The organism is Actinacidiphila sp. DG2A-62 (genome assembly GCF_035825295.1).
In the GTDB taxonomy this organism is placed as follows: domain Bacteria; phylum Actinomycetota; class Actinomycetes; order Streptomycetales; family Streptomycetaceae; genus Actinacidiphila.
On record NZ_JAYMGI010000002.1, the window covers coordinates 6,567,792 to 6,625,462 of the forward strand.

Consider the following 57,671-nt stretch of genomic DNA (forward strand, 5'->3'; position numbering starts at 1 on the left):
TGGTGCCGCCGAGCGGCGAGGGGGAGTCGCTGCCGACGCTCGCCGCGTCGGGGCCCCCGGCCTGCGTGCCGGTCGGGTCGCCCTCGGCGTAGTGCAGCGTGTCGCTCAGCTGCGAGGACAGCCCGGTCAGCATCCCGGAGGAGGTGGCGACCGCGCCGACCGCCATCGCGGCCGAGGAGGCGAGCAGCCCGGTGCGTACCGGGTGGTGCCTGCGCGTGCCCCGGTGGCCGCCCGGCGCCTGCGGCGGCGCCGGAGGCACCGCGTGACGGCTGTGACGCCCCATCTCCCGCTCCTCACTCTCACACCGCTGCCGCGTACGGCCCCGGCCCCCGGAACGGCGCCGCGGCGCCGCGGTCATCCGGGTTCATCCGAACGAGTGAACTGTCGTTGCGGGGGACTGTAGCGAATGACGGCCGGCGCGGGGGCCGATGCGTGCGGAAGCGGTCCGGGGAGGGTGGCCGCGGAGGCGATACGTTGCCGTGCATGGCGTACATGAACGACAATGTCCGGCTCACCGCCTGGGTGCGCGGCCGGGTGCAGGGGGTCGGCTTCCGCTGGTGGACCCGTGCGACCGCGCTGGAGATCGGGTCCCTGAGCGGCTACGCGGGGAATCTGGACGACGGCCGGGTGCAGGTCGTCGCCGAGGGCCCGCAGCCGGACTGCGAACGCCTGCTCGACTGGCTGCGGCACGGCGACACGCCCGGGCGCGTCGACGGCGTGACCGAGATCTGGGGGGTGCCGCGGGGCGGCTATCCCGGATTCGAGATCCGGTGAGCACAGACTGTTGCCATATGACGGATGCCGTGTCAGGCTGCCCCCATCGAGAATGATCTCGGTGCCCGACCGGGTGGCCCACGGCAGCGTTCAGCGCCGTGCTTTCTGAGGCGGACCCGACGCCTGGGCTGTGATCGTGTTGACCGTCCCCCCATTTGGTGAGACGCTGGAAGCCCCGCGCATCGTGACTCTCACAGATGTCGCGTAGCGGTCACGGCCACCCTGAAACCGTGCGCGCGGGAGCCTAACCCCTCACCCACGACCCACCAACGCTTCGGTCGGTCACTCAGCGTGGAGGACCATCCATCATGGCAAAGGCGCTTCTCGGTTACGTCGGCGGTCCCGACCCGCGACTCCTCGCCGAGATGCGAAGGCTGCAGCAGCGCGTTCAGGACCTGGAATCCGAGCTCCTCCGGATGCAGGCCGAGAACGACGCGCTGACTGTCGCGTCGCGCGAGGACTCGCTGCTCGACGGCATCGACGTTGCTCACGCGGAGCCTGTCCTGGCCTGATCCGGCGTTCCGCCGGTCGGGTGTCCCGGACACCGCCTGAGAGCTGCAGTACGCGAATCTGCGGCATCCACAAGGGACGCTTCGGCGTCCCTTCGTCGTGTCGTCTCGCCGTGTCGTCGCCCTGTCGGCCTCCCCCCGTCGCCCTCCCCTCGACGCCCTGCCCCGCTCCTTAACGTCTGATGTGCCCTGCACGTTCATCAGTGAAACCGGGAACGGCGGGCGGAGACGGGTAGAGTCGACCGGCGTGCATCTGAAAAGCCTCACGCTGCGCGGGTTCAAGTCGTTCGCCTCGGCGACGACCCTGCGCTTCGAGCCCGGGATCACCTGCGTCGTCGGCCCCAACGGGTCCGGCAAGTCCAACGTGGTGGACGCGCTGTCCTGGGTCATGGGCGAGCAGGGCGCCAAGTCGCTGCGCGGCGGCAAGATGGAGGACGTCATCTTCGCCGGCACCACCGGCCGCCCGCCGCTGGGCCGCGCCGAGGTGTCGCTGACCATCGACAACAGCGACGGCGTGCTGCCCATCGAGTACGCCGAGGTGACGATCACCCGGATCATGTTCCGCAACGGCGGCAGCGAGTACCAGATCAACGGCGACACCTGCCGGCTGCTGGACATCCAGGAACTGCTCTCCGACTCCGGCATCGGCCGCGAGATGCACGTCATCGTCGGCCAGGGCCAGTTGGACTCCGTGCTGCACGCCGACCCGATGGGCCGCCGGGCCTTCATCGAGGAGGCGGCCGGGGTGCTCAAGCACCGCAAGCGCAAGGAGAAGGCGCTGCGGAAGCTGGACGCCATGCAGGCCAACCTCGCCCGGGTGACCGACCTCACCGGCGAGCTGCGCCGCCAGCTCAAGCCGCTCGGCCGGCAGGCCCAGGTCGCCCGCCGCGCCGCGGTCATCCAGGCCGACCTGCGCGACGCCCGGCTGCGGCTGCTCGCCGACGACCTGGTCACCTTGCGCGAGGCGCTCCGCGCCGAGATCGCCGACGAGGCCGCGCTGAAGGAGCGCCGCGACGTGGTCCAGGCGCAGCTGGCCGAGTCGCTGCGCCGCGAGGCCGTACTGGAGGAGCAGGTCCGGGCGCTGACCCCGCGGCTGAACCGCGCCCAGTCCACCTGGTACGAGCTGTCCCAGCTGGCCGAGCGGGTGCGCGGCACCGTCGGCCTGGCCGAGCAGCGGCACCGGCACGCCACCGCGCAGCCCGCCGACGAGCGGCGCGGCCGCGACCCGGAGGACATGGAGCGCGAGGCCGCCAGGATCCGCGAGCAGGAGGCGGAGCTGGCCGAGGCGCTTGAGGCCGCCCAGCGCGCCCTGGACGACACCGTCGGGCACCGCGCCGAACTGGAGCGTCGGCTCGCCGAGGAGGAGAACCGGCTCAAGGCCGCCGCCCGCGCCATCGCCGACCGCCGCGAGGGCCTGGCCAGGCTCGGCGGCCAGGTCAACGCCGCCCGCTCCAAGGCCACCGCCGCCGAGGCCGAGATCGGCCGGCTCGCCGCCGCCCGCGACGAGGCCCGTGAGCGCGCCGAGTCCGCGCAGGCCGACTACGAGGAGCTGCGCGCCCAGGTCGAGGGACTGGACGCGGACGACTCCGAGCTGGAGGCGCTGTACGAGGCCGCGCGCGCCGAGCAGGCCGCCGCCGACGAGGCGTTCACCGCCGCCCGCGAGGCCGCCACCGCGGCCGAGCGCCGCCGCGCCGCCGTCGCCGCCCGCCGCGACGCCCTCGCGCCGTCGCTGCGCCGCAAGGACGGCACCGGCGCCCTGCTGGCCAGCGGCACCGGCTTCGCCGGCGACGGCGAGGGCAGCCCGGCGCTGTCCGGTGTGCTGGGTTCGGCCGCCACGCTGCTGCGGGTCGCGCCCGGCTACGAGGTGCCGGTGGCCGCGGCGCTCGGCGCCGCCGCGGACGCCGTCGCCGTCTCCGGGCCGGCTGCCGCCGCCGACGCGCTGCGGCTGCTGCGCAAGGACGACGTCGGCCGCGCCGCGCTGCTCCTGGCCGGCGCGCCCGAGCCCGAGCCGTACCCGGAAGGCCCCGCGCCGCCCGGCGCCCGCTGGGCCGCCGACCTGGTGACCGCGGACGGCGACCTGCGGGCCGCGGTCCGGCGGCTGCTGCGCGCGGTGGCCGTGGTGGACGCGCTGGAGGACGCCGAGGCGCTGGTCACCGCGCGCCCCGAGCTGACCGCCGTCACCGCCGAGGGCGACGTGCTGGCCGCGCACACCGCGGTCGGCGGCAGCGCCAAGGCGCCCAGCGTCCTGGAGATCCAGGCACAGGTCGACGAGGCCGAGGCCGAGCTGGAGCGGCTGGAGGCGCAGTGCGCGGAGCTGGCCGCCGAGCAGCAGCGCGCCAAGGAACGCAGGGCCGCCGCGGCCGGCACGGTCGACGAGACCGGCCGGCGGCGCAGGGCGGCGGAGAAGGAGAAGGCGTCGGTCGCCCAGCAGCTGGGCCGGTACGGCGGGCAGGCGCGCGCCGCGGCCGGCGAGGCGGACCGCGCGGCGGCCGCGGTGGTCCGCGCCGAGGAGTCGCTCGCCGCGGCCCGCGAGGAGCTGGAGGAGCTGTCGTACCGGCTCGGCGAGGCCCAGCAGGAGCCGGGCGAGGAGGAGCCGGACACCCACCTGCGCGACCGGCTCGCCGCCGACGGCGCCAACGCGCGGCAGACCGAGATGGAGGCCAGGCTCCAGGTCCGCACCCACGAGGAGCGGGTCAAGGGTTTGGCCGGGCGGGCCGACGGCCTGGACCGGGCGGCCCGCGCCGAGCGCGAGAGCAGGGCGCGCGCCGAGCGCCGCAGGGCCCGGCTGGCCCACGAGGCGTCGGTGGCCGCGGCCGTCGTGGCCGGCGCCCGCACCCTGCTGGACTGCGTGCAGGTGTCGCTGGCCCGCGCCGAGGCGGAGCGGGAGCAGGCCGAGCGCGCCCGCGCGGAGCGGGAGGCCGAACTGGGCGCCGAGCGCCGCCGCGGCCGGGAGCTGAAGTCCGACCTGGACCGGCTCACCGGCGACGTGCACAAGGGCGAGGTGCTCGGCGCGGAGAAGCGGCTGCGGATCGAGCAGCTGGAGGCCAAGGCGCTGGAGGAGCACGGCATGGAGCGGCCGGCCTGGTCGCCGAGTACGGCCCCGACCAGATGGTGCCGCCCTCGCCGCCGGCCGAGGGCGAGGTGCTCCCCGAGGACCCGCAGGACCCGCGCAACCAGCAGCGCCCCTACGTGCGCGCCGAGCAGGAGAAGCGGCTGAAGGCGGCGGAGAAGGCGTACGCCCAGCTGGGCAAGGTCAACCCGCTGGCGCTGGAGGAGTTCGCGGCCCTGGAGGAGCGGCACAAGTTCCTCACCGAGCAGCTGGAGGACCTGCGCAAGACCCGCGCCGACCTGCTCCAGGTGGTCAAGGACGTGGACGAGCGGGTGGAGCAGGTGTTCACCGCCGCCTTCCACGACACCGCGCGCGAGTTCGAAGGCGTCTTCTCCCGTCTTTTCCCAGGTGGCGAGGGTCGGCTGCTGCTCACCGACCCCGACAACATGCTCACTACAGGTGTCGAGGTTGAGGCACGGCCGCCCGGGAAGAAGGTCAAGCGGTTGTCGCTCCTGTCGGGAGGCGAGCGCTCGCTGACCGCGGTGGCGATGCTGGTGTCGATCTTCAAGGCACGGCCCAGCCCGTTCTATGTGATGGACGAGGTCGAGGCCGCGCTGGACGACACCAACCTGCAGAGACTGATCCGGATCATGGAGGAACTCCAGGAGAGCTCGCAGCTGATCGTCATCACCCACCAGAAGCGCACGATGGAGGTCGCCGATGCCCTGTACGGCGTATCCATGCAGGGCGACGGTGTGTCCAAGGTGATCAGCCAGCGGCTGCGGGACGGCAGGCGAAAGAGCGCCTGAGCCCTCTCGCGGGCGACGCGGTTCGAGTGGTGCCCCGGTTGCGGGCGGCCGAGACTGTGGTGATCGGGACCCTCACGGGAGGGTTCCGGCCGTCACTGCCTGCCGCCGACGCCCGGGGAGCATCTGAGGAGCGCCTCCGCACAGCCCGAGGAGACCACCTTGACCAGCACCGCACGAGGAACCGGGACAGCGCAGCCAGCGCCGATCCCGAGCACCTCGGCCACGTCGTGTTCATCACCGCCGCCGCGGCCATGGGCGGCTTCCTCTTCGGCTACGACAGCTCGGTCATCAACGGCGCCGTCGAGGCCATCCGGGACCGGTACCACATCGGCTCCGCGGCCCTGGCCCAGGTGGTGGCGATCGCCCTGATCGGCTGCGCCATCGGCGCCGCCACCGCCGGCCGGATCGCCGACCGCATCGGCCGCATCCGCTGCATGCAGATCGCCTCGGTGCTGTTCACCGTCAGCGCCATCGGCTCGGCGCTGCCGTTCGCCCTGTGGGAGCTGGCGTTCTGGCGGATCGTCGGCGGCTTCGCCATCGGCATGGCCTCGGTCATCGGCCCCGCCTACATCGCCGAGGTCGCCCCGCCCGCCTACCGCGGCCGGCTCGCGTCCTTCCAGCAGGCCGCGATCGTGCTCGGCATCGCCGTCTCCCAGCTGGTCAACTGGGGCATCCTCAACGCCGCGAACGGCGACCAGCGCGGCAGCCTGATCGGCGTCGAGGCCTGGCAGGTCATGCTCGGCGTGATGGTGATCCCCGCGGTGATCTACGGGCTGCTGTCCTTCGCCATCCCCGAGTCGCCGCGCTTCCTGCTCACCGTGGGCCGCGAACGCGCCGCCCGCGAGGTGCTCGCCGACGTCGAGGGCGCCGACGCCGACCTGGACGCGCGGGTGGACGAGATCCGCACCGCGATGCACCGCGAGCACAAGGCCAGCTTCAGCGATCTGCTCGGCGGCCGGTTCGGCTTCCTGCCGATCGTCTGGATCGGCATCGGCCTGTCCGCGTTCCAGCAGCTGGTCGGCATCAACGTGGCCTTCTACTACTCCTCCACGCTCTGGCAGTCGGTCGGCATCAACCCCAGCAGCTCATTCTTCTACTCCTTCACCACCTCGATCGTGAACATCATCGGCACGGTCATCGCGATGATCTTCGTGGACCGGATCGGCCGCCGGCCGCTGGCGCTGGTCGGCTCGGCCGGCATGGCGATCGCGCTGGCCCTGGAGGCGTGGGCGTTCTCCTCCCGGAACGGCGACACGCTGCCCAACACCCAGGGCACCGTCGCCCTGATCGCCGCGCACTGCTTCGTGCTGTTCTTCGCGCTGTCGTGGGGCGTCGTGGTCTGGGTCTTCCTCGGCGAGATGTTCCCGAACAAGATCCGCGCCGCCGCGCTGGGCGTCGCCGCGGCCGCCCAGTGGATCGCCAACTGGGCGATCACCGCCAGCTTCCCGAGCCTGTCGGACTGGAACCTGTCGGCCACCTATGTCATCTACTGCTGCTTCGCGGTGCTCTCCATCCCCTTCGTGCTGCTCTTCGTCCGCGAGACCAAGGGCAAGACGCTGGAGGAGATGGGCTGACCGGGCACCGCCCGCGCCGAGCGGTCCCGCTGCCCGGCGCAGGCGGCCGCGGTGGATTCGATCAGGGCCAGGGACAGCTCCGGGGAAGGGCTGCGGTGATGAGGAGGTCGTGGGTGAGCCGGGCGAGGGCCACTGCGGCCGGGTCGGTCTGGTGGATGCCGGTGTGGTGCGTGGCGAAATGCAGGATCGGATTCTCGCCGTCGTACGTCATGACACGCAGCGCCCCATCGGTCGCGGCCGGGTGCGGGGTGGCGGTCAGCGGCAGCACGTGCAGGGTGATGCGCCGGCGCCGTACCAGGGCTGCCAGGTGCTGCAACTGCTCGGCCATCACCGCGGGTCCGCCGAGCGGGCGGTGCAGCGCCGCCTCGCCGAGTACCGCGGTGTAGCGCGGGCCGCGCGGGTCCAGCAAGACCGGGGTGCGCGACAGCCGCGCCTCCCAGCGGTGGCGGGCGGGGCGAGCCGTCCGGGCGTGGGTGCGGAGCGGGCAGCCTCGATGTTGCGCTCGAAAAAGCCGCAGGAGTCGAGGAGTTCGTCCACCACCGTGGCCAACTCGTCGGGCAGTCGTCGCTCGCCCTGCTCGATCCTCGCCAGGAACGACATCTCGATGTGCAGTTTCGCCGCCAGTTCCACGAGGCTCAGCCCGGCCCGCTCCCGGTAGTACCTCAATTCCGCGCCGTACAGCGCCCGCGCGGACAACGTCGTGTCCGCCCTCAGGCGTTCACCAGGAGGCTGCCGATCCGCATCGGCCTCCCGAGCCTCCGTGTCCGAGCCACCGGCGCTTAGGCTGGCGGCGGGGCGAGGCCCGGGCCCGACCGGCGAGGAGGCAACTGTGGGCAGCGGCGAGTGGGTGCACACGTCGGCGTCGTACGTGGGGGCGCGTGCGGCGGGGGAGCAGGACGCGTGGGGCGCGCAGGCCGCAGCGCGGGGGCGGGCCGGAACGCAGCGCATCATCAGGGCCGGGGAGACGGCGGCTCCCGCGGAAGTGGCGGCGCTGCTCGGCCTGGTGGCGGGCGACGCCGTGGTAGAGCGGTCCCGGCTGATCCTGCTGGACGGCGAGCCCACCGAAGTGACGACCACCTACTACCCCGTCGGCATCGCGCGAGGCACTCCGCTTGAGCGCGCCGCGAAGATCCGCGGCGGCTCCGTCACCCTGCTCGCCGAGCTCGGTCACCGGGCCCGCACGGTACGCGAGGACGTCCGCGCCCGGTTCTCGACGCCCGCGGAGCAGCAGACCCTCGGCCTTCCCGGACCCGAACCCGTCCTCGAACTGGTCCGTGTCAGTCTCGACGCCGAGGGCGCTCCCTTCCAAGTCGACGTCTCGGCATTCCGCGCCGGCGGGCAACGGCTCCACTACGAGATGCGGGTGCACTGACGTGCCCGGGACGGAAGACCGGATGTTCGACCGTCGGCCGCTTCACGAACGTATCGCTGCCGACCTCCGCGACGAGATCATGTCCGGCGACCTTGCTCCCGGCAGCAGCCTCCCCTCCACGCAGCAGCTCAAGAACCGGTTCGACGCGGCGAGCGCCACGGTCCAGAAGGCTCTGCAGCTGTTGAAGAGCGAGCAGTTGGTGGTCGGGAGGGCGGGGTCCGCCGTCACGGTGCGTCCGCACCGGCAGGAGACGGTGCGACCGGCCGCCTTCTCCCAGCCGGTCGCGCCGGGCGGCCCGTCCCCGTTGGTCGCCGAGGCTGTTGCACGCGGCAGGAGCGCGGTCGTCCGCCTGCTGGAAGTGGGTGAGGTGCGCCCGCCTGCGGACGTGGCGGCGGCCCTGCGACTGCACGGCGATGACACGGCCGTGATGCGCCACCAACTGCTGCTGCACGACGGCGAGCCGGTCGAACTCGGCTATCCGCCGCGCCGCACCGTCGACCTGGTGTCGGCGCGCGTCCCCACCCAGGAGCAGTACGAAGCGCTGCGGCTGCCCGGCAATCTGCCCGTGCTGCGTACCCTGCGAGTGGTGCACAGCGACGACGACCTCCCCGTCGAGGCCACCGTCATGGCGAAGGCCGGCCACCTGCACGAGCTGCGGTACGACTTCACCTGACAGCGGCCGGCGGGCGCGTGGCACGATGCGCATCGCCTCCGGACGGCCCGATCCGAGGCTCGGGCACCGGATGGGACGGCGGCGGCCCGGAAGTAGGGATACTGGGGGGGTTATGGAAATCGTGATCCTTGCCGTCGTCATCGCCCTGGTCGTGATCCTCGGGCCGGCGGGCTGGTGATCGGCAGCCGCCGCAGGAAGCACCGGCCGCTGCCGCCCGCCCCGCCGAGCGCTCCGGACGTCACCGCACCTCCCGCCGAGCCGCAGGTCGGCGAGGAGGCCGAGACCCCGCGGGAGGAGTCCCGCAGGACCCTGGAGGACGTCCCGCTGCCCGCGGCCGGCGCCACCGCCGCACCCGAGGCCGCCGAGGAGGTGCCGTTCCCCGAAGCGGCGCCGATCGAGCAGCCCGAGCCGTCCGCGGGCCGCCTGGTCCGGCTGCGCTCGCGGCTGTCGCGCTCGCAGAACTCCCTCGGCAAGGGCCTGCTCACCCTGCTGTCCCGGGAGCGGCTCGACGAGGAGACCTGGGAAGAGGTCGAGGACACCCTCATCACCGCGGACGTCGGCGTCGCCCCCACCCAGGAGCTGGTGGACCGGCTGCGCACCCGCGTCAAGGTGCTCGGCACCCGCACCCCCGACGAGCTGCGGGCGCTGCTGCGCGAGGAGCTGGTCGCCCTGGTCGACCCGTCGCTGGACCGCACCCTGCACACCGAGGGCCGCGAGGACGCCCCGGCCGTGCTGCTGGTCGTCGGCGTCAACGGCACCGGCAAGACCACCACCACCGGCAAGCTCGCCCGCGTCCTGGTGGCCGACGGCCGCAGCGTGGTGCTGGGCGCCGCCGACACCTTCCGCGCCGCCGCCGCCGACCAGCTCCAGACCTGGGGCGAGCGGGTCGGCGCACGCACCGTGCGCGGCCCCGAGGGCGGCGACCCGGCCTCGGTGGCGTTCGACGCGGTCAAGGAGGGCGTCGCCGCGGGCGCGGACACCGTGCTCATCGACACCGCGGGGCGGCTGCACACCAAGACCGGCCTGATGGACGAGCTGGGCAAGGTCAAGCGGGTGGTGGAGAAGCACGGCCCGGTCGACGAGGTGCTGCTGGTGCTCGACGCCACCACCGGGCAGAACGGCCTGGTGCAGGCGCGAGTGTTCGCCGAGGTGGTCGACATCACCGGCATCGTGCTCACCAAGCTCGACGGCACCGCCAAGGGCGGCATCGTCGTCGCCGTCCAGCGCGAACTGGGCGTGCCAGTCAAGCTCGTCGGGCTCGGCGAGGGCGCGGACGACCTCGCGCCGTTCGAGCCGGAGGCGTTCGTGGACGCGCTGATCGGCGAGTAGCGCCAGCGGTACGAGGTGATCGGTAAGGGGCGCCCACCCACGGTGGGCGCCCCTTACGTATACCGGTCAGCGGTCAGCCGTCAGCCCGGCGTGGGCCGCTCCGCAAGTCCGCCCTCAGCCCCGCGTGGGCTGGTCCGCCGTAAGCCGTAAGCCGTAAGCCGTAAGCCGTCCGCCGCGGCCCCGCCCGGCCCGCTCACGCATGGACCCGCGCCCGATGGCACACGTACGCCAGCGTCCCCAGCAGCAGCCGCGCCTCCGGCGGCGCCTGCGCCGCGCCGCGCGGCCCCGGCCGCGGCTCGCGCAGCCACCGGACCGGACCGAGCCCGCCCAGGTCGGAGGGGGGAGCGGTCACGTGGTCGCCCGGCCCCAGGCAGCGCAGGTCCAGCTCGGCGTCGTCCCAGCCCATGCGGTACAGCAATTGCGGCATCTGACGGGCGGCGCCCGGCGCGACGAAGAACTGCGCCCGGCCGGCCGGCGTCAGCAGCACCGGCCCGACGTGCAGCCCCATCCGCTCCAGCCGGGCCAGCGCCCGGCGCCCCGGCTCCCGCGCCACGTCGATCACGTCGAAGGCGCGCCCGGCCGGCAGCAGCACCGCCGCCCCCGGCACCCGCGACCACGCCCGCGCGGCCTCCTCGCCGCAGGCCCCCGCGGGGACCTCCCCGGCGAAGGCCAGCGGATGCGCCCCCGGCCGCGCGCAGGCCGCGTCGCCGCACGAGCAGGCGCCGCCGCCGCGGGTGGCGCGCGCACCCGGCGCCACCGCCCAGCCGAACCGTCCGGTGTACTCCGCGACAGCCGCGACGGCCGCACCCGCCCGCGTCTGCCGCATGCTGCCGATCGTGAACACCATGTCACCTCCAACGGATCGCCGCCGCCGATGGTTACGCACGCCCCTGGCCTCGTTCATCGGGCATGTGTCAAGTGAATCGCCTGTCGCGACACCGGAGTTCATCCGTGGGGGTGGCGAATGGTGGCGATTCTGCAATTGCAGTCGCCCAGTGGTGACCGGGGGACTACTTTGAGTCGACGGGTCCCGGCGTGGGACGCGTGCCTCGTCGGTTATGCCGCAGGCACCGGCGTATCGCACACGTGATCGGCACACCTGCACGGCACGCACACAACGCACACGCGGTGCGCACGGACGCCGCGCACCGCCCCCGCGGTGCGCGTCCGGTGACGATCCGGTGGCACGCGCCGCGCGACCCGACCGCCCCTGGTAGGCAAGGGGCCGACGACACAAGCGGGATGGGGGCTCGACCGTGGGCGGGACAGCCGAGAAGCAGCCCAACGCACGACTGACCTCGTGGTTCGTGCGCAGCGGCTGGTCCAAGGGCGAGCTGGCCCGCCAGGTCAACCGCAGAGCGCGCCAGCTGGGCGCCCACCACGTCAGCACCGACACCTCGCGGGTGCGCCGCTGGCTGGACGGCGAGCAGCCGCGCGAGCCGATCCCGCGCATCCTGTCCGAGCTGTTCTCCGAGCGCTTCGGCTGCGTCGTCCCGGTGGAGGACCTCGGGCTGCGCTCGGCCCACCAGCCGCCCGCCGGCGGCGACATCGACCTGCCCTGGGCCGGGCCGCAGACCGTCCAGCTGATCAGCGAGTTCTCCCGCAGCGACCTGATGCTCGGCCGCCGCGGTTTCCTCGGCACCTCCCTCGCGCTGTCGGCGGGACCCGCGCTGCTCGAACCCATGCAGCGCTGGCTGGTGCCCACCGCGCAGGGCCCGGCCGGCGTGCTCGGCGCGCCCAAGGACGGGCCGGGCCGCCCCTCGCGGCTCTCCGAGCAGGAGCTGGAGCTGCTGGAGGCCACCACCGCGATGTTCCGCGAGTGGGACAACCAGTGCGGCGGCGGGCTGCGCCGCAAGGCCGTCGTCGGCCAGCTGCACGAGGTCACCGACCTGCTGCAGGAGCAGCACCCCGAGCCGGTGGCGCGCCGGCTGTACCGGATCACCGCCGACCTGGCCGCGCTCGCCGGCTGGATGAGCTACGACGTGGGACTGCACCCCACCGCCCAGAAGTACCTGGTGCTGGCCCTGCACGCGGCCAAGGAGGCCGGCGACCGGCCGCTGGGCGCGTTCATCCTGTCCTCGATGAGCCGGCAGATGATCCACCTGGACCGGCCGGACGACGCGCTGGAGCTGATCCACCTCGCGCAGTACGGCAGCCGCGACACCGCGGGCGCCACCACCCAGGCCATGCTGCACTCCCTGGAGGCAAGGGCGTACGCCAACCTCGGCCAGGTCAACAAGTGCCACCGCGCGGTCAGGATGGCCGAGGACACCTTCGCCGACGCCCAACCCGACCAGGACCCCGCCTGGATCAGCTTCTTCACCGAGGCCGAACTGCACGCGGAGAACGCCCACTCCTACCGCGACCTGGCTTATGTCGCCGGCCGCAGCCCCACCTACGCCTCGCTGGCCCGCCCCGAGATGCAGAAGGCCGTCGACGGCTTCCGCGACGACCGGGTGCACCAGCGGGCGTACGCCCTGAACCTGGTCGGCATGGGCACCGTGCACCTGCTGATGCGCGAGCCCGAACAGGCCGCGCACTGCACCGACCACGCGATCAGCGTCGCCAAGCGGATCCGCTCCGAGCGCGTCAACACCCGTATCCGCAAGACCGCGCAGACCGCCGTGCGGGACTTCGGCGAGGTGCCGGAGGTGGCCCGGCTCGCCGAGCGCCTCGCGGTGGAACTCCCCGAGGTCGCCGAGTCCGCGTGAGCCCCCGGGTGACCCCACACGTCACCCGGGATCACCCGTATACATCCCTCACCACACCGCCGGGACGGTTCATCCCGGCGTAACACGCGCGACTTCTTCGTCACGGCCGCGAAACACCGGGCAGCATCGGCGGAAACCCGGCTGAGCCAACCTCATGGCGAAAACCGGCCCACCCCCTGCACCGCCCGCACGGGCCGTTCCGGATGACGAGGAGACGCCGATGGCACCAGCCATCATCACCCTGGCCGCGGATGCGCCCAAGCTGGACTCCGGCAACACCGCCTTTCTGCTCCTGAGCTCCGCGCTCGTGATGCTGATGACCCCGGGCCTGGCCTTCTTCTACGGCGGCATGGTCCGGGTCAAGAGCACCCTGAACATGCTGATGATGAGCTTCATCAGCCTGGGCATCATCACCCTGCTGTGGACCGGCTACGGCTTCAGCTTCGCCTTCGACGGGGACCACGGCGGGTTCATCGGCGGCACCAACTGGCTGGGCCTGCGCGACATAGCGCCGGACGACCTGTGGGGCAGCACCGGCACGCCGATCTTCGCGTTCGCCGCGTTCCAGCTGATGTTCGCGATCATCACCCCCGCGCTGATCAGCGGCGCCCTCGCGGACCGGGTGAAGTTCACCGCGTGGTCGCTGTTCATCGTGCTGTGGGCGACGATCGTGTACTTCCCGGTGGCGCACTGGGTCTGGGGCGGCGGCTGGCTCGGCCAGAAGGGCGTGATCGACTTCGCCGGCGGCACCGCGGTGCACATCAACGCCGGCGCCGCGGCCCTCGGCGTGATCCTCGTGATCGGCAAGCGGGTCGGCTTCAAGCGCGACCCGATGCGCCCGCACAGCATGCCCTGGGTGATGCTCGGCGCCGGCCTGCTGTGGTTCGGCTGGTTCGGCTTCAACGCCGGCTCCGAGATCACCTCCGACGGCGTGGCCTCCACGGTGTTCATCAACACGCAGATCGCCACCGCCGCCGCCATGGTCGGCTGGCTGCTGTACGAGCGGCTGCGGCACGGCTCGTTCACCACCCTGGGCGCCGCCTCCGGCGCGGTCGCCGGTCTGGTCGCCATCACCCCGTCCTGCGCCTCGGTCAGCCCGCTCGGCGCCATCGCGGTCGGCGTCATCGCCGGCGTCGCCTGCGCCGCCGCGGTCGGCCTGAAGTTCCGCTTCGGCTACGACGACTCGCTCGACGTGGTCGGCGTCCACATGGTCGGCGGCATCATCGGCTCCCTGCTGATCGGCCTGTTCGCCACCGGCGGCGTCGGCCAGGACGTCAAGGGCGTCTTCTACGGCGGCGGCTGGCACCAGCTGGGCATCCAGGCCATCGGTGTCTTCTCCGTCCTCGGCTACTCGCTGGTCGTCTCCGCGATCCTGGCCAAGGGCATCGACCTCACCATGGGCTTCCGGGTCCCCGAGGAGATCGAGGTCAGCGGCATCGACCAGGCCGAGCACGCCGAGACCGCCTACGACTTCACCGGCGTCGGCTCGGCCGGCCGCAACGCCGCCCCCGTGGCCGTCGAGACCGCTACCAGCAAGAAGGTGGACGCGTGAAGCTCATCACCGCCGTCGTCAAGCCGCACCGGCTGGACGAGATCAAGGAAGCCCTGCAGGCGTTCGGCGTGCACGGCCTGACCGTCACCGAGGCCAGCGGCTACGGCCGGCAGCGCGGCCACACCGAGGTCTATCGGGGCGCGGAGTACACCGTCGACCTGGTGCCGAAGATCCGCATCGAGGTCCTGGTCGAGGACGCGGACGCCGACCAGCTCATCGAGGTGGTGGTCAAGGCGGCCAGGACGGGCAAGATCGGAGACGGCAAGGTGTGGAGCCTGCCGGTCGACACCGCGGTACGCGTCAGGACCGGGGAGCGCGGACCCGACGCCCTGTGACGGCCGGGGCCCGGCCGTCCTCCCCGCGGCCGGGCCACCAGCCGGGCACCAGCCGGGCCTTCCCCAGGCCTTCCCGGGTCTCCTCCCCGGACCCCGGCCCGGACGCCGGCCCGGACGCCGGGCCCGCCCCGGCCCGGACCCCGCGACCGCGTCCCGTGGTCCCCGAAGCTGGAGAACGAGTGACCGAAAGCGCCGAAGCCCAAGGCCACGACTACGCGGCGGCCCGACTGCGCCTCCTCACCGAGGACGCGCGGTCCGGGCCGCCGCGCCGCGCCGCCCTGGCCGCCCTCACCGACCGGTGGCTGGCCGCCCTCGCGGTCCAGGCGGCCGAAGCGGCCGGCGCGGGCGGCCCCGGCGGCGCCCCCGGACCCGCCCGCTGGGCGCTGGTCGCCGTCGGCGGCTACGGCCGCGGCGAGCTGTCCCCGCGCAGCGACCTCGACCTGGTGCTGCTGCACGGCCCCGCCGCGGGCAAGGACGCCAAGGCCGCCGCGCAGGCGGTCGCGGGACTCGCCGACCGCCTGTGGTACCCGGTGTGGGACCTCGGCCTGGCCCTCGACCACTCCGTGCGCACCCTGGCCGAGGCCCGCGAGGCCGCCGCCGACGACCTCAAGGTGCAGCTCGGCCTGCTCGACGCCCGCCACCTGGCCGGCGACGGCGCCCTCACCGCGGAGCTGCGCGGAACCGTGCTGGCCGACTGGCGCAACCAGGCCCCCGCGCGGCTGCCGGAACTGCGCGCCATGTGCGCCGAGCGCGCCGAACGCCAGGGCGAGCTGGCCTTCCTGCTCGAACCCGACCTGAAGGAGGCCCGCGGCGGCCTGCGCGACGCCACCGCGCTGCGCGCCGTCGCCGCCTCCTGGCTCGCCGACGCCCCGCGCGAGGGGCTGGAGCAGGCCCGTACCCGGCTGCTCGACGCCCGCGACGCGCTGCACCTGGTCACCGGCCGCGCCACCGACCGCCTCGCCCTCCAGGAACAGGACCAGGTCGCCCACGCCCTCGGCCTGCTCGACGCCGACGCACTGCTGCGCCAGGTCTACGAGGCCGCGCGCCGCATCGCCTACGCCGGCGACGTCACCTGGCGCGAGGTCGACCGGGTGCTGCGCGCCCGTGCCGCCCGCCCGCGCCGCCGGCTGCTCGGTCGCGGCCGCCCCGCGCCCGCCGCCGCGCCCGAGCGGGCGCCGCTGGCCGAGGGCGTGGTGGAGCAGGAGGGCGAGGCCGTCCTCGCGCTGGCCGCCAAACCCGACCGCGACCCGGTGCTGCCGCTGCGCGCCGCCGCCGCGGCCGCCCAGGCGGGGCTGCCGCTGTCCCCGCACGCCGTGCGCCGGCTGGCCGCCGCTGCCGCACCGCTGCCCGTGCCCTGGCCGGCCGAGGCCCGCGAACAGCTGGTGACGCTGCTGGACGCCGGCGAGTCCGCGGTGCCGGTGTGGGAGGCGCTGGAGGCCGAGGGCCTGATCACCCGGCTGATCCCGGACTGGGAACGGGTCCGCTGCCGCCCCCAGCGCAACGCCGTGCACCGCTTCACCGTCGACCGCCACCTGGTGGAGACCGCCGTGCGGGCCTCCCGCCTCACCCGCCGCGTGCACCGGCCCGACCTGCTGCTCACCGCGGCCCTGCTGCACGACATCGGCAAGGGCTGGCCCGGCGACCACAGCCAGGCCGGCGAGGTCATCGCCCGCGACCTGGCCGCGCGCATCGGCTTCGGCCCCCGCGACACCGAGACCCTCGCCCTGCTGGTCAGGCACCACCTGCTGCTCATCGACACCGCCACCCGCCGCGACCTGGACGACCCCGAGACCATCCGCACCGTCGCGGAGACCGTGCGCGACACCCCGACGCTGGAACTGCTCGCCGCTCTCACCGAGGCCGACGCCCTCGCCACCGGGCCGGCCGCCTGGAGCACCTGGCGCGCCTCGCTGCTGACCGACCTGGTCGACCGGGTGGCCGGCGCGCTGCACACCGGCGAACTGCCCGGCAGCGCCGAGAGCGAGCCCACCGCCGAGGAGGAGCGCCTGGCCATCGAGGCCGCGCGGACCGGCGGCCCGGTGGTCGCCCTGCACGCCCACGCCGAGGAGGAGGCCGAGGGCGCCGCGGACGGCGACGGGCGGCAGGCCCTCGGCGTGGAGCTGCTGCTCGCGGTGCCCGACCGGCCGCACCTGGTGGCGCAGGCGGCCGGCGTCCTCGCGCTGCACCGGCTCACCGTGCGCGCCGCCGACCTGCGCTCCTTCGACCCCGTCGGCGAGGGCCAGGTCGCCCTGCTGAGCTGGCGGGTCTCCGCGCAGTACGGCGCGCTGCCCGAGGCCGCCCGGCTGCGCGCCGACCTGGCCAGGGCCTTCGACGGGACGCTGGACATCGAGGCGCGGCTGGCCGAACGCGAGGCCGCCTACCCGCGCCGCCGCGGCATCACCCCGCCGCCGCCCCGGGTCACCGTCGCCCCCGGCCACACCTCGCAGACCGCCACCGTGCTGGAGGTCCGCGCCCACGACGCGCCCGGCCTGCTGCACCGCATCGGACTGGCGCTGTCCGCGGCGTCGGTGACCGTACGCTCCGCGCGCATCTCCACGCTGGGCGCCAACGCCGTCGACGCGTTCTACGTCGTCGGCAAGGACGGCGGCCCGCTGCCCGACGCCCGCGCGGCCGAGGTCGCCCGCCAGGTGGAGGCGGCGCTGCGCTGAGGGCGGGGGAGCGGTCCGGCGCGGCACGTACCGCGCCGATCCCGGCGGCGCGTTCCGCGCGGACGTTGCCGTCCGGGACCCCCTGGAGCGGGGGCGGCCAAGTACCCTTGAGGACGACCAGTGCCCACTCCCGACGCGAGGACCCGCGACCACCGTGTTCGATACGCTCTCAGACCGCCTTGCAGCGACCTTCAAAAACCTCCGGGGCAAGGGCCGTCTTTCCGAGGCGGACATCGACGCCACCACGCGTGAGATCCGGATCGCGCTGCTGGAGGCGGACGTCGCCCTCCCCGTGGTGCGGGCGTTCATCGCGAACATCAAGCAGCGCGCGGCCGGCGCCGAGGTCTCCAAGGCGCTGAACCCCGCGCAGCAGATCATCAAGATCGTCAACGACGAACTGGTCGCCATCCTCGGCGGGGAGACCCGCCGGCTGCGGTTCGCCAAGCAGCCGCCGACCGTGATCATGCTCGCGGGCCTCCAGGGCGCGGGCAAGACCACCCTGGCCGGCAAGCTCGGCCAGTGGCTGCAGAAGCAGGGCCACACCCCGCTGCTGGTCGCCTGCGACCTCCAGCGCCCCAACGCGGTCAACCAGCTGAGCGTGGTCGCCGAGCGGGCCGGCGTCGCCGTCTACGCCCCCGAGCCGGGCAACGGCGTGGGCGACCCGGTGAAGGTCGCCGCGGACTCCGTCGAGCACGCGAAGACCCAGCAGTACGACATCGTCGTGATCGACACCGCCGGCCGGCTCGGCGTCGACCAGGAGCTGATGCAGCAGGCCGCGGACATCCGCGACGCGGTCCACCCCGACGAGATCCTCTTCGTCGTCGACGCGATGATCGGCCAGGACGCGGTGAACACCGCCGAGGCCTTCCGCGACGGCGTCGGCTTCGACGGCGTGGTGCTCTCCAAGCTGGACGGCGACGCCCGCGGCGGCGCCGCGCTGTCCATCGCGCACGTCACCGGCAAGCAGATCATGTTCGCCTCCAACGGCGAGAAGCTGGACGACTTCGACGCCTTCCACCCCGACCGGATGGCCTCGCGCATCCTCGGCATGGGCGACGTGCTCTCGCTGATCGAGCGGGCCGAGCAGACCTTCAGCCAGGCCGAGGCCGAGAAGATGGCCGCGAAGCTGGCCAAGGGTCCCAAGGAGTTCACCCTCGACGACTTCCTCCAGCAGATGGAGCAGGTCAGGAAGATGGGCTCGATCTCCAAGCTGCTCGGCATGCTCCCCGGCATGGGCCAGATCAAGGACCAGATCAACAACCTGGACGAGAAGGACGTCGACCGCACCGCGGCGATCATCAAGTCGATGACGCCCGCCGAGCGCTCCGACCCGCACATCATCAACGGCTCCCGCAGGGCCCGTATCGCCCGCGGCTCCGGCGTCGAGGTCAGCGCGGTCAAGAGCCTGGTCGAGCGGTTCTTCGAGGCCCGCAAGATGATGTCCAGGATGGCCCAGGGCGGCGGCATGCCGGGGATGCCGGGCATGCCCGGGATGGGTGGCGGCCCCGGCCGGCAGAAGAAGCAGCAGAAGCAGGCCAAGGGCCGCCGGCAGTCCGGCAACCCGATGAAGCGCAAGGCCGAGGCGGCCGCCGCGCAGGCCCGCCGCGAGCAGCAGGCCGCTCAGGGCGGCCAGGGCGGCCAGGACAGCCCCTTCGGCCTGCCCGGCGCCGGCCAGGACTTCGAACTGCCCGACGAGTTCAAGAAGTTCATGGACTGATGCGCGTCTCCATCCGCGCGCCGCGGCCCGAGGACGCCCCCCTGCACCGCGCGGCCGTGCTGCGCTCGGTGGAGCACCTGCGCCCGTGGAACCCGGTCGATCCCGACGGGTTCCACGAGCTGCTCCGCCGCCAGGGCCCGGACCTGCGCTCCTTCCTCATCGTCAACGACGAGGACGGCGGCCTGGTCGGCACCTGCAACGTGGCGAACATCGTCCGGGCGCGCTTTCGCAACGGCGCGCTCGGCTACGACAGCTACCTGCCGTACAGCGGCACCGGCCGGATGAGCGAGGGCATGCGGCTGGTGGTGGACCGCTGCTTCGCCTCCTACCCGGAGGGTCTCGGGCTGCACCGGCTGGAGATCAACGCCCAGCCGGACAACGTGCGGTCCATCGCGCTGGCCAAGCGGCTGGGTTTCCGGCACGAGGGCACCTCGCCACGGATGCTGTACATCAACGACGCGTGGCGCGACCACGAGCGGTTCGCGCTGACCGCGGAGGAGTGGCCGGGCGTCACGCCGTAGCGGCGGCCCGGCACCGGCCGCCGGGGACGGCCCTCGTCCCCGGGGACGGCTGTCGTCCGGCCGAGCGTCACGCGAGCAGCGCGGGCAGGCGGCCGGCGCGGGCCAGCGCCTCCAGCTCGTCCAGCGCGGCGCGCGCCGCCCGCGCGGCCCGCGGGTCCCGTGCCTCCAGGCCGCTCGCGGCGAACTCGTCCTCGTCCAGCCTGCGCACGTCCCGGCCGTCCGCGGACACCCACAGGTCCAGGTCGAGGTCCTCGCTCACCAGCTCGCCCGGCGCGGTCCGCACCGGCCGGGTGACGTCGCAGTACCAGCCCTTGAGCACGCCGCGCGCGTCCCGCACCTCCTTCACCGCGTACCAGCGGTCCCGCCAGTACGCCTCGGTGAACACGTCGCCCGGCGCGAACGCGACGAACCCGAAGTCCCGCACGTCCGGCAGCGACCAGGGCGCGGTGACCAGCACCCGCGCCCCGTCGTCGGCCCGCACCTCGGCGTCGTAGCGCACCTTCTCGCGGCCGGCCTTGACCAGCCGCACGGTGACCGCGCCGCCGGGGGACAGCAGAGCCGGCGGCGGTTTTGCCGACGCTCCGGACACGGGCTCGGACGCCGGTACGGACAGGGGCTCGGGCACGGGCTCGGGCAGCGGTTCTGGCATGCGCCCAGCCTCGCGCACCCCGTACGGCCCGGCCAGCGGATTACCCGCCCGCGCCTCAGACGCGCGCCACCACGTACCGGAAGACGTTCTCCATCCGGACCGAGCCGTCCGGCCGACGGTAGGGGTGCAGCGCCTCGGCGATCTCCTTGCCGACCTGGCCGCGGTCGGTCGCCGCCACCGCCGCGTCGAACAGCCCGGTGGACACCAGGCCCCGCACCGCGCTGCGCACGTCCGGGTAGCCGAACGGGCACGACACCCGGCCCGAGCCGTCCGGCCGCAGCCCCGCCGCGCGGGCCAGCTCCTCCAGGTCGTCGCGGCCGCTGAGCCGCAGGTCGTAGGCGCTGGGCCCGTCCGGCGCGGCCAGCCGGGCCGCGACCCGCAGCACCCGCGAGGTCGCGCACCGCTCCGGCGGCCCCCACCCGGCCAGCACCACCGCGGCGCCGCGCCGCACCCGGCCGGCCAGCGCGTCGAGCGCGGGCCGCAGCTCCGCCTCGGGCTGCGCCGGGTCGAAGGCGGTGACCACGTCGTAGCCGCCGCCCAGGTCCGCCCGCGCGGGCGGACCCTGCACCAGGGTCGCCGCCGGGGCCGGGCGGCGGGCCGGCGCGTCCCACCCGGGGGCCGGCGCGAACCGCGCCCGGGCCAGCGCCAGCCGGCTCGCGTCCGTGTCGCAGCCGGTGACGGCCGCGCCGCGGCCCGCCGCCAGCAGCAGCGCGAGGCCGCTGCCGCAGCCCAGCGCCAACAACCGTGTGTCCGAACCGACTTCCAGCCGGTCGTACACACTCTCGTAGAGGGGGACCAGCATCCGTTCCTGGATCTCCGCCCAGTCGCGGGCCCTGGCCTCGACTTCGGGCCGGGAGGCGCGGTGGAGCGTGGACGCCATGGCAGCTCCCATCAGCCGCTCGTGCCGGGGAAATACTGACGAAAGCCAGACAACTGCTGATTCGCCCCGCCGTCCAGGGGGCGGATGAGGCGTTCTTGTTAACTTCCGGGAACCGGCCGGTACCCACCGGTGCCCGGCCGCCGATTCACGCATCGGCGGCACAGGGCCGTACCATCGCCCCCATGGCAAAGGCTCCCGTTCTCACCCTCCAGGCGGACGACTTCCCGCGCTGGTACCAGGACCTGATCAACAAGGCCGAACTGGCCGACAACGGCCCGGTGCGCGGCACCATGGTCATCCGTCCGTACGGCTACGGGCTCTGGGAGCGCATGCAGGCCGACATGGACGCGCGGATCAAGGGCGTCGGCGCGCAGAACGCCTACTTCCCGCTGTTCATCCCGCAGTCCTACCTGACCCGGGAGGCCGAGCACGTCGAGGGCTTCGCCCCGGAGCTGGCGGTGGTCACCCACGGCGGCGGCAAGGAGCTGGAGGAGCCGATCGTGGTGCGGCCCACCTCCGAGACGATCATCAACGAGTACTTCTCCAAGTGGGTGCAGAGCTACCGCGACCTGCCGCTGCTGATCAACCAGTGGGCCAACGTGGTCCGCTGGGAGCTGCGGCCCCGGCTGTTCCTGCGCACCACCGAGTTCCTGTGGCAGGAGGGGCACACCGCACACGCCACCCAGGAGGACGCCCGCGAGTTCGCCTCCCGCATCCAGCGCGAGGTCTACGGCGACTTCATGGAGAACGTCCTGGGCATGGACGTGGTGCTGGGCCGCAAGACCGTCAGGGAGCGGTTCGCCGGCGCCATCAACACCCTCACCCTGGAAGGGATGATGGGCGACGGCAAGGCGCTGCAGCTGGGCACCAGCCACGAGCTGGGGCAGAACTTCGCCAAGGCGTTCAACACCTCCTACCTGTCCAAGGACGGCGCCCAGGAGCACGTGTGGCAGACGTCCTGGGGCAGCACCACCCGCATGATCGGCGCGCTGGTGATGATGCACGGCGACGACAACGGCCTGCGGGTGCCGCCGCGGCTGGCCCACGTCCAGGTCGTGGTGCTGGCCATCAAGGACGACGAGGCGGTCGTCGCCAAGGTCCGCGAGGTCGGCGAGCGGCTGCGGGCCGCGGGCGTGCGGGTGGTCGTCGACGACCGCACCGACACCCCCTTCGGCCGCCGCGCGGTCGACTGGGAGCTCAAGGGAGTGCCGCTGCGCGTGGAGATCGGGCCGCGCGACCTGGAGGCCGGCACCGCGTTGCTGGCCCGCCGCATCCCCGGGGGCAAGGAGCCGGTCGCCCTGGACGCGCTGGCCGACCTGCTGCCGAAGGTCCTGGAGGAGGACCAGGCGCGGCTGCTCCAGGAGTCCCGCGAGCGGCGGATCGCGCGCACGGTGGACGTCTCCACGATCGACGAGGCGGTGGAGGCCGCGGCCACCGGCTGGGGCCGGATCCGCTGGGCGGACCTGGGCCCCGAGGGCGAGGCCAAGCTCGCCGAGCAGGGCGTGTCGGTGCGCTGCCTGGTCGCCGAGGACGGCTCGGTGCCGACCGCGGACGACGCGCCGGGCACGGTCGCCGTGGTGGCGCGCGCCTACTGACCGGCGTGGTGGCCCGCACCTACTGACCGGTACGTGCGACTTGTGGCAATGGTGCTACCTGCGGCTGCAAAGTGACGCATGTGGTGCCTGGTGCCGCCTTGAGGGCGGGTGCGAGGGATGACAGGTGTTCGCCTGTGTCCTCCGCACCCGCCCTGCGTCATGCCCATCGCGGCTGCGTTATCCGGAACTGACCCATCAGTGCAAATTAATTGGACTGGCCCGGAATCGGAACACAGGGGGCGTCCGGCTCGTTGATACGGCGTGAGCACGACACCACCAGTCCTCGCCGCCGAGCTGGCAGTCGCCTGGGCCGACATTCAACGGCACCATCCCGAGCTGCCCGACCTGGCCGCCCCAGAGTCCCTGATCGGAGAATCGTCGTCCGCGTGCGGCAACGAGCTCTCCTTCGAAAGGCTGCTGCACGAGGCCGTGCACGGAATCGCCGCCGCCCGCGGCATCCGCGACACCTCGCGCGCCGGCCGCTACCACAACCGACGCTTCCTCGCGATCGCCGACGAGATGGGCCTGGACCACGCCGAGGAGCCGCATCCCAGCAGCGGCTTCTCCCTCGTGGCCATGCGACCCGACACGCGTAAGCGATATCGGCCGACGATCGAGCGGCTGCAGCGTGCGCTCAAGGCGCACACCGCGGCCACCACCACCGACACCGGGCGCTCCTTCCGCGGACCGGCCGCGCGGCACGGCTCCTCCGGGGGCGGCGTACGCGTCAAGGCCGTCTGCGACTGCGGGCGCAACGTCCGGGTGGTGCCCTCGGTGCTCGCCCAGGCGCCCATCATGTGCGGCGCGTGCGGCCAGCCCTTCCGCATCCCGGAGGTCGTAGGGGTCGGCTGAATGTGGCACAATGTTCAGCTGAGAACTCGACAGCCGTGCAGGAACCCTCTCTCCTTCGGCTGACGCGTCCGTCGGGCGCACGATTCCCACCACCCCACGTGGCATGTCGTCGTGCCCAACCACGTCAACACCAGGAGAACCCACTCCCGTGGCAGTCAAGATCAAGCTGAAGCGTCTGGGCAAGATCCGTTCGCCTCACTACCGCATCGTCGTCGCCGACTCCCGTACCCGCCGTGACGGCCGGGCCATCGAGGAGATCGGCCTGTACCACCCGGTGCAGAACCCCTCGCGCATCGAGGTCGACTCCGACCGCGCGCAGTACTGGCTCTCCGTCGGCGCGCAGCCGACCGAGCCCGTGCTGGCCATCCTGAAGCTCACCGGCGACTGGCAGAAGTACAAGGGCGAGCCCGCCCCGGCGCCGCTGCTCGTGGCGGAGCCGAAGGCCGACAAGCGCGCCCTGTTCGAGGCCGCCGCCAAGGACACCGCCGACGAGCCCAAGGGTGAGGCCATCACCCCCAAGGCGAAGAAGGCCGACAAGGCCGAGAAGAAGGCCGATGACGCCGAGGCCACCGCCCCGGCCGAGTCCACCGAGGCCTGAGGATGCTCGAGGAGGCTCTTGAGCACCTCGTGAAGGGCATCGTCGACAACCCCGACGATGTACAGGTCGACCTGCGCACCCAGCGCCGTGGCAACGTCCTGGAGGTCCGGGTGCACCCCGACGACCTCGGCAAGGTCATCGGCCGCAACGGCCGTACCGCCCGCGCGCTGCGCACCGTCGTCGGCGCGCTCGGCGGCCGGGGTGTACGCGTCGACCTCGTCGACGTCGACCAGGTCCGCTGACGGCCCGGCCGGGCCGTCAGCGGACGGACCGGCCGGATCGATCGGCCCGACCGGGCCGGCCGACGCGCGTCGGCCGAGAACAGCGGTCCGCCCGAGGACCGAGACGTCCCGTGCACCGGGCCGGAAGCGGCGTCCGCCGCCTCCGGCCCGGTGCCGTCTGTAGTGGGAGTGGAAGAACGTGCAGCTGGTAGTCGGCCGGATCGGCCGCGCCCACGGCATCAAGGGCGAGGTCAGCGTCGAAGTACGCACCGACGAGCCGGAACTGCGGCTGGCGCCCGGCGCGGTCCTGGCCACCGACCCGGCGTCCGCCGGGCCACTCACCATCGCCACCGGGCGCGTCCACAGCGGCCGGCTCATGCTCCGCTTCGAGGGCGTGGCCGACCGCACCGCCGCCGAGGGCCTGCGCGGCACCCTGCTGATCGCCGAGGTCGACCCCCGGCAGACGCCCGAGGACCCCGAGGAGTTCTACGACCACCAGCTGATCGACCTCGACGTGGTCACCGCCGACGGCCGCGAGGTCGGCCGGATCGCCGAGGTCACGCACCTGCCGTACCAGGACCTGCTGGTGGTGCGGCGCCCCGACGGTGGCGAGGTCCTCGTCCCCTTCGTCAGCGAGATCGTGCCCGAGATCGACCTCGACGAGCAGCGCGCGGTGATCACCCCGCCGCCCGGCCTGCTGGACGAGGCGGACGCGGAGACCGCGAGCGCGCGCGCCGAGCAGGGGGAGGCGAACGCGCGGGGCGACCAGGGCGAGGACGCGAGCGCCGACCAGGGCGGGGACGCGAGCGCGCGCGCCGAGCAGGGGGAGGGCGCCTGAGATGCGCCTCGACGTCGTCACGATCTTCCCCGAGTACCTGGAGCCGCTGAACGTCTCGCTCGTCGGCAAGGCCCGCGCCGCCGGCACCCTCGACGTCCACGTCCACGACCTGCGCGCATGGGCCCACGACCGGCACAGCACCGTCGACGACACCCCGTACGGCGGCGGCCCCGGCATGGTCATGAAGACCGGCCCCTGGGGCGAGGCCCTCGACCAGGTCCTCGCCGACGGCTACGAGGCCGGGGCCGGCCGCCCCGCGCTCGTCGTCCCCACCCCCAGCGGACGGCCCTTCACCCAGGCGCTCGCCGTCGACCTCTCCCGCGCTCCCTGGCTGATCTTCACACCCGCCCGCTACGAGGGCATCGACAGCCGCGTCACCGCCGAGTACGCCACCCGCCTCCCGGTCCACGAGGTCTCCATCGGCGACTACGTCCTGGCCGGCGGCGAGGCCGCGGTCCTGGTCGTCACCGAGGCCGTCGCCCGGCTGCTGCCCGGCGTCCTCGGCAACGCCCAGTCGCACGCCGACGATTCCTTCGCCCCCGGCCCGATGGCCGACCTGCTGGAGGGCCCCGTCTACACCAAGCCCCCGCGGTGGCGCGGGCACGGCGTCCCCGAGGTGCTGCTCAGCGGCCACCACGGCAAGGTCGCCCGCTGGCGCCGCGACGAGGCGCTGCGCCGCACCGCCGCCCTGCGGCCGGACCTGATCGCCCGCGCCGACCCGGCCGCGTTCGACAGACGAGACCGCGAGATGCTCAGCATCCTCGGCTGGCAGCCCGGCCCCGACGGCCGATTTGGGCCCAGCCCCGACGCCGTGGAAGAATGAGCGGCTGCTGCCCGACCGGCGCGCGCCCCTGCCACAGGGGGAACGACGCCGCCGGACACCGGCGGCCCCCATGCGAACACCCGACCCGTTCCGTCGATGACCTGTGGCATCGGCGAGGAAGCAGAACACCGTGACCAACCTGATCGACAGCGTCAACAGCGCGAGCCTGCGCGACGACGTCCCCGCCTTCCGCCCCGGCGACACCGTCAACGTCCACGTGCGCGTCATCGAGGGCAACCGCTCCCGTGTGCAGCAGTTCAAGGGCGTCGTCATCCGCCGCCAGGGCGCGGGCGTCAGCGAGACCTTCACGGTCCGCAAGGTCAGCTTCTCGGTCGGCGTCGAGCGCACCTTCCCGGTGCACACCCCGATCGTGGAGAAGATCGAGGTCGTCACCCGCGGCGACGTCCGCCGCGCCAAGCTGTACTACCTCCGCGAGCTGCGCGGCAAGGCCGCGAAGATCAAGGAGAAGCGCGAGAACTGAGGCCCCGGCCGAGGGCTTGACCTGTCCTTGGCCCGGGACGGATAAGCTTCCGCCCCGATGGACAGTGAAGCAGCCGCGACGGAACGCGACCGCTCCTCCGCAGCCGCCGACGAGGCGGACCGGCAGGACCGGTCGCGTTCCGCTGTCCCCGGCGGAACGGGCCGTCCGGGCCGGACCGGCCCCGCGGACCTCCTCGGCGACGCGCTTCCCGCGGACCTCCCCGGCGACCCGCTTCCCGCGGACGGACCGGGGGAGGCGGGCGCGCGGGAGCGGTGGCTGCGGCTGTGGCGCACCTGGCGCCGCACCGTCCTGTTCTCCCTGGGGTGCGCGGCCGCGATGCTGCTGGTCAGCCAGTTCGTGGTGGCGCCCTACCAGGTGCCCAGCTCGTCGATGGAGAACACTCTGCGGGTCGGCGACCGGGTCCTGGTCGACAAACTGGCGTACCGTTTCGGCGGCACTCCGCGGCGGGGGGACGTGATCGTGTTCGACGGCGAGGGATCGTTCCGCCTCAGCGGCGGCACGGACTACGTGAAGCGCGTCATCGGCGTCGGCGGCGACCGGGTCACCTGCTGCGACGCGCGCGGCCGGCTGCTGGTCAACGGCCACCCGCTGGACGAGCCCTACCTCCATCCGGGCGACGCGCCCTCCGCGGAGGCGTTCGACATCGTGGTGCCGCGGGGAAGGCTGTGGGTCATGGGCGACCACCGCGCGGACTCCGCCGACTCCCGGCAGCACCTCGGCGACCCAGGCGGCGGCACCGTCCCGGTCGGCAAGGTGATCGGCCGCGCCGAGTGGATCGCCTGGCCGGTCGGCCACTGGACCCGGCTGCGCCGCCCGGCCGCGTTCGCCGCCGTCCCCGCCCCGGCGGGCGGCCGGCATGGGTAGGCGCGGCAGACCCCGCGACGGACAGCAGCCGGCGGACGCCGGACGCCCCGCGGGGCGCCCGGGCGGACCGGACGGCTTCGGCGGGCGTGACGGGTACGGGGGCGGTTTCCGCGACGGGTACGGGGGCTACGACGGCCTCGGCGGTTCCCGGGGGCGGGGCGGTGACGCGGACGGTTTCGGTGACACGAACGGTTTCCGTGACGCGGACGGCTTCGCGGACCAGGGCGGCTACGCGGACGGTTTCCGTGAGGCGGACGGCGTGGCCGACCCGGACGGTTTCGCGGGGCCGGGCCGGCTCTCGGACGGGCTGAACGGCGAGCCGCCGCAGGCGCCGCCGGTGCTGACCGGCGCCAGCCGGATCGAGCGCCGCAAGCTGGCCCGCAAGGTCCGCCGCAAGCGCCGCCGCTCGCTGCTCAGGGAAGTGCCGCTGCTGGTCATGGTGGCGCTGCTGATCGCGCTGGTCCTCAAGACCTTCCTGCTGCAGGCGTTCGTCATCCCCTCGGGGTCGATGGAGCAGACCATCCAGATCGGCGACCGGGTGCTCGTCGACAAGCTGACCCCCTGGTTCGGCGCGCAGCCGCACCGCGGCGACGTCGTGGTCTTCAAGGACCCCGGCGGCTGGCTGGCCGGCGAGCCCAAGCCCAAGCCGGACCCGCCGGTGGTCAAGCAGGTCAAGTGGTTCTTCACGTTCATCGGACTGCTGCCGGCCTCCGGCGAGCAGGACCTGATCAAGCGGGTCATCGCGGTCGGCGGCGACACCGTGCAGTGCTGCGACGCGCAGGGCCGCATCACCGTCAACGGCAAGCCCCTGACCGAGCCCTACCTGTTCACCGGCAACCCGCCGTCGCGGATGAAGTTCACCGTGCACGTGCCGGAGGGACGGCTGTGGGTGATGGGCGACCACCGCGACGACTCCGCGGACTCCCGCTACCACACCGACAAGCCCGGCGGCGGCACGATCCCCGAGAGCCTGGTCGTCGGCAGGGCGTTCGTGATCGCCTGGCCGGTGGGCCACTGGCGGCGGCTGCCGGAGCCCGGCACGTACGCCTCGGTGCCCGCGCCGTCCGCCTCCGGCTCCGGCCCGGGCGCCGGCGGGGCCGCCGATCCGTCGGCCGGCACAGGTACGGCCACTAGGGTGGGCTGGACAAACAACGGTCAAAGGACGAGCCGGCTGCCGACTCCTGCGGAACTCCCGCTCGTTATGGGAATGGTGGGCCTGCGCCGGGGACGACGGCACGGGCGGAAGTCCGGAGTGAGGAGTGGATGTGGGGGACCTTGTGGTCGGCGCACGGTCTGGAGCCGGCGAACCGGAGAGGGAGGATGCCGAGGTGCCCCCGACGGACGACACGGCGGACCGGGCGGGCAGCAGCAGCGGCGGCACCCTGCCCGGGTCCGGCGCGGCCTTCGGGCCGGACGCCTCGCCCGCGCAGGGTGCCGCGGCGGGCCGCGCCGCCGTCCCCGCGGACGGCGGGCCCGGTGACGGGTCGCCCGGCGCGGGACGCGGCAACGGCGTGTCCGGAAGCGGCTTCCCTGGCAACGGCGTGTCCGGAAGCGGCTTCCCTGGCAACGGCGTGTCCGGAAGCGGCTTCCCCGGCAGCGGCGTGCCCGGAAGCGGCTACCCCGGCAACGGCGTGCCCGTGAACGGGGGACCGTACCGGGCGGGTGACGAGGGCCCGTACCCGCCCGGCGCGTCCGTGCCCCCGCCGGCGCAGGAGCCGCTGCCCGCTCAGGAGCCTCCGTACGCCGAGGACGCGGCGGGCCGCGGCCGGCACGGCGCGCACCGCGCCGACCCGGCGGGCCCCGGCGGACCCGGCGACGTGGACGCGGGCGACGACGAGCCGTCCGGCGAGGGCGCCCGCGGCAGCAAGCAGCGCTCCTTCTGGAAGGAGCTGCCGCTGCTCGTCGGCATCGCTCTGGTGCTGGCCCTGCTGATCAAGACCTTCCTGGTGCAGGCGTTCTCCATCCCGTCCGACTCCATGCAGCACACGCTGGAGCGCGGCGACCGCGTCCTGGTCGACAAGCTGACGCCGTGGTTCGGCTCCAAGCCGACCCGCGGCGAGGTCGTAGTCTTCCAGGACCCGGGCGGCTGGCTGCCGGAGAACCCCCCGGCCAGCAGCAACCCGGTGGTCCGCGGCCTGCAGAAGAGCCTCAGCTTCATCGGTCTGATGCCGTCCGCGGACGAGAAGGACCTGATCAAGCGGGTCATCGGGGTCGGCGGCGACACCGTGGAGTGCGAGGGCACCGGCCCGGTGAAGGTCAACGGCAAACCGCTGAACGAGCCGTACGTCTTCGCCGGCAACACCCCCTGCTCCCCGGACAACCCGTTCAAGATCACCGTGCCCAAGGGCCGGATCTGGGTGATGGGCGACCACCGCCAGGACTCGCTGGACTCGCGTTTCCACATGTCGCTGCCCGGCGGCGGCACGGTCTCCGACAGCGACGTGGTGGGCCGCGCGGTCACCATCGCCTGGCCGGTGAACCGCTGGACCTGGCTGGGCATCCCCTCGACGTTCTCCCAGCCCGGCATCAACGCGGCCGGCACGGCGGGGCCCGCCGCGGTGGGTCTGGCCGGCGCGCTGCCGCTGGTGCTGCTGCGCAGGAGGCGGCTGCTGCGCAAGGCCGGGGAGGGCGCTGTGTCCGGTGCCGGGTCTGGGCCCGGGTCCGGGTCCGGGGCCGAGGGCTGAGCAGGGGGACGGCCCGGGCCGTCCCCCGGTAGGGTTCCGCAGCATGAGCGTCACGACGAGCGGCGGCACGACCGCGATACGCAGGTCCCGCGGGGCCGGCCGGGACGACTGGTGTCCGGGCTGGTCATCGCGCTGGGCTGCGTGATGTTCCTGGGCGGCTTCGCCTGGGCCGCGGTGCTGTACCGCCCCTACACCGTGCCCACCGAGTCCATGCGGCCGACGGTCGCGCCCGGCGACAAGGTGCTCGCGCAGAAGATCTCCGGGTCCGATGTGCACCGCGGCGACGTCGTGGTCTTCAAGGACAAGCTCTGGGGCAACGAACCCCTGGTCAAGCGGGTGGTCGGGGTCGGCGGCGACACCGTGGCCTGCTGCGACAAGCAGGGCCGCCTCACCGTGGACGGCGTGCCGGTCGACGAGCCCTATCTCGACGGCGGCGGCACGGCGGCGCAGGAGGCGTTCAAGGCCACCGTCGGCAAGGGCGAGCTGTTCATGCTCGGCGACAACCGCTCGGTCTCCCAGGACTCCCGGGTGCACCTGGAGGACGCGGAGGGCGGCGCGGTCCCGGCGAGCGACGTCAAGGCCAGGGTCGACGCGACCGCATGGCCGTTCGGCCGGATGGGCATGCTGCCCACGACGTCCGCCTTCGACAAGCTCCCCGGCGGCGGCCAGTCCCCGCAGGGGCCGCTGCGGTGGATCACCTTCGTCGTCATCGCCGGGGCCGCGCTGATCTTCGGCGGCGCGGCGTACGAGCCGCTGGCGAACGCGCTGCGCCGGCGGCGGTGACGAGCTCCGGGCGGTGACGTGCCGGCGATGGTGACGCGCCGCGGGCCGGTGGCGTGACATGGCCGGTCGGCGATGACGCGCGCGGGGCGTGGCGGGTGGTGACGCGTGGCACATCGCGCACCTCGTGAGACGGTGTGACGCACAATGGGGGCACGTACGGCTGAAGGGGAACATGCCATGAGCGCCGAGGACCTCGAGAAATACGAGACCGAGATGGAGCTGAAGCTCTATCGCGAGTACCGCGACGTCGTCGGCCTGTTCAAGTACGTGATCGAGACGGAGCGCCGTTTCTACCTCACCAACGACTACGAGATGCAGGTGCACTCGGTCCAGGGCGAGGTGTTCTTCGAGGTGTCCATGGCCGATGCCTGGGTGTGGGACATGTACCGGCCGGCCCGCTTCGTCAAGCAGGTCCGCGTCCTGACGTTCAAGGACGTGAACATCGAGGAGCTGAACAAGGCCGATCTCGATCTGCCGTCGGACGACTCGGGCTTCAACGGCTGAGTTATCCACAGGTAGGCGTTCAAGATCATCGCGGGATGAGCCGCCTCTGCCACTGTTGCGTCACAGAACGTGACGGAGGTGGTACGGATGAACGCGCAAGGAGCGCTCGGACGGTACGGCGAGGACCTGGCGGCCCGCACCCTGCGGAACGCGGGACTGACCGTCCTGGCCAGGAACTGGCGGTGCGGACGCCGCGGGGAGATCGACATCCTCGCGACCGAGGGCGACGCCCTCGTCGTCTGCGAGGTCAAGACCCGCCGTGAGGGCCGCTACCAACCGCCCACGGCCGCCCTGACCGGCGACAAGATCACCCGGCTGCGCACCCTCGCCGAGCGCTGGACCGCCGAACACGGCGGCGCACCGCCCGGCGGCGTCCGCATCGACCTCGTCGGCGTCACCCTCCCCGTCCGCGGCGCCGCCCGCGTCGAGCACCTGCGGGGGGTGGCGTGATGGGCTTCGCCCGCACCTGCTCGGTCGCCCTGGTCGGCGTCGAAGGAGTCGTCGTCGAGGTCCAGGCCGACCTCGAACCCGGCATCGCCACCTTCGCGCTCGTCGGCCTGCCCGACAAGAGCCTCACCGAGAGCCGCGACCGGGTCCGCGCCGCCATCGTCAACAGCGGCGAGACCTGGCCGTCCAAGAAGCTCACCGTCGGCCTCAGCCCGGCCTCCGTCCCCAAAGGCGGCTCCGGCTTCGACCTCGCCGTCGCCTGCGCCGTCCTCGCCGCCGGCGGTCGCATCGCCCCCGAAGCCATCGCCGACCTGATGATGATCGGCGAACTCGGCCTCGACGGCCGGGTCCGCCCGGTCCGCGGCGTGCTCCCCGCCGTCCTCGCCGCCGCCGACGCCGGATACCGGCACGTCGTCGTCCCCGAACGGACCACCGCGGAGGCCGCCCTCGTCCCCGGCGTCGCCGTCCTCGGCGTCCGTTCGCTGCGCCAGCTCATCGCCGTGCTCAACGACGAACCCGTGCCCGAGGAGGACGCGGAGGGCGATGCCGAGGGCCGGCCGGACCCCATGCTCGCCGGACTCACCGCACCCGGCGGCGGCATCGGCACCGGGCTGGCCACCAGCCTCGGCGGCTCCGCGCACCCGGCCCCCGGCGCCGCCCCCGGCCACCCCGACAGCCGCGACATGGCCGATGTCGCCGGCCAGCCCGCCGCCCGCCTCGCCCTCGAAGTCGCCGCCGCCGGCGGACACCACGTCTTCCTCAAAGGCCCGCCCGGCGCCGGCAAGACCATGCTCGCCGAACGCCTCCCGGGCATCCTGCCGCCGCTCACCCGGCAGGAATCCCTCGAAGTCACCGCCGTCCACTCCGTGGCCGGCATCCTCCCGCCCGGCCGCCCCCTCGTCGACGCCCCTCCCTACTGCGCACCCCACCACTCCGCCACCATGCCCTCCCTCGTCGGCGGCGGCAGCGGACTGCCCCGGCCCGGCGCCGTCTCCCTTGCACATCGCGGCGTACTGTTCTTGGACGAAGCGCCGGAATTCAGCGTCCGGGCCCTCGACGCGCTCCGACAACCCCTCGAATCCGGGCACATCATCGTCGCCCGTGCCGCCGGCGTCATGCGCCTGCCGGCCCGCTTCATGCTGGTCCTCGCCGCCAACCCGTGCCCCTGCGGACGCTACGCGGTGGGAGGCGGCTGCGACTGCTCACCCACCGCCGTCCGCCGCTACCAGGCACGGCTGTCCGGACCCCTGCTCGACCGCGTCGACCTGCGCGTCGACGTCGGCCCGGTCAGCCGCTCCGACCTCATCGACCACGGCCACGGCGAGAGCACCGCGGCCGTCGCCGCCCGGGTGCGCGACGCCCGCGCCCGAGCCGCCGCCCGCTACGCCGACACCCCCTGGCGGATGAACTGCGACATCCCCGGCCACGAGATCCGCACCCGCTGGCACGCCGCCCCCGGCGCCCTCCACGCGGCGGAACGCGACATGGAACGCGGCATGCTCACCGCCCGCGGCCTCGACCGGGTCCTGCGCGTCGCCTGGACCCTCGCCGACCTCGCCGCCCACCCCCGCCCCACCGCCGAGGACATCCGCTGCGCGCTGCAACTGCGCTCCGGCTTCAACCGCGGCGCGGCCCTCGCCGGGAGCACCGGATGACCCCCGACCTCCCGGGCCCCGGCGGGCGGCCGGGCCCGGCGGCGGGGGAGCGGGGTACGGGCGGTGTGGGACGCTCGCACGACGGCGGGACGCGCGGCGCGGGCTGTGCGGGACGTTCGCACGACGGCGGGATGCGCGGTGCGGGCGGCGAGGGCGGCGCGCGGCGACGACGGGAGGACGTCGAAGCCGCCCTGCGCGACTACTACGCCGCGGCCGGCCGAGCACTCGGCGCCCCCGGACGGCCCGTGACCCGCACCCACGCCGGCGCCGCCTGGGCGGAACGCCTCGCCCGCGCCGCCCTCACCCGCGTCGCCGACCCCGGCGACCCCGTCATGGGCCGCGCCATCCGCGAACGCGGCGCGCCCGCCGCCCTCCACGCCGCCGCCACCGGCGCCCGCCTGCCCGGCGCGAGCCCCCGCCGCACCGAGGGCTACGCCATCCGCGCCGCTCACGGCGACCCCCTCGCCGACCTCGACGCCGCCCACCGCGCCGGCGCCCGGTTCCTCTGCCCCCAGGACGCCGACTGGCCCGCGCAACTCGACGACCTCGACGACCAGCGACCCTTCGGCCTCTGGGTACGGGGCGCGCCCTCGCTGCGCCTGTGGGCGCTGCGCTCCGTAGCCGTCGTCGGCGCCCGCGCGTGCACCGACTACGGCGCCCACATGGCCGCCCTCCTCGGCGCCGACCTCGCCCGGGCCGGCTGGACCGTCGTCTCCGGCGCCGCCTACGGCATCGACGGCGCCACCCACGCCGCCGCCCTCACCGCGGGCGGCGCCACCATCGGCGTCGTCGCCAGCGGAGTCGACGTCCCCTACCCCCGCGGCAACGCCCGCCTCATCACCGCCATCGCCGACCGCGGCCTGCTCCTCGGCGAACTCCCGCCCGGCGCCCACCCCACCCGCAGCCGCTTCGTCCTGCGCAACCGCGTCATCGCCGCCCTCACCCGCGGCACCGTCGTCGTGGAAGCGCGGCACCGCAGCGGCTCCCTCATCACCGCCCGCCGCGCCACCGCCCTCGGCCGCCTCACGATGGGCGTTCCCGGCCCCTGCACCAGCGACCTGTCCGCAGGCGTCCACGACCTGCTGCGCCGCGACGGCCTGCTCGTCACCGACGCCGCCGACGTCATCGAACTCGTCGGCGAGATCGGCGCCGACCTCGCCCCCGCCCGCCGCGGCCCCGTCCTGCCCCGCGACCTGCTCCACCCCGCCGCCGCGGCCGCCCTCGAAGCCCTCCCCGGAACAGGAGACGCCACCACCGACGCCATCGCCCTCGCGGCCGGAGCCACCACCCCCGACACGCTGAACCGCCTCCACGAATTGCAGGCACTCGGCTTCGTCGAACGCACGGGCGACCGCTGGGCGTTGGTCCGTACCGCCGCCGACCGCCCACACGAACACACCGGTTGACGCTATCGACACACCATCAGGTGACACGAAAACGCGCTGACCTGGGGCGATCGTCAGACCGGCGCGGTGACGCCGCGCCGGCCCGCATCATTGCCCCCAGGCCCATCCCGCCGCGCGCGGACCCCGCCTCCGCCCGCGCCCGACCCCCGCATCCGCAGAGGAACGTATCTGCGCATGTCCCACACGGATGACGTAGCAGCCAGCGACACTATGGTGACGCTACGCTCGCGGAGGGTCCCCCGGCCGCCGACCCCCACGACCACGTCACGGCAGAACGGCTCACAACGACGCATGCCCCAGCACACCCCCGGGTCCCAGCGGACGGCGGCAGCCACCGCCGCCCCCGACACCCCACGGCCCGCCGCCCCCACCTCGCTCGACGCGCTGTGGCGGACCTACAAGTCCACGGGGGACGCCCGCCTGCGGGAACAGCTCATCCTGCACTACTCGCCCCTGGTCAAATACGTCGCCGGCCGGGTCAGCGTCGGCCTGCCCGCCAACATCGAGCAGGCCGACTTCGTCTCCTCCGGGGTCTTCGGCCTCATCGACGCCATTGAGAAGTTCGACCCCGACCGGGCCATCAAGTTCGAGACATACGCCATCACCCGCATCCGCGGCGCCATGATCGACGAACTGCGCGCCCTCGACTGGATCCCGCGCTCGGTCCGGCAGAAGGCCCGCGCCGTCGAACGCGCCTACGCCACCCTCGAAGCCAGACTCCGCCGCACCCCCAGCGAACCCGAGGTCGCCGCGGAGATGGGCGTCCCCCTGGAAGAACTCCACGGCGTCTTCAGCGCGCTGTCCCTCGCCAACGTCGTCGCCCTCGAAGAGCTCCTCCACGTCGGCGCCGACAGCGGGGACCGGCTCAGCCTGGTCGACACCCTGGAGGACACCGGCGCCGACAACCCCGTCGAGGTCGCCGAGGACCGCGAACTGCGCCGCCTGCTCGCCCGCGCCGTCAACACCCTCCCCGAACGCGAGAAGACCGTTGTCACCCTCTACTACTACGAGGGCCTCACCCTCGCCGAGATCGGTCAGGTCCTCGGCGTCACCGAGAGCCGGGTCAGCCAGATCCACACCAAGTCCGTGCTCCAACTCCGGGCAAAGCTGGCCGACGAGGGCCACTGACACCCCCGCGCCACCTTCTACAGTGGAAGGCATGCCCAGGATCCGAGCGGCCTCGGTGGCCGAGCACCGCACCATGCAGCGCCGCGCCCTGCTCGACGCGGCCCGTGCGCTCCTCTCCGAGGGCGGCACCGAAGCCCTCACCTTCCCCGCCCTCGCCGAGCGCACCGGCCTGGCCCGCTCCTCGGTCTACGAGTACTTCCGCTCCCGCGCCGCGGTCGTCGAGGAACTGTGCGCCGTCGACTTCCCCGTCTGGGCCGCCGAGGTCGAAGCCGCCATGCAGGCCGCCGACACCCCCGAGGCGCAGATCGAGGCCTATGTGCGCACCCAGCTGACGCTGGTCGGCGACCGCAGGCACCGCGCCGTCGTCGCCATCTCGGCCGGTGAACTCGACGCCGGCGCCCGCGAGAAGATCCGCGCCGCGCACGGCGGCCTCGTCGCCATGGTCGTCGCCGCGCTCTCCGACCTCGGCCACCCCCAGCCCCGGCTCACCGCCATGCTCCTCCAGGGCATCGTCGACGCCGCCGTCCGCCGCATCGAACTCGGCGCCGCCGAGGTTCCCGAGGAGATCGTGAGCGCCGCCGTCGCCATGTCCCTGCACGGCGTCACCGGCTGACCGGCGGCGCGGCGCGCTCCCGCCCCGCCCCGCCTCGGCCTCCCGTCGGCAGCAGCCGCGCGGGGCCCGCGCGGCGCAGGGACGGGGGAAGGAGCAGGAGAGGGTCGAGGTAGACGGCGTCCCGCAGCAGGCCCCAGTGGAGGCAGGGGGCGGCGCAGTGCGGGAGCGCGCCCACGAGGGTGCCGACGGTGCGGCCGGCGGCGACGCGAGCGCCGACCGGGACCGAGGCGCGGACGGGCTCGTAGGTGGTGCGCAGCCCGCCGGGCAGGCGGATCACCACCACCGGGGTGCCGGCCACCCGCCCGGTGAAGGCCACCTCGCCAGGAGCCGCGGCCCGCACCGGCGCGCCGGGGAGGCCCGCAGGTCGACCCCGCGGTGGCCGGCCGCCCAGGGCCGCGCGGGCGGATCGAAGCCGCGCGCCACCACCGGCCGGCCGCGCGCGCCGGGTCCGCGCACCGGCCAGCACCGGGCGCCCGGCCCCGCGCCGCCCGCGCACCCCGATCCCCCGCCCCCGGGGGCGGCCCGCGCCGCCGCCCGCAGAGCCGCCGCTCCCGCCCCCGACCCCGGAGCAGGCCCGCCCGCCGCCCCGCCCGCCGCCGCGGTCAACCCGAGCACCGCGGCCCACGCCGCCGCGGCCGCCGTCACCGTCGCCGTCGCCGTCATCGCCCCGCTCATGCGGCCCACCGCCCCTTCCGCCGCGCACCCGGACGTGCGCTCTGTCGCCCTCTCGCCGCGCGGCCCTCCGGGTCGGGGGCCGCGTCGTCACGGGTTCAGGATGGGGCAGGGCGCGGGCGGCGCGACGATCTTGGTCGCGGGCCTGTGGATAACTCGGGTGTCGCCTGGTACTCCGCCGGTCCCGTACACTTTCTCTGGCGATCCGGGTCACCGGGTCGACTTCGCACGCCCCGCCACCCACCCCCGTCACAGGGGCGGTGGCCGCGCCCCTCGGTCCCTCGTGGCACGGCGCGCCGGGGCGTCAGGCGCGGCAGCCGTCCGGCGGCCGCGGTAACCGAGCACCTCAAGGAGTACGGCCATGGCCGTCGTCACGATGCGGGAGCTGCTGGAGAGCGGCGTCCACTTCGGGCACCAGACCCGCCGCTGGAACCCGAAGATGAAGCGCTTCATCTTCACCGAGCGCAACGGCATCTACATCATCGACCTGCTCCAGTCGCTGTCGTACATCGACCGCGCCTACGAGTTCGTCAAGGAGACCGTCGCGCACGGCGGCTCCATCATGTTCGTCGGCACCAAGAAGCAGGCGCAGGAGGCCATCGCCGAGCAGGCCGCCCGCGTCGGCATGCCGTATGTGAACCAGCGCTGGCTGGGCGGCATGCTCACCAACTTCTCGACCGTCTACAAGCGCCTGCAGCGCCTGAAGGAGCTCGAGGAGATCGACTTCGAGGACGTGGCCGCCTCCGGCCTGACCAAGAAGGAGCTGCTGGTCCTCTCCCGCGAGAAGGAGAAGCTGGAGAAGACCCTCGGCGGCATCCGCGAGATGCAGAAGGTGCCCAGCGCCGTCTGGATCGTGGACACCAAGAAGGAGCACATCGCCGTCGGTGAGGCGCGCAAGCTCCGCATCCCGGTGGTGGCGATCCTCGACACCAACTGCGACCCCGACGAGGTCGACTACAAGATCCCGGGCAACGACGACGCGATCCGTTCCGTCACGCTGCTCACCCGCGTGATCGCCGACGCCGTCGCCGAGGGCCTGATCGCCCGTTCCGGCGCGGCGCTGAGCGACAAGAAGGCCGAGGGCGCCGCCGAGCCGCTCGCCGAGTGGGAGCGCGACCTGCTCGAAGGCGAGAAGAAGGCGGACTCCGAGGGCGACGCCCCCGCCGACGCGGCCCCGGCCGCCCCGGCGGACGCCGCCCCCGCGGACGCCGCTCCCCCGCAGGCCCCCGCCGCCCCCGAGGCCCCGGCCGCCGAGGGCGACGCCCAGCAGGCCTGAGCCCCCCCGCCCGGGGCCCGGCCCCGGGCGGCAGGCGCCCGCGCCTTCGAGAACCACGCGTGACGACGGCGGGGGCATACACGCCCCCGCCGTTCACCCGTAGATCCACCGACCATTCGGGAAGAGACTTAACTCCATGGCGAACTTCACCGCCGCCGACGTCAAGAAGCTCCGCGAGCTGACCGCCGCGGGCATGATGGACTGCAAGAACGCCCTCACCGAGGCCGAAGGCGACCTGGACAAGGCCGTCGAGATCCTCCGCGTCAAGGGCCAGAAGGGCGTCACCAAGCGCGAGGGCCGCTCGGCCTCCAACGGCGCCGTCGTCTCCCTGATCGCCGACGACAACAGCGAGGGCGTCCTGCTGGAGCTGAAGTGCGAGACGGACTTCGTCGCCAAGGGCGAGAAGTTCGTGGCCGTCGCCGACGCCATCGCCGCGCACGTCGCCGCGACCCGCCCGGCCGGCCTGGAGGCGCTGCTCGCCTCCGAGATCAAGGACGGCCAGACCGTCCAGGCGTACGTCGACGAGGCCAACGCCACCCTCGGCGAGAAGATCGTGCTGGACCGCTTCGCGCAGTTCACCGACGGCTACGTCGCCTCCTACCTGCACCGCACCAGCCCGGACCTGCCGCCGCAGGTCGGCGTGCTGGTCGAGCTGGACAAGGCCGACGCGCAGACCGCCAAGGACGTGGCCCAGCACATCGCCGCGTTCGCGCCGAAGTTCCTGACCCGCGACGAGATCGACGCCGAGACCGTCGAGAACGAGCGCCGCGTCGCCGAGGCCACCGCGCGCGAGGAGGGCAAGCCCGAGGCCGCCCTGCCGCGCATCGTCGAGGGCCGCGTGAACGGCTTCTTCAAGGAGAACGTCGTGCTGGAGCAGGCGTTCGCCAAGGACGCCAAGAAGACGGTCCAGAAGGTCCTCGACGAGGCCGGCGTCACGCTGAAGCGCTTCGCCCGCTTCCGCGTCGGCGTCTGACGGCGACCGGACGGCGTCCGGTCGGCGTCGGAGCCGGCCGATCGCGACCGGGACGCGCGCAGCGAAAGACCCGCGGCCCCGCTAGGGTCGTATGCGGCCGGCCGCCGCCGGCCGGCCGCAGAGGTGACGAGGAGGCCATTGCCGTCAAGGGAACCCACCAGGACCCTCGGCAATGGCCTCCTTTGTACGTGCACGAGGAGAAGAGCCCCATGGACGAAGGCGCCGACCAGGCCGACCACGCCCCCCACCACGCCGGACCCGCCGGCTCCGAACGCACCGACGGCCGCGGCGGCGTCGCGCCGCGCCGCTACCTGCTCAAGCTGTCCGGCGAGGCGTTCGCCGGCGGCGGGGGCCTGGGCGTCGACCCCGACGTCGTGCACGCCATCGCCCGGGAGATCGCCGCGGTCGTCCGCGACGGCTACGAGATCGCCCTCGTCGTCGGCGGCGGCAACTTCTTCCGCGGCGCCGAACTGCAGCAGCGCGGCATGGACCGGGCCCGCTCCGACTACATGGGCATGCTCGGCACCGTCATGAACTGCCTCGCCCTCCAGGACTTCCTGGAGAAGGAAGGCATCGAGACCCGCGTCCAGACGGCCATCACCATGGGCCAGGTCGCCGAGCCCTACATCCCGCTGCGGGCCATCCGGCACCTGGAGAAGGGCCGCGTGGTGATCTTCGGCGCGGGCATGGGCATGCCCTACTTCTCCACCGACACCACCGCCGCCCAGCGGGCCCTGGAGATCGACGCCACCGCCATGCTGATGGGCAAGAACGGCGTGGACGGCGTCTACGACTCCGACCCCAAGCACAACCCCGACGCGGTCCGCTTCGACGCGCTGGAGTACGGCGAGGTCATCGCCCGCGACCTGCGGGTCGCCGACCTCACCGCGATCACCCTCTGCCAGGACAACAAGCTGCCGATCCTGGTCTTCGAGCTGCTCGCCGAGGGCAACATCGCGCGGGCCGTGAAGGGTGAGAAGATCGGCACGCTGGTCAACGACCAGGGCACCCGGGCGTGATGCGCCCCAGGCTCTGCCTTATGAATACCGGGAGCACATGGTGATTGAAGAGACACTCCTCGAGGCCGAGGAGAAGATGGACAAGGCCGTGTCCGTCGCCAAGGACGACTTCGCGGCGATCCGCACCGGCCGGGCGCATCCGGCGATGTTCAACAAGATCGTGGCCGAGTACTACGGCACCGTGACCCCGATCAACCAGCTGGCCTCTTTCGCGGTGCCCGAGCCGCGGATGGCGGTGATCACCCCCTTCGACAGCAGCAGCCTGCGCAACATCGAGGAGGCGATCCGCAACTCCGATCTCGGCGTCAACCCGAGCAACGACGGCCGGATCATCCGGGTGGTCTTCCCGCAGCTGACCGAGGAGCGCCGCAGGGAGTACATCAAGGTCGCCAAGACCAAGGGCGAGGACGCGAAGATCTCCATCCGCAGCGTCCGCCGCAAGGCCAAGGAGACCCTCGACAAGCTCGTCAAGGACGGCGAGACCGGCGAGGACGAGGTGCGCCGCGCGGAGAAGGAGCTGGACGACACCACGGCGAAGTACGTGGCGCAGATCGACGAGCTGCTCAAGCACAAGGAGACCGAGCTGCTGGAGGTCTGACCTCCCCGGCTCGCCGCCGGCCCGCCGCCGCGGACCCCTCCCGCTCACCGATCCGTCCCCGGCGCCCTGCCCGTCCCCTCCCCGTCCCCATCCGACCGCTGCCACCACACCACGACGACGCGAGGCGAAGCTCCGTGAACGACTCTTCCTGGGGCGCTTCGCCACGCGCCGGCCACCCCCCGGCGGCTTCTGCGACGCAGGCCGGGGCGCCAGGAAAGACTGCCCCCATGCCGTCACCGCCGCCGACACCCCCGCCGGCCAGCCCGCCCCACCGCCGCCGCCCGCGGCCCCGGCCAAGAAGTCCGCCGGACGCGACCTGCGGGCCGCGATAGGGGTCGGCGTGGGGCTCGGCGCCGTGATCGTCGCCGCCCTGTTCGTCGTCAAGGCCGTCTTCGTGGGCGTCGCGGTGCTCGCGGTCGTCGTCGGCGTGTGGGAGCTGACCTCCCGCCTGGAGGAGCGCAAGGGCATCCGCGCACCGCTGCCGCCGATCGCCCTGGGCGGCGCCGCCATGGTCGTGGCCGGCTACCTCAAGGGCGCCGACGGCGCCTGGATCGCCATGGCGCTGACCGCGCTGGCCGTCCTGGTCTGGCGGATGGCGCAGCCCCCGGAGAACTACCTCAGAGACGTCACCGCCGGCGTCTTCGCCGCTTTCTACGTCCCCTTCCTCGCCACCTTCGTGGTGATGATGCTGGCCGCCGACGACGGCCCCCGCCGGGTCCTGGTGTTCCTGCTGCTCACCGTGATCAGCGACACCGGCGCCTACGCGGTCGGCTGGCGGTTCGGCAGCCACAGGCTCGCCCCCGGATCAGCCCCGGCAAGACCCGGGAGGGCCTGGCCGGCGCGATGGCCTTCGCGATGATCGCCGGCGCGCTGCTCATGCAGTACGTCATCGACGACGGCCGCTGGTGGCAGGGCCTGCTGCTGGGCCTGGCCGCGGCCACCAGCGCCACCCTCGGCGATCTCGGCGAGTCGATGATCAAACGCGACCTCGGCATCAAGGACATGGGCACCCTGCTGCCCGGCCACGGCGGCATCATGGACCGTCTGGACTCCCTGCTGCCCACCGCCCCCGTGGTCTGGCTCCTCCTGGTCGCCTTCGTCGGCAAGGGCTGAGCCCCGCCTTCCCCGCCTTCGGCCGGCAGCGAAGGGGCTGCCCCCGGCCACCCGCGTCCCGGCCACCCGCGGGCTCCCGGAGCCGCCCCCGGCCGCCCGTGCCGAAGCCCTCCGCGGGTCTGCGACACTGGAAGACATCATGCCTGCACCTGGAGAACTGACCTTCGCCGTGCCGCGGGGGGCCAAGAAGCCGCCGCGGCACCTCGCCGACCTCTCGCCCGCCGAGCGCAAGGAGGCGGTGGCCGCGCTGGGGGAGAAGCCGTTCCGGGCCAAGCAGCTCTCCCAGCACTACTTCGCCCGCTACGCCGACGACCCGGCCGCCTGGACCGACATCCCGGCCGCGGCCCGCGAGCGGCTGGCCGGCGAGCTGCTGCCCGAGCTGATGACGGTGGTGCGGCACGCCTCCTGCGACGGCGGCGACACCCGCAAGACGCTGTGGCGGCTGTTCGACGGCACCCTCGTCGAATCCGTGCTGATGCGCTACCCCGACCGCGTCACCATGTGCATCTCCTCGCAGGCCGGCTGCGGCATGAACTGCCCGTTCTGCGCCACCGGACAGGCGGGCCTGGACCGCAACCTGTCCACCGCGGAGATCGTCCACCAGATCGTCGCCGGCATGCGGGCGCTGCGCGACGGCGACGTGCCCGGCGCGCAGGGCCCGGCGCGGCTGTCCAACATCGTGTTCATGGGCATGGGCGAGCCGCTGGCCAACTACCGCCGCGTCGTCGGCGCCATCCGCCGCCTCACCGACCCCGAGCCGGACGGCCTCGGCCTGTCCCAGCGCGGCATCACCGTCTCCACCGTCGGCCTCGTCCCCGCGATGTACCGCTTCGCCGACGAGGGCTTCAAGTGCCGCCTCGCGGTGTCCCTGCACGCCCCCGACGACGAACTGCGCGACACCCTCGTGCCGGTCAACACCCGCTGGAAGGTCCGCGAGGTGCTCGACGCCGCGTGGCACTACTCCGAGGTCTCCGGCCGCCGCGTGTCCATCGAGTACGCGCTGATCCGCGACGTCAACGACCAGGCGTGGCGCGCCGACCGGCTGGGCAGGCTGCTGAAGAACCACCGGGTGCACGTCAACCTGATCCCGCTCAACCCCACACCCGGCTCGAAGTGGACCGCCTCGCGCCCGCAGGACGAACGCGCCTTCGTCGCCGCCCTGGAAGCGCACGGCGTGCCGGTGACCGTCCGCGACACCCGCGGCCAGGAGATCGACGGGGCCTGCGGCCAGCTCGCCGCCTCCGCCCGCTGATACGGTTCCCCCGCGGCCGGCACACCCCGTACCGGCCCGCACGCTCGTGGACAACACCTGAACATCCGACAGGGGAGCGCCTGGGACGGCGCTGAGAGTGCGGCTGGGAGATCTCCCAGGCCGCAGACCCTCGAACCTGATCCGGGTCATACCGGCGTAGGGAGTCAGCACATGAACAGCACCATCCGTCGGCGTGCCGTCGGCGCGCTCGTCCTCGCCACCGCCGGCGCCGCCGCCCTGGCCGGCTGCGGCGGCTCCTCGGACTCCTCCGGGTCCGGGCGGCAGAGCGGATCGGGCGGCTCGAAGACCGTCACCGTCGTCAGCCACGACTCCTTCGCCGCCTCCGACTCCGTGCTCGCCGCCTTCACCCGGCAGACCGGCTACAAGGTCAAGGTGCTGCGCGGCGGCGACGCCGGCGCCGCCGTCAACCAGGCCATCCTCACCAAGGACCACCCGCGCGGCGACGTGTTCTTCGGCGTCGACAACACCCTGCTCTCGCGCGCCCTCGACAACGGCCTGTTCGACCCGTACACCGCCAAGGGCCTGGACCAGGTGCCCGCCGACGTGCAGCTCGACGCGGGCAAGCACCGCGTCACGCCCATCGACTCCGGCGACGTGTGCGTCAACTACGACCGCGCCTGGTTCGCCTCCCACCACATCGCGCCGCCGCGGACCTTCGCCGACCTGGTGGAGCCGCAGTACAAGAACCTGCTGGTGACCGAGAACGTCACCACCTCCTCGCCGGGCCTGGCCTTCCTGCTGGGCAGCGTCGCCACCTACGGCGACTCCGGATGGCAGGGCTACTGGAAGCAGCTCAAAGCCAACGGCGTGCAGGTCGTCGACAGCTGGGAGCAGGCGTACGACAACGCCTTCTCCGGATCGGCCGCCGGCGCCAAGGCCAAGGGCGACAAGCCCCTGGTGGTCTCCTACGCCTCCAGCCCGCCCGCCGAGGTCGTCGGCGTGACCCCGCCGCCCGCGCAGTCGCCGGTCGGCGTCGCCACCGGCACCTGCTTCCGCCAGATCGAGTTCGCGGGCGTGCTGCACCACGCGAAGAACCCGCCGGCGCCAAGGCGTTCGTCGACTTCATGCTCAGCCGCACCTTCCAGCAGGACATGCCGCTGCAGATGTACGTCGACCCGGTCGTCCGGGGCGCCACCGAGCCGCCGGTGTTCACCAAGTACGGCGCGAAGGTCGCGCACCCCACGACGCTCGCGCCCGACACCATCGCCGCCCACCGCGACGACTGGGTGAAGACGTGGAACTCCCTCGTCCTGTGACCGCCGAGGGCGGCCGGGCACGCACCGCCGGGACGGCCGCCCGTCGCGCGCTGGTCCCCGCCGGGCTCGCGGCGCTGCCGCTGGCGTTCTTCGCCGCCTTCTTCGCCTACCCCGTCGCGTCCATCGTCGGCCGCGGCCTGCACCAGGGCGGCCGCTGGCGGCCCGGCGCGGTCGGCGACGTGCTCGGCGACCCCTCCGTACGGCACGTGCTGTGGTTCACCTGCTGGCAGGCCGCCGCCTCCACCGCGCTGACCCTCGCGGTCGCCCTGCCCGGCGCGTACGTCTTCGCCCGCCTGGACTTCCCCGGCAAACGGCTGCTGCGGGCCGTGGTCACCGTGCCGTTCGTGCTGCCGACCGTCGTCGCCGGATCGGCGTTCCTCGCGCTGCTCGGTCGGGGCGGCCTCACCGACGACCTGCTGGGCCTGCGCCTGGACACCAGCGTGTGGGCGATCCTCATCGCGCACGTCTTCTTCAACTACGCGGTCGTCGTCCGCACCGTCGGCGGTCTGTGGGCGCAGCTCGACCCCCGCCAGGAGGAGGCCGCCCGGATGCTCGGCGCCGGCCGCCTCACCGCCTTCCGCCGCGTCACCCTGCCCGCCCTCGCGCCGGCGGTGGCGTCCGCCGCCGTCCTGGTGTTCCTGTTCACCTTCACCTCCTTCGGCGTCATCCAGATCCTCGGCGGACCCACCCGCGCCACCCTGGAGGTCGAGATCTACCGGCAGACCGCCGAGGTCTTCGACCTGCCCACCGCGGCCGTGCTGACGCTGCTGCAGTTCGCCGCCGTCGCCGCGATCCTCGCCGTCCACGCCTGGACCGCCAGGCGCCGCGAGTCCGCGCTGCGCCTGGTCGACCCGGCCGGCACCGCGCACCGCCCGCGCGGGGCCGGCGAACGCTCCCTGCTCACCGCGGTGCTCGCCGTCGTCGCCGTGCTCATCGTGCTGCCGCTGGCCGTGCTCGCCGCCCGCTCCTTCGACGGCCCGCACGGCTACGGCCTCACCTTCTACCGCGCCCTCGGCTCCGGCAGCGCCGACGGCACCTTCCTCGTGTCGCCGCTGCAGACCGTCTGGAACTCCCTGCGCTACGCCGCCGCGGCCACCGCGATCGCCCTGGTCGTCGGAGGGCTGGCCGCCGCGGCGCTGACCCGCAGGAGCGGGCGGCTGATGCGCGGCTTCGACGGACTGCTCATGCTGCCGCTGGGCACCTCGGCGGTCACCGTCGGCTTCGGCTTCCTGATCAGCCTCGACAAGCCCCCGCTCGACCTGCGCGACTCCTGGCTGCTAGTGCCGCTGGCGCAGGCGCTGGTCGGCGCGCCGTTCGTGGTCCGCGTGATGCTGCCGGTGCTGCGCGCGGTCGACCAGCGGCTGCGCGAGGCCGCCGCCGTGCTCGGCGCGTCCCCGGCACGGGTCTGGCGCGAGGTCGAACTCCCGCTCGTCGCACGGGCGGTGGGCATCGCGGCCGGGTTCGCGTTCGCCGTCTCGCTCGGCGAGTTCGGGGCGACCGTCTTCATCGCCCGCCCCGACAGCCCCACCCTCCCGGTCGCCGTCGCCCGCCTGCTCGGCCGGGCTGGCGAGATGAACTACGGCCAGGCCATGGCGCTGAGCACCATCCTCATGGTGGTGTGCGCGGCCGGGCTGCTGCTCCTGGAGTACCCGCTGTCGGGACGCCGCGCGCCGCGCGCCCCGAAGGGGACGCCCGGGACGCCGTCGACGGCCGACCCCGTCGCGGACCCGCTCGCTGGGGTGCGCCGCGCCGAGCCCGCGACGCCGGGAGCGTCCGAGACGTTCGGAGAGCCCAGGGCGTCCGGCAAGTCCGCGGCGCGCGGGGCGTGGGGCAAGTCCACGACGCGCAGGACGTGGGGCAAGTCCGCGACTCCCGGGGCCTCCGGCAAGTCCGCGGCGCGCGGGGCCTCCGTCCAGCCCGCGCCCGCCACGTCCGCGTCCCCCGTCCCCGCCGCCCACGCCCGACCGGAGCGCCGCCGATGACCCCGCACGAGCCCGCACGGCGCAAGCCCGGCCGGCAGGAGCAGCAGCCGACACCCGCCGCGCCCGCGGCCCGGGAGGCTTCGGCCCCGCGAGCCCCGGCGCGGGACGCCACGGCGAAGGACGCCCCGGCAAACACCTCGGCGAAGGACGCCCCGGACCGGGACCGGTCCGCCCCCGCACTGCTGCACCTGGACGCCGCGACCGTCCGCTTCGGCGGGCGTGCCGCGCTGGACGCGGTCACCCTGGACGTCGCCGCGCACGAGATCGTGTGCGTGCTCGGTCCCAGCGGCAGCGGCAAGTCCACGCTGCTGCGGGCCGTCGCCGGGCTGCAGCCGCTGGACGGCGGGCGGGTGCTGCTCGACGGCGCCGACCAGGCCGCGGTGCCCGCGCACCGGCGCGGCGTGGGCCTGATGTTCCAGGACCACCAGCTCTTCCCGCAGCGCGACGTCGGCGGCAACGTCGCCTTCGGCCTGCGGATGCACAAGGCCCCGCGCGCCGAGCGCGCCGGCCGGGTCGAGACGCTGCTGGACCTGGTCGGCCTGCCCGGGGCACGGCCAGGCCCGTCGCCACCCTGTCCGGCGGCGAGCAGCAGCGCGTCGCGCTGGCCCGCGCGCTCGCGCCCGAGCCGCGGCTGCTGATGCTCGACGAGCCGCTCGGCCAGCTCGACCGCTCGCTGCGCGAACGCCTCGTCGTCGAACTGCGCGGCCTGTTCGGCCGGCTCGGCACCACCGTGCTCGCCGTCACCCACGACCAGGGCGAGGCGTTCGCGCTCGCCGACCGCGTCGTGGTGATGCGCGACGGGCGCATCGCGCAGACCGGCACCCCGCTCCAGGTGTGGCGGCAGCCCGCCTCGCGGTTCGTCGCCCGCTTCCTCGGCTTCGACAACCTCGCCGAGGCGACGGTCGGCGGCGAGGTCGCCGCCACCGCCTGGGGCAAGGTCCCCGTCCCGCCCGGCAGCGCCCAGGGCGAGCGCCTGGTCCTGGTCCGGCCGGCCGGTGTGCGGCTGCGGGACCCGCACACCCCGCCGCCGGCGTGGGCGGGCGGCGGACTGCCCTGCACGGTCCGCGGCCGCACCTTCCGCGCCGGACGCGTGGCCGTGCTCCTGGCGCCCGAGCAGGGACCGCCGCTGGAGGCCGAGTGCGCGTTGCGCGACGCGCCCGCCGAGGGGGAGCGGGTTACCGTGGACTTCGATCCCGAAGACGTCGTCGTCCTCGACCGGTGACCTGCCGCCGGCCCGCCCGTCCGGCCGCCGGGGGCCGCCGCGCGCCGGGGCCGCGCCCGGCAGAACGGAACGCCCCGCCATGCAGAAGATCACCACGTTCCTCTGGTACGAGGACCAGGCCGAGGAAGCGGCGCGGTTCTACATCTCGCTGTTCGACGACTCCCGCATCGTCTCGGTCCAGCGCTACGGCGAGGCGGGTCCCGGCGTCCCCGGCACCGTGATGGTGGTCGAGTTCGAACTCGCCGGGCAGCGCTTCCTCGCCCTCAACGGCGGCCCGGTCTACACCTTCAACGAGGCCATGTCGCTCAGCGTCGACTGCGCCTCGCAGGAGGAGGTCGACCGGCTGTGGGCGGCGCTCACCGCGGACGGCGGCGAGCCCGGGCCCTGCGGCTGGCTCAAGGACCGCTACGGCGTCTCCTGGCAGATCGTGCCCAGCCGCCTCACCGAGATGCTCGCCGACCCCGACCAGGAGAAGGCGCAGCGCGCCATGGCGGCCATGCTCGGCATGAGGAAGATCGAGATCCCCGCGCTGGAAGCCGCGTTCGCCGGCCGCTGAGCGCCCGGCCGCCGGATCCTGCGGCCGCGAGCCCGCCCGGACCGCGGGGCCCGGCGGACCCGCCCTACGCCCCGCCCAGCTCCGCCAGCACCCGCGGCACCTGCGCCGCGTCGTCCACCAGGGCGATGCGCCGGCTCGTCGCGGTGCCCTCCGCCAGCGACTCCAGCAGCGGCCACACCGGCAGCACCCGTGTCCAGTGCGCCCGGTCCACCAGCACGACGGGGGCCGGGCCGCCGTGGTCGGGGGAGCGGTCGGCGGAGCGGCCGGGGCCGAGGTCGTACGGGTGCGGCGCCGCCGCGTCGAAGACCTCCCGCACCGTGCCGGCGGCTCCCGGCAGGAACACCGCCCCGGCGCCGCAGCGCGGGAGCAGGCCGTCCCCGCGCACCGCGTCGGCGAAGGACTTGGCGAGGTGCGAGGCGAAGGCGTTGGGCGGCTCGTGCCCGTTGAGCCAGGTGGGCAGCCCGAACGACGGCCCGCCGTCCGGCCACCGGTCGCGTACGGCGAAGGCGGCCGACGCCCACGCGCCGACCGAGGGGGCGAACGACGGCGCGCCGGCCAGCACGCCCAGCGCCTTGCCGAGCATCACGTCGTCGTAAGGGGCCGCGTAGGCGCCGAAGTTGGCGGCCTCCGCCGCGCCCGGACCGCCGCCGGTGACCACCGTGAAGCCCGCGCGGGACAGCTCCCTGCCGAGCCGCGCGGCCGTTTCGTACGCCTGGCTGCCGCGCGCCGTCGCGTGCCCGCCCACCACCGCGACCGCGCGCGCACCGCGCAGCCGCTCGTCCAGCGCGGCGGCCACCGCGTCGTCGTGGAGCGACCGCAGCATCGAGGAGAACACGTCGCCGTCGCCCGCCGTCCGCCGGTACCAACGGTGGGTGCGCGCGTCCGGGGTGTCCTCGTAGCCGCCCTCGGCAAGCCCCGCGTACAGCTCGCCCGGCGTGTACAGCGCGGCCCGGAACGGGTCGAAGGGCAGCCCCGGCACCGGCGGGAAGGCCAGCGCGCCGCCCGCCCGCACATGCGCCAGCGCCTGCTCCTCCATCGCGCAGCCGAGGAACACCGCCCGCGAGGTGTCCGAGACCAGCAGCGCGAACGTCCGCGAGGTCAGGTCCAGGCCCCGCACCAGCCGGCCGGCGAAGCTGCCGCCGAGCGCGACCCCGTCGAACTCCTCCAGCGTCGCCACGTCCCGCACCGGCCGCGGCACCGGCTCCCCGTGGCGGGTCGGCTCCGGCTCGTCGGGTGTCTGCTCGGGCACGCCAGCACCCTAGCGGCCCGCTCCCGCGACGCGTAGTCCACCGGCATGAGCGGCCGGCGCGTGCCGCGGTCCCGCACGGCGCGAGGGGCGCGGGCAGCGACCGGTTTGACAACGCGGAACCCCGCGATGAAACTGGACCGCGCAGTCCATTGGACCGTACGGTCCAATGGTGGACCGCGCCGTCCGGGCGCGACGCGAACGACCCGGGAAGACCCGGGGAAGACCCGGGAAGCCTGCGCAAGACCGCCGTGACACCGCCGTGAGACCCCGTGAAGAAGCGAAAGAAGAGACCCGATGGACCTGCACCTGAACGACAAGCGCGCCCTCGTGACCGGATCGAGCAGCGGACTCGGCGCGAAGATCGCCGAGCGGCTGGCCGCCGAGGGCGCCGCGGTGGTCGTCCACGGGCGTGACGAGGCCAGGGCGGCGGCCGTCGCCGGTGCTATCACCGACGCCGGCGGCCGGGCCGACGCGGTGACCGGCGACCTCGGCGCCGACGCGGGCGCCGACGCGGTGGCGGGCGCCGCGCTGGCGGGCGGACCCGTCGACATCCTGGTCAACAACGCCGGCGCCTTCGACGTGACCGCGACCTGGCAGGGCACCACCGCGGACGACTGGGCGGCCCTGTACAACACCAACGTGATCTCCGCCGTCCGCGCCATCCACCGGCTGGTCCCGGCGATGCGGGAGCGCGGCTGGGGCCGGGTGATCCAGATCAGCAGCGTCACCGGCAGGCTGCCCCAGGCCACCCAGCCGCACTACGCCGCGACCAACGCCGCCCGCGGCAACCTCGCCGCGTCCCTGTCCCGCGAGCTGCGCGGCACCGGCGTCACCTCCAACGCCGTGGCCGCCGGCGGCATCCTCACCCCCGCCAACCGGGAGATGCTCACCCGCTGGGGGCGCGAGCAGGGCATGGGCGAGACCTGGGAGGAGATCGAGCCCCGACTGGTCGCCGCGCACGGGCCCAACGACGTCGGCCGGGTCGGCCGCCGCGCCGAGTACGCGGACCTGGTCGCCTTCCTGGCGAGCCCGCTGTCGGGGTACATCACCGGCGCGAACCTGTCCGTGGACGGCGGCTGGCGCGACGCCTGACCGCGGTACGGCCACGGTCGGGTGGCAGGTGCCGCGGACGGGCCGCGCGGACCCCCGCACGCCGTAGCATGGCCGGCATGGAACGCGTGCTGACGGCGCGGGGAGCCGCCACCCGGGCCAGGATCATCAAAGGGGCGGTCGAGCTGATGCGCCGCCACGGCCCGGCCAACGTCGGTCTCGACGACATCAGGGCCGCCACCGCCACCAGCAAGAGCCAGCTCTTCCACTACTTCCCCGACGGGAAGTCGGACCTGCTGCTCGCTGTCGCGGCCTACGAGGCCGAGCAGGTCCTCGCCGACCAGCAGCCCATGCTCGGCGACCTCACCGACTGGGCGCGGTGGGAGGCCTGGCGGGACCGCGTCGTCGAGCGCTACCGCACCCAGGGCCGCAACTGCGCGCTGACCGCGCTCACCGCGCAGCTCGGACTGTCCGACCCGGCCACCCGCACCGTCATCAACGGCATGTACGCCACCTGGCGCGGCTTCCTCGCCGACGGCGTCCGGGCGCTGGCCGCGGCCGGCCAGACCGCCCCCGGCGCCGACCCCGACCGCATCGCCACCACGCTGCTGACCGCGATCTCCGGCGGCGCGACGATGCTCCAGGCGACCGACGACATCCGCTACCTGGAGACGGCGCTGTCCGACGTGCTGGAGACATTCCGGCCGCCGCGGCAGGACGGCTGACCGGAGGGCCGGGAGCCCGGCCCGCGCCGGCGATCGGCGGCGGTCGGCGGCGGTCGGCGGCACAGATCCCGCGGTCGCGGGGCGTCGGGGGCGCGGCCGGCGGCCGGAGCCCCGCGGCCCGCGCCGCGGGCTGACGACCCCCTCATCAGGGATACGTCGACAGCGCCGCGACCAGCGCCGTGACCGGCACGACCACCGCCAGCAGCACCGCGGCCCGCAGCGCCACGGCCGCCCGCAGCACCGCGGGGGAGGCGGCGACCGCCTGGAGCGCCGCCCGCGGCTCGGCGCGCGCGTCCCTGGTCGCGCCCAGCGTCAGCGCGGACGTGGCCAGCACGCACACCGCGATCAGCGCGGCGGCGAAGGAGGTCACCGGGCCGAGCCGGTGCGCGCCGTCCCAGGCGGCGGCAGCGGCGGCGGCCGTCGCCGTCAGCAGCCCCAGCGGGGAGCCGATCCCGCGTGCCTCGTGCTGCATCGCCCGGCCCGCGAGCAGCCGCACCGCGCCGGGGCGGTACGCCGCGAGCAGCCGGCCGCACAGATGGACGGTTCCGGGGCCGGCCAGCACCAGTCCCGCCGCGGTGACCACCCAGCCCGCCAGCGCCAGCGGCGGGATCGAGCCGAGACCGCTGGGCAGCGGCATCCCGTGGCCGCGCGGCGCGCCGACCTGGAGCGCCAGGCCGACGGCGACCAGGCTCACGCCCCACGGCAGGGTGCCCGGCGCGTCGTGCCGGGCGGGCCGCTCCTCGCGCAGCGCCACCGTCGTGGCCGCCGCGGCGGCCACCGGCACCAGGGCCAGCAGCGTCGCCGCGCCCGCGGGCGGCAGCGACCTGCCCCGCGCCAGCAGCCCGGGGCCGACGCCGTGCCACGCGGTGCCGGTGACGTCGCCGCGCAGCTGGAGGAAGACCAGCAGGGCGAGCGCGCTGCCGGCCGCGCAGACCAGCGCGGCGCTCGCCGCCGCCACCGCCACCACACCGGCCCGGCCCAGGCCGACCGCCGACAGCCCCAGGCGCGGCCACCGCGCCGGCTGCGCCCGCGCGACCGCGACCGCGAGCTGCACGGTCACCACCGCCGGCACCACGCACCACACCAGCCGTACCACCGCGTGGCCCGCGCCGCCGGGATGCGCCAGCCCCCAGGCCAGCGACGACAGCAGCAGCAGACCGGTGCCGGCCGACGCGGCGGCCACCAGCAGCCACCGGCCCGCCGCCCGCGCCCCGGACCCGCGCAGCACCCGCAGACTCAGCACACCGCCACCTCCTGCCGTGCCGGGGCCGTCAGCGCTGCGCGCGCGGCCGGGGTCATACCGCGGCCGGCCGGGGGTCGGGGGACTCGCGGTCCTGGAGCGGCATGGGAGTGCCGGGCCGGCCGTCGACCAGGCTCAGGACGCGGTCGGCGGGCGCCGCGGTGTCCGGGTCGCCGGTGGCCAGCACCACGGTGATGCCGTGCGAGCGGGCCGCGCTGACCAGCGTGCGCAGCACGTGCGCCCGGTCGGCGCGGTGCAGCGGGGCGGTCGGCTCGTCGGCGAAGACCACGTCGGGCCCGCTCACCAGCGCCCGGGCCACCGCGACCCGCTGGCGCTGCGGCGGCGTCAGCTCGGCCGGGCGGCGGCGGGCGACCGCGCCGATGTCCAGGCGCCCCAGCCACTCCTGCGCGGTGGCCCGCGACGCCCGGTGGCCGTCGCCGCGCAGCAGCAGCGGCAGTGCCGCGTTCTCCCACGCGGTCAGCTCCGGCAGCAGGTGCGCGGCGCCCTCGACCCAGCCGAAGCGGTCCCGGCGCAGCGCCTCGCGGGCCGGCTCCGCCAGGGTGTGCACCGGCGCGCTGTTGAACCACACCTCGCCCTCGTCCGGCACCAGCTGTCCGGACAGGCAGCGCAGCAGCGTCGACTTGCCCGCGCCGTGCGGGCCGACCACGGCGAGGATCTCCCCGGCGCGGACGTTGACCGACACGCCCTGCAGCGCGGGCGCGCCCCCGTGCGCGTGCCGCAGGGCGCGGGCCCAGAGCACGTCGTTGTCCGGCGGTGCCATGCGGGTACCTCCGCGGTAGCGAGACTCTCCCCCGCCACGGTAGGCACCGGGGGGCCGTCCCGCTTCCGCACGCGGCCCGCGCGGCCGCCGTTTCGCCCGAACGAAGTACGCCGCGGGGCTCAGCGGCGCCGCTGGGCCCCGCGCTCCCCCGCCGCCGGGCCGCCGCCCGTCGCCGGGTCAGAGCTTGGACCACGCGTCGGTCAGGACGCCCCGCAGGATCGACTCGATCTCGTCGAAGAGCGCCTGGTCGGCGATCAGCGGGGGCGCCAGCTGCACCACCGGGTCGCCGCGGTCGTCGGCGCGGCAGTACAGGCCGTTCTCGAACAGCGAACCGGACAGGAAGCCGTACAGCACCCGCTCGACCTCCTCCTCGCTGAAGGTCTCCTTGGTCGCCTTGTCCTTGACCAGCTCGATCCCGTAGAAGTAGCCGTCGCCGCGGACGTCGCCGACGATCGGCAGGTCGCGCAGCCGCTCCAGGGTGGCGCGGAAGGCCGCCTCGTTGTCCAGGACGTGCCGGTTGAGGCCCTCGCGCTCGAAGATGTCCAGGTTGGCCAGGCCCACGGCCGCCGACACCGGGTGGCCGCCGAAGGTGTAGCCGTGCAGGAAGGTCGTGGTGCCGCGGTAGAACGGCTCGGCGATCCGGTCGGAGACCACGCACGCGCCGATCGGGGAGTAGCCGGAGGTCATGCCCTTGGCGCAGGTGATCATGTCCGGCACGAAGTCGAACTTCTCGCACGCGAACATCGTGCCGAGCCGGCCGAACGCGCAGATCACCTCGTCGGAGACCAGCAGCACGCCGTACCGGTCGCAGATCTCGCGGACCCGCTGGAAGTAGCCGGGCGGCGGCGGGAAGCAGCCGCCCGCGTTCTGCACCGGCTCCAGCACCACCGCGGCGACGGTGTCCGCGCCCTCGAAGAGGATCTGCTGCTCGATCTGGTCGGCGGCCCAGCGGCCGAACGCCACCGGGTCGTCGCCGTGCAGCGGCGCCCGGTAGATGTTGGTGTTCGGCACCTTGCGGGCGCCGGGCACCAGCGGCTCGAACGGCGCCTTGAGCGCGGGCAGGCCGGTGATGGACAGCGCGCCCTGCGGGGTGCCGTGGTAGGCCACGGCCCGGGAGATCACCTTGTACTTCGTCGGGTTGCCGGTCAGCTTGTGGTACTGCTTGGCCAGCTTCCAGGCGGTCTCCACCGCCTCGCCGCCGCCGGTGGTGAAGAAGACCTTGTTCAGGTCGCCGGGAGCGTAGTGGGCCAGCCGCTCGGCCAGCTCCACCGCCTTGGGGTGGGCGTAGCCCCAGATCGGGAAGTAGGCCAGCTCCGCGGCCTGCCGCGCGGCGGTCTCGGCCAGCTCGCGGCGGCCGTGCCCGGCGTTGACCACGAACAGGCCGGACAGCCCGTCGATGTACCGCTTGCCGCGGTCGTCGTACACCGAGGCGCCCTCGCCGCGCACGATGGTCGGCACCGGGCCGGACTCGTACGAGGACATGCGGGTGAAGTGCATCCACAGGTGGTCGTACGCGCTGCGGGACAGGTCGTCGTTGGCTGCGCTCATGGCTATCGGGTTCCCCAGGTGTAGGTCTGCTTGCGGAGCTTGAGATAGACGAAACTCTCGGTCGAGCGCACGCCCGGGAGTGCGCGGATGCGCTTGTTGATCATCTCCAGCAGGTGGTCGTCGTCCTCGCAGACGATCTCCACCAGCAGGTCGAAGGAGCCCGCGGTCAGCACCACGTACTCCACCTCGTCCAGCGCGGCGAGCGCCTCGGCCACCGGGTCCGTGTCGCCCTCGACGGTGATCCCGACCATCGCCTGGCGGCGGAATCCCACCGTCAGCGGGTCGGTGACGGCGACGATCTGCATCACGCCCTGCTCCAGCAGCCGCTGCACCCGCTGGCGCACCGCGGCCTCCGACAGGCCCACCGCCTTGCCGATCGCCGCGTACGGGCGGCGCCCGTCCTCCTGGAGCTGCTCGATGATCGCTTTCGACACCGCGTCCACCTGATGAGGGGAGGCGCCGTTCCTGTCACGCGTGGCCACGGGGACCACTGTGCAGGAGAGGTCGACGGTCCCGCAAGCCCCGCACGATGAAATTCGCAGTCGAACGAAGCTGATTCCACTGAATCGGTTGTTCGGCCGGTGTGGGTGTGTCGAATACGGCAGTGCTGCGGTTAAGCTGGGAGTCATCTCAGTACGTGGACAACGATCCGACATCCGCCGGCAGCACCAGGGAGCAAGCGCCGTGACCGAACTCCGCACTCTGCGCAACTACATCGACGGAGAATTCCGCGACGCCGCGGACGGGGCCACCACCGAGGTGATCGACCCGGTGACCGGACAGGCGTACGCGACCGCCCCCCGCTCCGGGCAGGCCGACGTCGACGCGGCGATGGCGGCGGCCCGGGCCGCGTTCCCCGGCTGGCGGGACACCACGCCCGCCGAGCGGCAGAAGGCGCTGCTGCGGATCGCCGACGCCGTCGAGGCGCGCGCCGACGAACTGGTCGCGGTCGAGAGCCGCAACACCGGCAAGCCGCTCGCGCTGACCGCCAGCGAGGAGGTGCCGCCGATGGTCGACCAGATCCGCTTCTTCGCCGGCGCCGCCCGGATGCTGGAGGGCCGCTCGGCCGGCGAGTACATGGAGGGCATGACCTCGATCGTGCGGCGCGAGCCGGTCGGGGTGTGCGCGCAGGTCGCGCCGTGGAACTACCCGATGATGATGGCGGTGTGGAAGTTCGCGCCGGCCATCGCGGCCGGCAACACCGTCGTGCTCAAGCCCTCGGACACCACGCCCGACTCCACCGTGCTGCTCGCCGAGATCCTCGGCGGCATCCTGCCCAAGGGCGTGTTCAACGTGATCTGCGGCGACCGCGACACCGGCCGGATGATGGTGGAGCACCCGGTGCCCGCGATGGCCTCCATCACCGGCTCGGTCCGGGCCGGCAAGGAGGTCGCCGGGTCCGCCGCGCGGGACGTCAAGCGGGTGCACCTGGAGCTGGGCGGCAAGGCGCCGGTCGTGGTCTTCGACGACCTGGACAGCGAGGCCATCGCCAAGGCCGTCGAGGACATCGCGGTCGCCGGCTTCTTCAACGCCGGCCAGGACTGCACCGCCGCCACCCGCGTGCTGGTGCAGGAGTCGATCCGCGAGGAGTTCACCGCCGCCCTCACCAAGGCCGCGGCCGGCACCAAGACCGGGCGGCCGGACGAGGAGGACGTGCTCTACGGGCCGCTCAACAACGCCCGCCAGCTCGCCCAGGTCAGCGGCTTCATCGAGCGGCTGCCCGCGCACGCCAAGGTGGAGACCGGTGGCCACCGGGTCGGCGAGACCGGCTACTTCTACGCCCCCACCGTCGTCTCCGGGCTGCGCCAGGACGACGAGATCATCCAGCAGGAGGTCTTCGGCCCGGTCATCACCGTGCAGTCCTTCACCGACGAGGACCAGGCCGTGGAGTGGGCGAACGGCGTGGACTACGCGCTGGCGTCCTCGGTGTGGACCAAGGACCACGGCCGCGCGATGCGGATGTCCAAGAAGCTGGACTTCGGCTGCGTGTGGATCAACACCCACATCCCGCTGGTCGCCGAGATGCCGCACGGCGGCTTCAAGCAGTCCGGCTACGGCAAGGACCTGTCGGCGTACGGCTTCGAGGACTACACCCGGATCAAGCACGTGATGACCTCGCTGGACGTGTGATCGGTCCCGCGTCCCGGGCCGGGGGTTCCTCCCGGCCCGGGACGCGGCGTCCCGCTCAGGCCCGGCGGGCGATCATGCGGCGCAGCGCGCCCAGCCGGTTGGTCGTCACCGCGTCGACGCCCAGGTCCAGCAGCCGCAGCATCGAGCGCTCCCAGTCCGCCGTCCACGCCGCCACCAGCAGGTCGTGCTCGCGCGCCCAGGCGACGGTGGCCGGGTCCACGAGGCCGAACCGCAGGTTGAGCCAGCGCGGCCGCAGCTCGTCCAGCAGCCGCGGGGCCGGCCGCAGCGAGGTCTTCCAGGTCAGGGCGATCTCGGCGTCGGCGTCCAGCGCCCGGACCCGGCGCAGCGCCGCCAGCCCGCCGCAGTAGTACG

Annotated in this window: 49 protein-coding genes, 7 pseudogenes and 1 riboswitch (2 of these 57 cut by a window edge); of the genes and pseudogenes, 43 read left to right on the plus strand and 13 right to left on the minus strand. The window is 74.0% G+C overall.

All coding sequences use genetic code 11. The annotated features are described in order from the left end of the window. On the minus strand, positions 1-283 hold the beginning of the coding sequence (locus tag VSR01_RS29585) for a CAP domain-containing protein (RefSeq protein WP_326452109.1). Its footprint begins 629 nt before the window's first position; only the first 283 of its 912 coding nucleotides appear in the window; it begins with the start codon at positions 281-283; its stop codon lies beyond the left edge, outside the window. Positions 284-492: 209 nt separating this feature from the next. On the opposite strand from VSR01_RS29585, the gene VSR01_RS29590 reads away from it, so the two are divergent. The 4 genes and pseudogenes from VSR01_RS29590 to VSR01_RS29605 all read left to right on the plus strand — a co-directional run bounded on the left by VSR01_RS29590 (position 493) and on the right by VSR01_RS29605 (position 6,715). Beyond that, on the plus strand, positions 493-774 hold the full coding sequence (locus tag VSR01_RS29590) for an acylphosphatase (RefSeq protein WP_326453886.1): 282 nt from the start codon (positions 493-495) through the stop codon (positions 772-774). 308 nt (positions 775-1,082) lie between these two features. Further along, positions 1,083-1,286 carry a hypothetical protein gene (locus tag VSR01_RS29595; RefSeq protein ID WP_326452110.1) on the plus strand — a complete coding sequence of 68 codons (204 nt, stop codon included), beginning with the start codon at positions 1,083-1,085 and terminating at the stop codon, positions 1,284-1,286. A gap of 244 nt (positions 1,287-1,530) precedes the next feature. Beyond that, a pseudogene (gene smc / locus VSR01_RS29600) lies at positions 1,531-5,141 on the plus strand (chromosome segregation protein SMC). Positions 5,142-5,368: 227 nt separating this feature from the next. Next, the gene (locus tag VSR01_RS29605) at positions 5,369-6,715 is read left to right on the plus strand and encodes a sugar porter family MFS transporter (RefSeq protein WP_326452111.1); all 1,347 of its coding nucleotides are present in this window, start codon (positions 5,369-5,371) and stop codon (positions 6,713-6,715) included. Between the two features lie 61 nt (positions 6,716-6,776). Here the strand turns inward: VSR01_RS29605 and VSR01_RS29610 are convergent, their stop codons facing one another. Together VSR01_RS29610 and VSR01_RS38020 are read right to left on the minus strand one after the other, a co-directional pair. Next, on the minus strand, positions 6,777-7,382 hold the full coding sequence (locus VSR01_RS29610) for a DUF5753 domain-containing protein (protein WP_442785721.1): 606 nt from the start codon (positions 7,380-7,382) through the stop codon (positions 6,777-6,779). Next, positions 7,283-7,663: pseudogene (locus VSR01_RS38020) on the minus strand (helix-turn-helix domain-containing protein); the annotation flags it as partial. The gene VSR01_RS29610 and the pseudogene VSR01_RS38020, both read right to left, overlap by 100 nt. Between VSR01_RS38020 and VSR01_RS29620 the strand changes: the two are divergent. The 3 genes and pseudogenes from VSR01_RS29620 (at position 7,545) to ftsY (ending at position 10,089) form a co-directional block, all read left to right on the plus strand. Then, positions 7,545-8,087, plus strand: a complete 543-nt coding sequence (locus VSR01_RS29620) for a GntR family transcriptional regulator (protein WP_326452113.1) — start codon at positions 7,545-7,547, stop codon at positions 8,085-8,087. The pseudogene VSR01_RS38020 and the gene VSR01_RS29620 sit on opposite strands and share 119 nt — an antisense overlap. Before the next feature lie 22 nt (positions 8,088-8,109). After that, positions 8,110-8,760, plus strand: a complete 651-nt coding sequence (locus VSR01_RS29625) for a GntR family transcriptional regulator (protein ID WP_326452114.1) — start codon at positions 8,110-8,112, stop codon at positions 8,758-8,760. A gap of 112 nt (positions 8,761-8,872) precedes the next feature. After that, a pseudogene (gene ftsY / locus VSR01_RS29630) lies at positions 8,873-10,089 on the plus strand (signal recognition particle-docking protein FtsY). 193 nt (positions 10,090-10,282) lie between these two features. On the opposite strand, the gene VSR01_RS29635 reads toward ftsY, so the two are convergent. Further along, entirely contained in the window at positions 10,283-10,936 is a 654-nt protein-coding gene (locus VSR01_RS29635) for a bifunctional DNA primase/polymerase (protein WP_326452115.1), read from the minus strand. 409 nt (positions 10,937-11,345) lie between these two features. Between VSR01_RS29635 and nsdA the strand changes: the two genes are divergently transcribed. The 6 genes from nsdA (at position 11,346) to VSR01_RS29665 (ending at position 19,594) form a co-directional block, all read left to right on the plus strand. Beyond that, positions 11,346-12,800: a transcriptional repressor NsdA gene (gene nsdA, locus VSR01_RS29640; RefSeq protein ID WP_326452116.1), complete on the plus strand. Its 1,455-nt coding sequence runs from the start codon at positions 11,346-11,348 to the stop codon at positions 12,798-12,800. Between the two features lie 220 nt (positions 12,801-13,020). Beyond that, positions 13,021-14,352, plus strand: coding sequence for an ammonium transporter (locus tag VSR01_RS29645; protein WP_326452117.1), 1,332 nt, complete (start codon positions 13,021-13,023; stop codon positions 14,350-14,352). Continuing rightward, positions 14,349-14,687 (plus strand): P-II family nitrogen regulator, encoded by a 339-nt coding sequence (locus VSR01_RS29650; RefSeq protein ID WP_167985535.1) that lies wholly within the window; start codon positions 14,349-14,351, stop codon positions 14,685-14,687. The genes VSR01_RS29645 and VSR01_RS29650 overlap by 4 nt, the downstream gene beginning before the upstream one ends. A gap of 179 nt (positions 14,688-14,866) precedes the next feature. Further along, entirely contained in the window at positions 14,867-17,356 is a 2,490-nt protein-coding gene (locus VSR01_RS29655; RefSeq protein ID WP_326452118.1) for a [protein-PII] uridylyltransferase, read from the plus strand. 154 nt (positions 17,357-17,510) lie between these two features. Further along, entirely contained in the window at positions 17,511-19,073 is a 1,563-nt protein-coding gene (ffh, locus tag VSR01_RS29660; protein ID WP_326452119.1) for a signal recognition particle protein, read from the plus strand. Next, complete coding sequence (locus VSR01_RS29665) at positions 19,073-19,594, plus strand: GNAT family N-acetyltransferase (protein ID WP_326452120.1); 522 nt, start codon at positions 19,073-19,075, stop codon at positions 19,592-19,594. Before ffh ends, VSR01_RS29665 begins: the two co-directional genes overlap by 1 nt. 67 nt (positions 19,595-19,661) lie before the next feature. Here the strand turns inward: VSR01_RS29665 and VSR01_RS29670 are convergent, their stop codons facing one another. Both VSR01_RS29670 and VSR01_RS29675 read right to left on the minus strand, forming a co-directional pair. Next, entirely contained in the window at positions 19,662-20,243 is a 582-nt protein-coding gene (locus VSR01_RS29670) for a DUF402 domain-containing protein (RefSeq protein WP_326452121.1), read from the minus strand. 55 nt (positions 20,244-20,298) lie between these two features. Continuing rightward, entirely contained in the window at positions 20,299-21,123 is an 825-nt protein-coding gene (locus VSR01_RS29675; protein ID WP_326452122.1) for a class I SAM-dependent methyltransferase, read from the minus strand. A 182-nt stretch (positions 21,124-21,305) separates the two neighbouring features. Between VSR01_RS29675 and proS the strand changes: the two genes are divergently transcribed. The 17 genes from proS (at position 21,306) to VSR01_RS29760 (ending at position 36,636) form a co-directional block, all read left to right on the plus strand. Further along, positions 21,306-22,718, plus strand: a complete 1,413-nt coding sequence (gene proS, locus VSR01_RS29680; RefSeq protein ID WP_326452123.1) for a proline--tRNA ligase — start codon at positions 21,306-21,308, stop codon at positions 22,716-22,718. A gap of 261 nt (positions 22,719-22,979) precedes the next feature. Beyond that, a complete protein-coding gene (locus tag VSR01_RS29685; RefSeq protein WP_326452124.1) occupies positions 22,980-23,570 on the plus strand; it encodes a hypothetical protein in 591 nt (196 codons plus the stop codon). Between the two features lie 148 nt (positions 23,571-23,718). Then, positions 23,719-24,168 carry a 30S ribosomal protein S16 gene (rpsP, locus tag VSR01_RS29690; RefSeq protein ID WP_326452125.1) on the plus strand — a complete coding sequence of 150 codons (450 nt, stop codon included), beginning with the start codon at positions 23,719-23,721 and terminating at the stop codon, positions 24,166-24,168. A 2-nt stretch (positions 24,169-24,170) separates the two neighbouring features. Beyond that, positions 24,171-24,410 (plus strand): RNA-binding protein, encoded by a 240-nt coding sequence (locus tag VSR01_RS29695; RefSeq protein WP_326452126.1) that lies wholly within the window; start codon positions 24,171-24,173, stop codon positions 24,408-24,410. A gap of 178 nt (positions 24,411-24,588) precedes the next feature. Next, entirely contained in the window at positions 24,589-25,227 is a 639-nt protein-coding gene (gene rimM / locus VSR01_RS29700) for a ribosome maturation factor RimM (RefSeq protein WP_326452127.1), read from the plus strand. A gap of 1 nt (position 25,228) precedes the next feature. After that, positions 25,229-26,050 carry a tRNA (guanosine(37)-N1)-methyltransferase TrmD gene (gene trmD / locus VSR01_RS29705; protein WP_326452128.1) on the plus strand — a complete coding sequence of 274 codons (822 nt, stop codon included), beginning with the start codon at positions 25,229-25,231 and terminating at the stop codon, positions 26,048-26,050. 130 nt (positions 26,051-26,180) lie between these two features. Continuing rightward, complete coding sequence (gene rplS, locus VSR01_RS29710; protein ID WP_326452129.1) at positions 26,181-26,531, plus strand: 50S ribosomal protein L19; 351 nt, start codon at positions 26,181-26,183, stop codon at positions 26,529-26,531. 57 nt (positions 26,532-26,588) lie between these two features. Beyond that, positions 26,589-27,416 (plus strand): signal peptidase I, encoded by an 828-nt coding sequence (gene lepB, locus VSR01_RS29715; protein WP_326452130.1) that lies wholly within the window; start codon positions 26,589-26,591, stop codon positions 27,414-27,416. Positions 27,417-27,675: 259 nt separating this feature from the next. After that, positions 27,676-28,896, plus strand: coding sequence for a signal peptidase I (gene lepB, locus VSR01_RS29720; protein ID WP_442785574.1), 1,221 nt, complete (start codon positions 27,676-27,678; stop codon positions 28,894-28,896). Between the two features lie 214 nt (positions 28,897-29,110). Next, entirely contained in the window at positions 29,111-30,100 is a 990-nt protein-coding gene (lepB, locus tag VSR01_RS29725; protein ID WP_442785722.1) for a signal peptidase I, read from the plus strand. A 108-nt stretch (positions 30,101-30,208) separates the two neighbouring features. Continuing rightward, positions 30,209-30,883: a signal peptidase I gene (gene lepB / locus VSR01_RS29730; protein ID WP_326453890.1), complete on the plus strand. Its 675-nt coding sequence runs from the start codon at positions 30,209-30,211 to the stop codon at positions 30,881-30,883. Positions 30,884-31,060: 177 nt separating this feature from the next. Further along, positions 31,061-31,387, plus strand: coding sequence for a DUF2469 domain-containing protein (locus VSR01_RS29735; RefSeq protein WP_018562949.1), 327 nt, complete (start codon positions 31,061-31,063; stop codon positions 31,385-31,387). A gap of 87 nt (positions 31,388-31,474) precedes the next feature. Further along, a complete protein-coding gene (locus VSR01_RS29740; protein WP_326452131.1) occupies positions 31,475-31,837 on the plus strand; it encodes a YraN family protein in 363 nt (120 codons plus the stop codon). Continuing rightward, positions 31,837-33,489: a YifB family Mg chelatase-like AAA ATPase gene (locus VSR01_RS29745; protein ID WP_326452132.1), complete on the plus strand. Its 1,653-nt coding sequence runs from the start codon at positions 31,837-31,839 to the stop codon at positions 33,487-33,489. Before VSR01_RS29740 ends, VSR01_RS29745 begins: the two co-directional genes overlap by 1 nt. A gap of 131 nt (positions 33,490-33,620) precedes the next feature. After that, complete coding sequence (gene dprA / locus VSR01_RS29750; protein ID WP_326452133.1) at positions 33,621-34,895, plus strand: DNA-processing protein DprA; 1,275 nt, start codon at positions 33,621-33,623, stop codon at positions 34,893-34,895. A gap of 291 nt (positions 34,896-35,186) precedes the next feature. Continuing rightward, entirely contained in the window at positions 35,187-36,023 is an 837-nt protein-coding gene (gene whiG / locus VSR01_RS29755) for an RNA polymerase sigma factor WhiG (RefSeq protein WP_326452134.1), read from the plus strand. Between the two features lie 73 nt (positions 36,024-36,096). Then, the gene (locus VSR01_RS29760; RefSeq protein ID WP_326453891.1) at positions 36,097-36,636 is read left to right on the plus strand and encodes a TetR/AcrR family transcriptional regulator; all 540 of its coding nucleotides are present in this window, start codon (positions 36,097-36,099) and stop codon (positions 36,634-36,636) included. Here VSR01_RS29760 and VSR01_RS29765 read toward each other — a convergent pair. Continuing rightward, entirely contained in the window at positions 36,626-36,952 is a 327-nt protein-coding gene (locus VSR01_RS29765) for a hypothetical protein (RefSeq protein ID WP_326452135.1), read from the minus strand. The genes VSR01_RS29760 and VSR01_RS29765 overlap by 11 nt on opposite strands. 717 nt (positions 36,953-37,669) lie before the next feature. On the opposite strand from VSR01_RS29765, the gene rpsB reads away from it, so the two are divergent. From rpsB to VSR01_RS29815, 10 genes and pseudogenes are all read left to right on the plus strand, one after another. Next, on the plus strand, positions 37,670-38,584 hold the full coding sequence (gene rpsB, locus VSR01_RS29770; RefSeq protein ID WP_326452136.1) for a 30S ribosomal protein S2: 915 nt from the start codon (positions 37,670-37,672) through the stop codon (positions 38,582-38,584). A 136-nt stretch (positions 38,585-38,720) separates the two neighbouring features. Next, positions 38,721-39,557 carry a translation elongation factor Ts gene (gene tsf / locus VSR01_RS29775; protein ID WP_326452137.1) on the plus strand — a complete coding sequence of 279 codons (837 nt, stop codon included), beginning with the start codon at positions 38,721-38,723 and terminating at the stop codon, positions 39,555-39,557. Positions 39,558-39,766: 209 nt separating this feature from the next. Beyond that, positions 39,767-40,576 (plus strand): UMP kinase, encoded by an 810-nt coding sequence (gene pyrH, locus VSR01_RS29780; RefSeq protein WP_326452138.1) that lies wholly within the window; start codon positions 39,767-39,769, stop codon positions 40,574-40,576. Between the two features lie 40 nt (positions 40,577-40,616). Next, a complete protein-coding gene (gene frr, locus VSR01_RS29785; RefSeq protein WP_326453892.1) occupies positions 40,617-41,174 on the plus strand; it encodes a ribosome recycling factor in 558 nt (185 codons plus the stop codon). A 134-nt stretch (positions 41,175-41,308) separates the two neighbouring features. Beyond that, positions 41,309-42,287, plus strand: a pseudogene (locus VSR01_RS29790) (phosphatidate cytidylyltransferase). 139 nt (positions 42,288-42,426) lie between these two features. Next, on the plus strand, positions 42,427-43,539 hold the full coding sequence (gene rlmN / locus VSR01_RS29795; RefSeq protein ID WP_326452139.1) for a 23S rRNA (adenine(2503)-C(2))-methyltransferase RlmN: 1,113 nt from the start codon (positions 42,427-42,429) through the stop codon (positions 43,537-43,539). Between the two features lie 60 nt (positions 43,540-43,599). Continuing rightward, a riboswitch (TPP riboswitch) is annotated at positions 43,600-43,719 on the plus strand. Beyond that, positions 43,711-44,816: pseudogene (locus tag VSR01_RS29800) on the plus strand (thiamine ABC transporter substrate-binding protein). Its footprint overlaps the riboswitch before it by 9 nt. Continuing rightward, positions 44,795-46,462 (plus strand): annotated as a pseudogene (locus VSR01_RS29805) (ABC transporter permease); the annotation flags it as partial. The pseudogenes VSR01_RS29800 and VSR01_RS29805, both read left to right, overlap by 22 nt. 515 nt (positions 46,463-46,977) lie before the next feature. Next, positions 46,978-48,020: pseudogene (locus VSR01_RS29810) on the plus strand (ABC transporter ATP-binding protein). A 79-nt stretch (positions 48,021-48,099) separates the two neighbouring features. Further along, positions 48,100-48,576, plus strand: a complete 477-nt coding sequence (locus tag VSR01_RS29815) for a VOC family protein (protein WP_326452140.1) — start codon at positions 48,100-48,102, stop codon at positions 48,574-48,576. 64 nt (positions 48,577-48,640) lie between these two features. On the opposite strand, the gene VSR01_RS29820 is transcribed toward VSR01_RS29815, so the two are convergent. Then, positions 48,641-49,825 carry an LOG family protein gene (locus tag VSR01_RS29820; protein ID WP_442785575.1) on the minus strand — a complete coding sequence of 395 codons (1,185 nt, stop codon included), beginning with the start codon at positions 49,823-49,825 and terminating at the stop codon, positions 48,641-48,643. Between the two features lie 294 nt (positions 49,826-50,119). On the opposite strand from VSR01_RS29820, the gene VSR01_RS29825 reads away from it, so the two are divergent. Both VSR01_RS29825 and VSR01_RS29830 read left to right on the plus strand, forming a co-directional pair. Next, positions 50,120-50,917, plus strand: a complete 798-nt coding sequence (locus tag VSR01_RS29825) for an SDR family NAD(P)-dependent oxidoreductase (RefSeq protein ID WP_326452141.1) — start codon at positions 50,120-50,122, stop codon at positions 50,915-50,917. Positions 50,918-50,994: 77 nt separating this feature from the next. Continuing rightward, a complete protein-coding gene (locus VSR01_RS29830; protein ID WP_326452142.1) occupies positions 50,995-51,600 on the plus strand; it encodes a TetR/AcrR family transcriptional regulator in 606 nt (201 codons plus the stop codon). A gap of 145 nt (positions 51,601-51,745) precedes the next feature. Here the strand turns inward: VSR01_RS29830 and VSR01_RS29835 are convergent, their stop codons facing one another. The 4 genes from VSR01_RS29835 to VSR01_RS29850 form a co-directional block, all read right to left on the minus strand. Further along, on the minus strand, positions 51,746-52,843 hold the full coding sequence (locus VSR01_RS29835; RefSeq protein ID WP_326452143.1) for a hypothetical protein: 1,098 nt from the start codon (positions 52,841-52,843) through the stop codon (positions 51,746-51,748). A gap of 52 nt (positions 52,844-52,895) precedes the next feature. After that, complete coding sequence (locus VSR01_RS29840; protein WP_326452144.1) at positions 52,896-53,621, minus strand: ABC transporter ATP-binding protein; 726 nt, start codon at positions 53,619-53,621, stop codon at positions 52,896-52,898. A gap of 177 nt (positions 53,622-53,798) precedes the next feature. Next, a complete protein-coding gene (locus VSR01_RS29845) occupies positions 53,799-55,187 on the minus strand; it encodes an aspartate aminotransferase family protein (protein WP_326453894.1) in 1,389 nt (462 codons plus the stop codon). Next, complete coding sequence (locus VSR01_RS29850) at positions 55,172-55,651, minus strand: Lrp/AsnC family transcriptional regulator (protein WP_326452145.1); 480 nt, start codon at positions 55,649-55,651, stop codon at positions 55,172-55,174. The genes VSR01_RS29845 and VSR01_RS29850 overlap by 16 nt, the downstream gene beginning before the upstream one ends. Before the next feature lie 202 nt (positions 55,652-55,853). On the opposite strand from VSR01_RS29850, the gene VSR01_RS29855 reads away from it, so the two are divergent. After that, positions 55,854-57,299: a gamma-aminobutyraldehyde dehydrogenase gene (locus VSR01_RS29855; RefSeq protein WP_326452146.1), complete on the plus strand. Its 1,446-nt coding sequence runs from the start codon at positions 55,854-55,856 to the stop codon at positions 57,297-57,299. A 55-nt stretch (positions 57,300-57,354) separates the two neighbouring features. Here VSR01_RS29855 and VSR01_RS29860 read toward each other — a convergent pair whose 3' ends face one another. Beyond that, positions 57,355-57,671: the end of a glycerophosphodiester phosphodiesterase gene (locus VSR01_RS29860; protein WP_326452147.1), read on the minus strand. 379 nt of this gene lie beyond the right edge of the window; only the last 317 of its 696 coding nucleotides appear in the window; its start codon lies beyond the right edge, outside the window; the stop codon is at positions 57,355-57,357.

Excerpts from the sequence above, each read along its gene's own strand:
- VSR01_RS29815 (WP_326452140.1), top strand. The coding sequence starts at position 48,100 with ATGCAGAAGATCACCACGTTCCTCTGGTACGAGGACCAGGCCGAGGAA.
- VSR01_RS29740 (WP_326452131.1), top strand. The coding sequence starts at position 31,475 with ATGAACGCGCAAGGAGCGCTCGGACGGTACGGCGAGGACCTGGCGGCC.
- VSR01_RS29735 (WP_018562949.1), top strand. The coding sequence starts at position 31,061 with ATGAGCGCCGAGGACCTCGAGAAATACGAGACCGAGATGGAGCTGAAG.
- lepB (WP_326452130.1), top strand. The coding sequence starts at position 26,589 with ATGGACAGTGAAGCAGCCGCGACGGAACGCGACCGCTCCTCCGCAGCC.
- VSR01_RS29590 (WP_326453886.1), top strand. The coding sequence starts at position 493 with ATGAACGACAATGTCCGGCTCACCGCCTGGGTGCGCGGCCGGGTGCAG.
- VSR01_RS29670 (WP_326452121.1), bottom strand. The coding sequence starts at position 20,243 with ATGCCAGAACCGCTGCCCGAGCCCGTGCCCGAGCCCCTGTCCGTACCG.
- whiG (WP_326452134.1), top strand. The coding sequence starts at position 35,187 with ATGCCCCAGCACACCCCCGGGTCCCAGCGGACGGCGGCAGCCACCGCC.
- VSR01_RS29675 (WP_326452122.1), bottom strand. The coding sequence starts at position 21,123 with ATGGCGTCCACGCTCCACCGCGCCTCCCGGCCCGAAGTCGAGGCCAGG.
- tsf (WP_326452137.1), top strand. The coding sequence starts at position 38,721 with ATGGCGAACTTCACCGCCGCCGACGTCAAGAAGCTCCGCGAGCTGACC.
- dprA (WP_326452133.1), top strand. The coding sequence starts at position 33,621 with ATGCGCGGTGCGGGCGGCGAGGGCGGCGCGCGGCGACGACGGGAGGAC.
- VSR01_RS29645 (WP_326452117.1), top strand. The coding sequence starts at position 13,021 with ATGGCACCAGCCATCATCACCCTGGCCGCGGATGCGCCCAAGCTGGAC.
- trmD (WP_326452128.1), top strand. The coding sequence starts at position 25,229 with ATGCGCCTCGACGTCGTCACGATCTTCCCCGAGTACCTGGAGCCGCTG.
- VSR01_RS29625 (WP_326452114.1), top strand. The coding sequence starts at position 8,110 with ATGTTCGACCGTCGGCCGCTTCACGAACGTATCGCTGCCGACCTCCGC.
- proS (WP_326452123.1), top strand. The coding sequence starts at position 21,306 with ATGGCAAAGGCTCCCGTTCTCACCCTCCAGGCGGACGACTTCCCGCGC.
- VSR01_RS29595 (WP_326452110.1), top strand. The coding sequence starts at position 1,083 with ATGGCAAAGGCGCTTCTCGGTTACGTCGGCGGTCCCGACCCGCGACTC.
- VSR01_RS29665 (WP_326452120.1), top strand. The coding sequence starts at position 19,073 with ATGCGCGTCTCCATCCGCGCGCCGCGGCCCGAGGACGCCCCCCTGCAC.
- rpsB (WP_326452136.1), top strand. The coding sequence starts at position 37,670 with ATGGCCGTCGTCACGATGCGGGAGCTGCTGGAGAGCGGCGTCCACTTC.
- VSR01_RS29695 (WP_326452126.1), top strand. The coding sequence starts at position 24,171 with ATGCTCGAGGAGGCTCTTGAGCACCTCGTGAAGGGCATCGTCGACAAC.
- pyrH (WP_326452138.1), top strand. The coding sequence starts at position 39,767 with ATGGACGAAGGCGCCGACCAGGCCGACCACGCCCCCCACCACGCCGGA.
- rlmN (WP_326452139.1), top strand. The coding sequence starts at position 42,427 with ATGCCTGCACCTGGAGAACTGACCTTCGCCGTGCCGCGGGGGGCCAAG.
- VSR01_RS29825 (WP_326452141.1), top strand. The coding sequence starts at position 50,120 with ATGGACCTGCACCTGAACGACAAGCGCGCCCTCGTGACCGGATCGAGC.
- VSR01_RS29830 (WP_326452142.1), top strand. The coding sequence starts at position 50,995 with ATGGAACGCGTGCTGACGGCGCGGGGAGCCGCCACCCGGGCCAGGATC.
- VSR01_RS29760 (WP_326453891.1), top strand. The coding sequence starts at position 36,097 with ATGCAGCGCCGCGCCCTGCTCGACGCGGCCCGTGCGCTCCTCTCCGAG.
- VSR01_RS29635 (WP_326452115.1), bottom strand. The coding sequence starts at position 10,936 with ATGGTGTTCACGATCGGCAGCATGCGGCAGACGCGGGCGGGTGCGGCC.
- VSR01_RS29745 (WP_326452132.1), top strand. The coding sequence starts at position 31,837 with ATGGGCTTCGCCCGCACCTGCTCGGTCGCCCTGGTCGGCGTCGAAGGA.
- VSR01_RS29840 (WP_326452144.1), bottom strand. The coding sequence starts at position 53,621 with ATGGCACCGCCGGACAACGACGTGCTCTGGGCCCGCGCCCTGCGGCAC.